Below are 56,939 nucleotides of genomic sequence, written 5' to 3'. Positions count from 1 at the left end.
TGCGGGCCGGCAAGATCCGCTACATCGGGCTGTCCAACGGCACTCCCGACCAGCTCCGGCGGGCGCACGCCGTGCATCCGGTCACGGCGCTCGCCATCGAGTACTCCCTCTGGGGCACCTGCGTCGACTCCGCGCTGCTCGCCACGGCGCGCGAGCTGGGCGTGTCCGTCGTGGCCGCCCGCCCGCTCGGCCGCGGCTTCCTCACCGGCCGCATCAGGTCCGACGACCGCCTGGACCCGGGCGACTGGCGGCGCGCCGACCCCAGGTTCCGGCCCGAGCGGCTCCGGTCGCACGCCGGGCCGCTGCAGCGGCTCGAAGCCGTGGCGGCGCGGCTCGACCTGGGCTCGGGCCGGCTGGCGCTGGCCTGGCTGCTGTCGCGCGAGGAGCACATCGTGCCGGTCCCCAGCACGCGCGACCAGGTGCACCTGGAGATGAACATCGCCGCCTCGGCGGTCGAGCTGCCTCCCGAGTCCCGCGAGTGGCTGACGGGGTTGTCTCCCCAGGGCTTCCCCCCCGACACCGGCGGCCGGTCGCCCGCTCCCCTGCTCTGACGCGCGCCGGGCGCCTCAGTCGAGGTCGCCCCGGGTGCGCGGCGCGATCAGGGAGGCGGCGAGTGCCTTGTTGACCGCGTCGATCCGCGAGACCGCGTTGAGCTTGACGAAGATGTTGCGCATGTGGCGCTTCACCGTCGCCTCGGCCAGGCCGAGCTTGCGGGCGATCTGGCTGTTGCTCAGCGCGTGCGCCGCGAGCTGGAGCACCTCCAGCTCCTTGTCCGTCAGCGTGGGCGCGGCCGTCGCCTCCACCTGCGCGACGCTGTTGCGCGAGACGGCGAGCACGATCCTCGTGGGCTCCTCGTGCACGCTGCGCACCGCCGCGATCAGCTCGTGCCGGTGCACGCTCTTGAGCAGGTAGCCGCGGATGCCCGCGCCCAGCAGCCGGCTGAGCAGCTGGGGTCCGTCGTACATGCTGAGGATGATGATCCTGGTGTCCGGCGACAGGGTACGGATCCGCGACACGGTCTCGGTGACCTCGTCGCCGGGGATCTCCACGTCCAGCAGCACGATGTCCGGGCAGGTGTCGGCGATCATGGTCACCGCGGACATGGAGTCGCCCGCCTCGCCGACGATCCGCATGTCGCCGACGGACTCCAGGATCTCCCGCAGCCCTTCCCTGAACAGGGCGTGGTCGTCCACCAGGGCGATGGTGATGATGAGGTCGTCAGCCACCATCGGGGCCGTCGCTCTGCCTCTTGAGCGGGATGAACAGCTCGACCAGGCATCCGCCGCGCGGCTCGCTGGAGATCGCGACCCGGCCGCCGAGCAGCGTGGCCCGCTCCCGCATCGAGGCCAGTCCCACACCGCCGTGCTCGCGGGCGCTCGCCGGGTCGAAGCCCCGCCCGTCGTCCTGCACCGAGGCGATCAGCGCGTGGGGGGCGATGTCCACGCGGATGAACAGGGCCGCCGCCTCGGCGTGGGTGAGCGCGTTGCGCGCGGCCTCGCGGATGATGAGGAACGCCTCGTCGATGCACCTCGGCTCGGCCCACGACTCGTCGCCGTTGACGTCGAGCCCGATGCAGATCCGGTCTTCGTCGACGGTCTCCAGGAAGGCCAGCAGCGACTTCTCCAGGCTTCCCACGGAGGCGGCGGGGTGCAGCTCGGAGGTGATCTGCCGCAGGTTCTCCATGATCTCCTGTACGGCCTGCTGCACGATCGCGATCTTGGCCAGGGCCCGCGCCGGGTCGGTGGCGTGGTAGACCTCCGACAGGGCCAGCTGCTGGTGGGCGACGCTGATGCCGTGCCCGATCCGGTCGTGCAGCTCGCGCGCTATGCGCCGGCGCTCGTCCTCCTGGGCCTGGTGCACCTGGTTGAGCAGGAAGCCGTGGTAGCTCTCCGAGGCCTCGCGGACGCGCCGCGACAGGCTCTCCTCCATGCCGGTGACCGCCAGCGCCAGCACCTCGGCGGGCGAATCGAAGTCGGCGGCTATTCGCCGGGCGAGATGAGCGACCGCGGTGCCGAAGAAAAGTGAGCCAGCCTCAAGAGAAGCGGCGGGATGAACCCCTCCCGCCGCGCGCGCGTTCCCGACTTCCCGCGCGTGATGTTTGTAGAGGTTACTTACCTGAACCTTTCCGGCGCGTAGCGTAGCGGCCACGTCCTCCAGGATGTACTGCGCGGTCAATAGGGCCTGATGCCGGGCCTGAGAGGCAGTGAAGGCCGCGTTTCCGGCGGTCAGCAAGGCCGACTCGAATTCGGCCAGGATTTCGTCCCGACAGGCCTCCACGCATCTCGCCGGATCATCGGCCGCCTTGTATTCCCCCTCCACTGACGTCCCCTCCGCCCGTGGGCCGAGTACAAGCACGCCTTCCACTATCGATCATCCGAGTGATGTGCGCAACATTTATCGTCATATGTTCGACAGGACAGCCGTAACATGAACGAGCTGTTGCGTCGCCATAAACGTCTCGTAAGGCCTGCGCCGCGCGGCGCGGCCCTGCTCCCGGCCGACGGCGCGCGTCCCCGCGACGACCACGGCCACGACGCCGGCCGCCATCACCGCCAGCACGCCGACCAGCGGCACGTCCCACACGACGACCGCCACGCAGAAGGCGGTGAGCAGTCCGGGCGCCGCCACGACCATCATCCGGCGCGCGGCGCTCTCGCCGATCAGGACGCCGAGCGTGCGCCGGCCCGCCGCCGCGTCACCCGGGATGTCGGACAGGTCCTTCGCCGGCACGCCGACCAGCACCATCCAGCAGACCGCGGCGGCGGCGAACACGATCAGCCCGGTCGGCGCGACCTCGCCGGTCCCGGCCGTCGCGACGGTGAACCCGGCGAGGTAGGAGAGCAGCCCCGACAGCATGAGCACGATCACCGTGCCGCTCGAACTGGCCTTCAGCGGAGCGGGCGGTCCCGAGTAGAGATAGCCGAGTGCGAGGTTGACCGCGATGATCCAGGTCATCGGGCCGGGCAGGCCCACCGTGGCGACGAGCGACAGCACGGCGGCCACCGCCGCCACGGCCGCGGCGGTGCGGGGGCGCAGCTCGCCCCTGGCGATCGGCCGGCCGGAGCCGTTGATCCGGTCCTCGGCGATGTCGGTGACGCCGTTGTAGAGGTAGATCGCGAAGATCGAGGCCACCCAGGCGACGCCTCCCTGGAAGACCATGAGGGGATCGGCGAGCGAGGTGATCGGCAGGGCCAGGGCGACCCCGGTCAGGTAGCGGAGCGACGAGACGGCCAGCACGGACGGGCGGGATTCGGCGAGGCACAGCGTGATGACGCGGGCGGGGAAAGGGGCCAACAGTGTCCAATTGGCTGACATATTCGGGATTGTGACCAGGGGTGACCCGCCTGATAAGAGGGGCGCACGGAAGTTGTAGTGGGTCTACGCCTTTCGATACCCCAGGTTGCCTCCTTGGATACCGGTCCCGAACTCATGGTGCACCCGCTTGTCCCGCCTTGGCGACCCCTATAGTTTCGCCCTCGTACCCAGAGATCCGTCGACTTTCGAGACCGGCGCGCAAAGTCGCCCTCCGGAGAAGGCTCCGGGGACGATTTCCGTGATGAATCCCGCGATATTCGAGAACCCCGGCACGCTGCCGGAATCCGCCTCCGCCACGGCCGGTTCCCATCCGCCGCATATCCCAGAACAGGACGTCATCAGGAAGGAAATCAGACCATGCAGGGCGCCGAACGCTATACCGGTTTCACCCCCCTCGACCTCCCCGACCGGACCTGGCCCAGCAGGCGCCTGCGCTCGGCCCCGCGCTGGCTCTCGACCGACCTGCGTGACGGCAACCAGTCCCTGGCGCGCCCGATGACCCCCGAGCGCAAGCTCATGATGTTCGACCTCCTGGTCTCCATGGGCTACAAGGAGATCGAGGTCGGGTTCCCGGTCGCCAGCCGCGACGACCACGACTTCGTACGGCTGCTCATCGAGCGCGACCTGATCCCCGACGACGTGCGGATCACCGTGCTGACCCAGGCGCGCGAGGAGCTGATCAGGGCCACCCTGGACTCGCTCAAGGGCGCGGACCGGGCCATGGTCCACATCTACAACGCCACGTCCCCGCTGTTCCGCCGGCTGGTCTTCGACCTCGACCGCGCCGGCTGCCGGCAGCTCGCGGTCCGCGGCACCCAGGTGATGATGGACCACGCCGAGCGCGTGCTGGGCGACTGCGACCTGGGCTACCAGTACTCCCCCGAGCTGTTCAACGAGACCGAACCCGACTTCTCCCTCGAAGTCTGCTCGGCCGTCATGGACGTCTGGCAGCCGGAGGCGGGCCGGGGCATCATCCTGAACTTCCCGACCACCGTCGAGCGCTCGCTGCCCAACGTCTTCGCCGACCAGATCGAGTGGCTGGACCGCAACCTGCCACACCGCGAGCACGTGTGCCTGTCCGTCCACCCCCACAACGACCGCGGCACCGGCGTGGCCTCCGCCGAGCTGGCGCTGCTGGCCGGCGCCGAGAGGATCGAGGGCTGCCTGTTCGGCAACGGCGAGCGCGCCGGCAACGTCTGCCTGGTCACCCTGGGCATGAACCTGTTCTCCCACGGCATCGACCCCGGCATCGACTTCTCCGACATCAACGCCGTGCGCCGCACCGTCGAGCTGTGCAACCAGCTGCCGGTGCACCCCCGGCACCCCTACGGCGGCGACCTGGTCTACACCGCCTTCTCCGGGTCCCACCAGGACGCCATCAAGAAGGGCTTCGACGAGCGGGAGCGCCAGGCCGCGGCCACCGGCGCGGACCCGTCCGGCCTGCCGTGGCGCATGCCGTACCTGCCGGTGGACCCCAAGGACGTGGGCCGCACCTACGAGGCGGTGGTACGGGTCAACAGCCAGTCCGGCAAGGGCGGCGTCGCGTACGTGATGAGCGCCTGGCACGGGCTCAACCTGCCGCGCGGGCTCCAGGCCGAGCTGGCCGCCCGGGTCCAGGAGCGGGCCGAGACGCTGGAGGGCGAGCTGTCGCCGAGCGGGATCGGGGCGGTGTTCCGCGAGGAGTACCTGTACCGGGGCGACCCCGCCGCGCCGCTGGCGATCGGCAGGACACCGCTCGTGGCCACGCTGCACGTCGACGGCCGCATGGAGATGAGCGGGCCGCGCGCCGACGCGGTCCGCACGCTCGGCGCCGCGCTCGCCCCGTGGGGCGTCCGGCTCCGCGCCGTGCACCGCACCGCACCGCCGCTGGACGCGGACCTGACCCCGGAGCAGCCGGCGCTCGCCGGCCACTCCCCCGATGACGTCGTGGTCTACGCCGAGTGCGGCACGGGCACCGGCGCGGGCACGGGCGTGGCGTGGGGTGCCGGCATCGGCGCGGACGTGACGGCCGCGGCGCTGTCGGCCGTGCGGGCGGCGGGCCGCAGGCTGGCCCGCAGGGCCGACCGGCCGGCCCAGGCGCAGGACCGCGCGCGCCCGGCCGCCGACCGCCCCCACCTGATGGCCGCCGGAGAGTAGCCCGTCATGTCACGGATCAGGACCAGACGCCCCCGGCCCAGGCGATCCGGCCAGGACCCGCTCGACCTGCGGACGCCCTCCGGACGCAAGCTGCCCTACTGAACCCGCGCAAGAGGAGGATCATGGCACCGGACGATCGGCGGCAGGACGCGGCTCTCCTGATGGAGCTGCTGGAGGAGGCGAAGGCCGGCAGGGGCCGGATCGCGATGGTGACGGGCGCCGTCGCCACCGGCAAGAGCGAACTGCTGCACGACTTCGCCGAGCAGGCGCTCCGGCACGGCGCGCTCCCACTGTCCGCGACAGGCTCCCTCGCCGAGCGCGACCTGCCACTCGGCGTGCTCTCGCAGCTCGTGCGGAACACGCCGGCCGACGAGCACCGCGCGGCCACGCTGGACCTGCTGCGCGAGGGCGCCCGCGCGCACCTGTCACGCGCGCCGGGCGCGGAGTCCTTCGCGCACGTGGACGCGCAGATCGTGGACGCCCTGTGCACAGTGCTGCTGAAACTGTCGGAGCGCCGCCCCTTGGCGATCGTCGTGGACGACGTGCAGCACGCCGATCGCGCCTCGCAGCTGTGCCTGTCCTACCTCGCGCGCCGGGTGAGGTACGCCCGGGTCATGCTCGTACTCAGCGGCCCTGACCACCACGCCCACCCGCACCCGCTCCTGCGCACCGAGGTGGAGCGCCAGCCGCACTGCCGCCCGGTGCGGCTGGCGCACCTGGCGGAGGAGGGCGTGGCCGAGCGGGTGCGGCAGCGGGAGGGGGCGCAGGCGGCCGACCGCTTCGCCGCCCGGTGCCACGAGCTGAGCGGCGGCAACCGGCTGCTGGCGGACGCGGCGCTGGAGGACCTGCGGGCCACCGGCGAGCCCGGCGAGAAGTACGCCGACGCGGTGCTGGCCTGCCTGCAGCGCGCCGATCCCGACCTGCTCCCCGTGGCCCGCGCGCTGGCCGTGATGGGCGAGCCCGGCGCCGCCGGACGGCTGCTCGGCCGGGGCGAGGCGGCCACGGCCAGGGCGGTTCAGGCGCTGGCCGGGGCCGGGCTGCTCGCCGGCGGCCGGTTCCGGCACGAGGCCGCCGCGTCCGCCGTGCTGGCCGGGCTGGACACCTCGGAGCTGATCGACCTCCACCGCCGGGCGGCGGAGCTGACCTACCAGGAGGGCGCGCCCGCCGCCGTCGTGGCCGGCCACCTCCTGCGGGCCACCCACGCGGGAGACCCGTGGGCGCTGTCGGTGCTGGAGGAGGCCGCCAAGCAGGCGCTGCGCGACGACGGGGTCGAGTCGGCCATCGAGTACCTCAAGCTGGCCTGGCAGGCGTGCGACGACGAGCGGCGCAGGGCGCGGATCACCACCACGCTGGTGCGGGCCAGGTGGCGGATCGACCCGGGGACGCAGACCGGCCAACTGGCCGAGCTGACCGAGGCGCTGCACCAGGGCCATCTGGGCGGCGGCGACGCCATCGTGCTGGCCAGGGCGCTGCTGTGGCACGGCCACGTCGCCGACGCCAAGGACGTGCTGGGCTGCCTGGGCGACGGCGGGGAGCTGGACCGCGAGGCGGTGGCGGAGCTGGACGCGACCCGCGCCTGGCTCCGCAGCAGCTGGCCCGCCTTCCTGCCGCATCTGCCTGAGCCGCCCGCCGAGCAGGCGGGCGGCGCGGCCCGCTCGCTCGGCGCCGACCGCCGGCTGGTGTCGGCCGACGCGCTGGCCTCCACGCTGAGCGAGGGCCCGCAGGAGGAGCTCGTGACCGTGGCCGAGCGCATCCTGCGCGGCTCCCGGCTGGACGAGATGTCCATGGACGCGGTGGAGTGCGCGCTGCTGACCCTGATCTACAGCGACCGTGCCGACCGGGCCGCGCCCTGGTGCGACGTCTTCGTGTCCGAGGCGGCCGACCGGCACGCGCCCAGCCGCCAGGCGAGGCTGTCGGCGATCCGGGCGGAGATCTCGCTGCGCCGGGGCGACCTGGCGGCGGCGGCGCGCGACGCCCAGCGGGCCCTGGAACTCGTCTCGCCGGAGAGCTGGGGGGTCGCCGTCGGCGCGCCGCTGGGCATCCTGCTGATGGCCGGGGCCGGCATGGGCCGCCACCTGGACTACCTGCGCCAGGCCGCCCAGCCGGTGCCTGAGGCCATGCTGGAGACCCGGTTCGCCGCCCAGTACCTCTACGGCAAGGGCCGCTTCGCGCTGATGTCGGGCCAGCCCAGGCAGGCGCTGCGCGACCTGCGGCTGTGCGGTGAGCTGACGTGCGCGTGGGGGCTGGACGTCCCGGAGTTCGTCCCGTGGCGGCTGGACGCGGCCGAGGCGCTGATCCGCCTCGGCGAGGTGGACGAGGCGCGCGGGCTCATCGAGACCCAGCTCGCCGGGTGCGGCAAGCGGTCGAAGCGGGTGCACGGGATGGCGTTGCGCCTGCTCGCCGCGGCGAGCGAGGTGCGGCACCGCGTCATGCTCCTGCGCCGCGCCGCCGACCTGCTGCGGGCGGGCGGAGACCGGTACGAGCACGCCAGGGCGCTGTTCGACCTCACCGAGGCGTACCACGCGATCGGCGAGCACCGCAGGGCCGGGATGCTGAGCGGCCGGGCCGGCGCGCTGGCCCAGGAATGCCACGCGGGCGGGCTGATCCGCGATCCGGCCCGCGCCCGCAGGAACGGCCAGGTGAACGGACAGGTCAACGGTCAGGTGAACGGCCGGCTCAACGGGCACGCCGGCGGGCAGAGCCCGGAAGCGGCGCTCAGCGAGGCCGAGCAGCGCGTGGCGGCGCTGGCCGCCGACGGGTACTCCAACCGGGAGATCTCCGGCAAGCTCTTCATCACCGTGAGCACCGTGGAGCAGCACCTGACGCGGATCTACCGCAAGCTCAACGTCTCGCGCCGCCGTGACCTGCCGGCCGGTCTGGCCGGCAGGTCACTGTAGCGATCTCACTCGGCGACGGCCGTGCGCATGACCCACTCGAAGACGACGGCACGCTCGCCGTCGACGGTGGCGCTCTCGCCGCCGCGCCTGAAGTGCTCGTACCCGGCGCCGTGCGGGAGCTTGAACACCTCGGTGCCGGGGCTCACGCGCTGCACCCGCCGCTCGGCCGGAACCGCCTCCGGTCCGCCGACCAGGACGGCTCTGATCTCCTTCATGGTGCCTCCTCTTGGTGAGAGGTGTTCACAGCGGAATGCTGGAGTGGCGTCCGCGCGCCCGGGGCGCCCGGTCCAGCGCCTGGGCCAGCCTGAGCCGGGTCGTCTCCGGCGCGATCACCTCGTCGACCACGCCGAGCGCGATCGCGCGGGCCACCCCGCCGGCGGTCCGGCGCTGCTCCTCGGCCAGCCGGGCGCTCAGCTCGTCGCGCTCGTCGTCGGGGGCGGCGGCCAGGGTCTTGCGGTGCAGGACGCGTACGGCGCTCTCCGCGCCCATGACCGCGACCTCGGCGTCCGGCCAGGCGAAGGTCGCGGTGGCGCCGAGCGAGCGGGAGTTCATCGCGATGTAGGCCCCGCCGTAGGCCTTGCGGGTGATCAGCGTGACGCGCGGCACCACGGACTCGGCGAAGGCGTGCAGGAGCTTGGCGCCCCGCCGGACGACGCCGCCCCATTCCTGGTCCACCCCGGGCAGGAAGCCGGGGACGTCGACCAGCACGACCAGGGGAACTCCCAGGGAGTCGCACATGCGGACGAACCGCGCGCTCTTCTCCGCCGACAGCGAGTCCAGGCAGCCGCCCTTGCGGATCGGGTTGTTGGCCAGGACGCCGATCGGACGGCCGCCGAGCCGGCCGAGGCCGACCAGGACGTTGGCCGCCCAGCGGGGCTGCAGCTCCTCGAAGACCGGCCCGCGCGCGTCACCGTCCACGAGGGCGCGCACCAGCGGCCGCACGTCGTAGGCGCGCCGCGGCGACTCGGGCAGCAGCGCGCGCAGGTCCCTCGGCTCGCGCAGCGGGGCCAGCTCGAACCGGCCCTGCCCGCCGCGGAGCAGCCCGGCGAGGCGGCGGGCGCGGAAGCAGGCGTCGTCCTCGTCGGCGGCCTGCACGTGCACCACCCCCGACCTCGGGCCGTGCGCGTCGGGGCCGCCGAGCGCCGCCATGTCGATCTTCTCGCCGGTGACGCTCCGCACGATGTCGGGGCCGGTCACGAAGACGCGCCCGGAGCCGGTCATGACAATGACGTCGGTCAGGGCAGGACCGTAGGCGGCGGCCCCAGCGGCCGGGCCGAGGACGACCGAGATCTGCGGCACCACGCCGGAGGCCCTGGTCATCGCGGCGAACATGCGGCCCACGCCGTCCATGGACTCGACGCCGTCGGCGAGCCTGGCGCCTCCGGAGTGCCACAGGCCGATCACCGGGCAGCCCTCGGCCACGGCGGCGTCGGTGGCGGCCACGATGTGCCGGGCCCCGGCCGCGCCGAGCGCGCCGCCCATCCTCCTGGCGTCGGTGCAGAAGGCGATGACGGGCCGCCCGTCCACCCGGCCCCGCACCGCGGTCACGCCGCTGTCGTCGTCCGCGTGCAGCGCGACGGGCGTGCCCGGGTCCAGCAGCCGGGCCAGCCTGACCGAAGGGGCGCGCGGGTCGGCGGCGGGCTCCGCCCCGCGGTCGGCCGGCGCGCGGCTCACCGGCAGCTCGTCCGGCAGCGTGGGCAAGACGGTCATCCCTGATCCCCTGTGCTCGACGGTCTCTCACGGGTCCGGGACCCGTGGCACCCATCGAATGTGTCAACGGCCGGGGTGCCGGCCAACCCCTATTCACTCCTGCGCGGATGGCAACTTGTGCGCGCCGTTTTCGCTCGTTGACCGGGGTGTGGGGGCGGGTTTCGATGATTCGATCTCACCCTTGAAAGGTGTGCGACATGTCCTTGTGGTCGTTACCGATTGTCACCACGTTGCTGGCCACGGCGGTGTTCCCCGCCGGGGCCGTCACGACCCCCGATCCGGGATCCGCCGCCGTGCGCGACCCGGCCTCGCTGGTCAACGTCTTCCACGGTACGAAGGAGGCGGCGGCCGACTTCGGGCACGGCGGCGGCGGGGGGATGACCTTCCCCGGCGCCGTGCTGCCGTTCGGGATGATGCAGTGGAGCCCCGACACGGTGGAGGACGCCGGCGGCGGTTACCGCTGGGAGGACGACCGCCTGCGCGGCTTCTCCATGACCCACATCTCCGGGCCGGGCTGCACCGGCGCCCAGGACTTCCCGGTGATGCCCTTCTCCGGCCGGATCGGCCGCTCCCCCGCGACGCACGGGATGGACTACGTCCAGACCTTCCAGCACACCGCCGAGAAGGCCTCGCCCGGCTTCTACGGCGTCACCCTGGACACCGGCGTCAAGACCGAGCTGTCGGTCAGCACGCGGGCGGGCGTCGGCCGCTTCACCTTCCCCGAGGGCAAGCCGGCCACACTGCTGCTGAACACCAGCGGCTCGATCAACGGCGTGGACGACGGCGAGACCCGGATCAGCGGGAACACCGTCGAGGGCTGGGTGCTGACCGGCGGGTTCTGCGGCCCCCCGACGCGCTACAAGGTCTACTTCCACGCCACCTTCGACCGGCCGGTCACCGGCTTCGGCACCTGGAAGGACGACCAGGTGCTGCCCGGCGCGCGGGTCGTCGCCAACGCCTCCGAAGGCAAGGTGAAGGGTCATGTCGTCACCTCTGACGACGTGGTGGTGAACGGGCCGGGGTCCGGCGCGTACCTGGAGTTCGACCCCGCCACGCCGGTGCAGATGCGGGTGGGCCTGTCGTACGTGAGCGTCGAGGGCGCCAGGAACAACCTGCGGACGGAGATCGGCGCCAAGAACCTGGAGCAGGTGGCGAGCGAGGCGGAGGCCGTCTGGAACGCCCGTCTCGGCCAGGTGCGGATCGAGGGCGGCACCGACGCCCAGCGGCGCACCTTCTACAGCAGCCTCTACCACGCGCTGCTCCAGCCGTACGTCTTCGACGACGCCGACGGCACCTACGTCGGCTCCGACTACGAGATCCACCGGGTGAAGCCGGGCCACCACCACTACGCGACCTTCTCCGGCTGGGACGTCTACCGCAGCCAGGTCCAGCTGCTGGCCCTGCTCGCGCCGGACGTGGCGAGCGACATCGCGCAGTCGATGTACGTCAACGCCCAGGCGCTCGGCAACGTGTGGGACCGCTGGTCGCACCAGAACGCGGTCACCGGCGTCATGGTGGGCGACCCGTTCCACGTGATCCTCTCCACGGTGCACGCCTTCGGCGCGCGCGACTTCGAGGCCGCCGAAGCCCTCAAGGCGATGGCCGAGGCCGCCCGGCGCAGCGGCCCGATGGACATCGGTCACCCGCTGCTGGACTACGACGAGCGGCCGGGCAACGCCGCGTACATGGACAAGGGGTACGTGCCGTCGGACCCGTCCGCGACGCTGGAGTACGGCGTGGCCGACTTCGGCATCGCCCAGCTGGCCTCCCGGCTCGGCGACCAGGCCACGCGGGCGGAGTTCATGAAGCGCGCGCAGGCGTGGCAGCACCTGTTCAACCCGGCCAACGGCTGGGTCCAGCCCAAGATGGGGGACGGCGCGTTCAAGTCGCCGTTCGACCCGGCCGCCGCCGACGTCTACATGGAGGGCAACGGGGCGCAGTACCACTGGATGGTGCCGCACAACCCGCAGGGGCTGATCACCGCGATGGGCGGCGCCCAGGAAGCGGTGAACAGGCTGGACGACTACTTCAAGGAGCTGAACGCCGGCCCGCACCGGCCGTACGCCTACCTCGGCAACGAGGTCGCGCTGCAGTCGCCGTGGCTGTACGCGTGGGCGGGCCGGCCGTACAGGACGCAGGAGGTCGTCCGGAAGACGCAGAAGGAGCTGTTCGGCCCCGGCCCCGACGGGCTCGTCGGCAACGACGACCTGGGCACGATGGGCGCCTGGTACGTGTGGTCGGCCATGGGCCTGTTCCCGGCCGTTCCCGGCCGGGCCGAGCTGCTGGTGAACACGCCGCTGTTCGACCGGATCACGATCGACAGGCCCGGCGGCGACATCCAGGTCAACGCGCCCGGCGCCGCGGGCGGCTACATCCGGGCGCTGCGCGTGAACGGCGCCCCGGTGTCGCAGGCGTGGCTGCCGGAGACGTTCGCCACGCGGGGCGGGCGGCTGGACTTCACGGTGGGCAGCTCGCCGAACCTCACCTTCGGAGCTCGCCCGGCGGACGCGCCGCCGTCGTTCGGCGAGGGCACCGAGCCGTACCTGCTGGGGCTCAACCCGGGAAGCGGGCCGGTGGCGCCCGGCGGGACCTTCGAGGCCGACCTCACGATCCGGTCCATGGAGCGGACGGCCACGGTCGCGTGGCAGGCCACGCCGCCGCCGGGGATCACGGTGACGCCGTCGAGCGGACGCCTGTTCGTGCCGGCCGGGCGCGCCACGACCCGCAAGATCAGCATCACCGTGGACCCCGGCGTGGCGCTCGGCTTCCACACCGTGCCGATCGTGGCGGGCGAGGCGACCGGCGGCGTGCGGCTGAACGTGGCCGAGCGCGGCACGCTGGCGTGGCACCACAACAACGCCGGCATCGGCGACGCCGCGGTGCCCGACGAGGCCAACATCGACGGGCCCGGGTTCAGCTACTCGGCGCAGGCCCTGGCCGACGAGGGCGTCGAGCCGGGCGGCACCGTCTCCTGGAAGGGCTTCGACTTCACCTGGCCCGACCGCAAGCCCGGCGAGTGGGACAACCTGCGGCCGGGCACCGCGCCGATCGAGGTGGCGGCGCCCGACGGGGCGAGTGAGCTTGCGTTCCTCGGGTCGGGCGTGAACGGCTGGCCCGAGTCGAAGGTGACGGTCACCTACACCGACGGCTCGACGAGCACCGGCAAGCTCGGCCTCAGCGAATGGATCCTGGACTTCGGCGGCGAGCCGCCGGCGTTCGGCAACGAGCCCGTGGCCAGCACGCCGCTCAGGCTCTTCTGGGGCTCATGGGCGTTCCAGCCCATCGGCGCGCACGTGTTCGCGGCTCAGCCGATCGCGCTGGACCCGGCCAAGAAGGTGGCCAGCCTGACCTTCGCCCCGGCGGAGGACGGCGAGCTGCACCTCTTCGCCTGGGCCTTCAAGTGACGGGTCAGGCCCAGACCGGGCGGGCGCCGCGGATGTTGAGCATGACCGAGTACAGCGACGTGGTCGCGGTGATGAAGACCCGGTTGCGCTTGGGCCCGCCGAAGACCAGGTTGGAGACGCTCTCCGGCAGGTTGAGCCTGCCGAGGAGCGTGCCGTCCGGGTCGTAGCAGTGCACCGAGGATCCGACGGCGGCCCACACGCGGCCGCCGTCGTCCAGGCGCAGGCCGTCGAAGCCCTCCTTGCCGTCGTGCGCGGCGAACACCCGGCCGCCGGTGAGCGTGCCGTCGTCGCGCACGTCGAAGACCCGCAGGTGGCGCTCCTGGGTGTCGGCGACGAAGAGCCTGCTCTCGTCGAGGTCGAAGGCGAGGCCGTTGGGCCTGGCGAAGTCGCCGGCGACCATCTCGGTCGCGCCGGTGCCCGGGTCGATCCGGTAGACGTGGCAGCCGTCGATCTCCTGCTCGGCCCGGTGTCCCTCGTAGTCGCCCAGGATGCCGTACGGCGGGTCGGTGAACCAGATCGACCCGTCGGAGCGGACCACGACGTCGTTGGGGCTGTTGAGCCGCCTGCCCCGCCAGCTGTCGGCCAGGGTGGTGACCGAGCCGTCGTGCTCGGTCCTGGTCACCCGGCGCGCGCCGTGCTCGCAGGAGATGAGCCGGCCCTCACGGTCGAGGGTGTTGCCGTTGACGTAGCCGGACGGCTGACGGAACGGGCCGACGGCGCCGGTCTGCTCGTCCCAGCGGAGCATCCGGTCGTTGGGGATGTCGCTCCACACCAGGAAGCGGCCCGCCGGGAAGTAGACCGGCCCTTCCGCCCAGCGGGTCCCGCGGTGGAGGCGTTCGAGGTTTCTGTCGCCGCGGACGGCCGCGATGCGCTTGTCGAACGCCTCGAAATCGACGGGAATGAGCTCCACGAGGACGGCCTCCGGGGGGATCGGCTGCCCGACAGGGGTGGAGCTATGGGGATTCGAACCCCAGACCTCTTCCATGCCATGGAAGCGCGCTACCAACTGCGCCATAGCCCCTTGCGGATGCGTCGCCAAGTGTATCCGAATCCGGGGCCGCCCGTGTCATGTGTCAGCGCGGGGTGACGGTGGTGCGCATGGTGAGCGACTGCTCGCCGGTCTCCAGCGTGACCGTGACCTCGCCCAGCTCTCCCGTGCTCCGCACGTGGGTGCCGCCGCACGGGATCGACGCCTCGCCGCCGGGCAGGGCGCAGTGCCAGGTGCGGCGGGCGGTGAGCCCGGTGCCCGGCACGTCGATCCGGACCGGCGCGTCGGCCGCCACCCACGCCTTCAGCCGGGCGGCGACCTCGCGCGCCGTCTCCTCCGGGTCCAGCCCTTCGGCGGTGAACCCCTTCTTCCGCAGCGACTTGCCCAGCCGGTACTCGTCGACGCTCCCGTACGGGGAGATCCGCGAGGTGGTGATGGCGCTCTGGTCGAAGTCGGGGTTGCCGAGCCGGTCGCGCGCGGGCTCCTTGCGCCACCGGCCGGCCAGGGCGGCGTTGAGGGCGAGCGCGGCCAGATGGCAGGCGGTGTGCCCGGCCGAGAGCGCGGCCCGGTGTCCGGCGTCGACCTCCAGGCCGACCTCGGCGCCCACGTCCAGCGGGGTCTCGGTGACGTGCACGACCAGCCAGTCCCAGCCGTCGGCGCCGCGCCGTACCGGGATGTCGCCGCCCAGGACGATGTCGCCCCCGGCCGGGCGGGCGCCGGTCACGCAGTCGAGCACCGGCAGCCCGCCGATGGTGCCCCGGTCGGCGGGCTGGTCCGGCCAGGTGTGGTCGAGGGGGTGGAACGGGGTCTCGGTGACGACGAGGCCGTGCCGCTCCCCCACCGGCACGGCCTCGACGATCGTGGAACGGCCACTGACATGACCGTAGGGAAAGGTGACGACTGTCGAGTTCACGGACGTCATCCTGGCAGAGACACCCGCCGCTCGTCCTCCACGTACCGGTCACGGCCCGCGTACAAGCCCGTGAACAGCTGCGCGACCAGCACGGCGAAGATCAGCAGGTACGGGAGCGTCCACCCGCCGCCCACCTCGCGCAGCACGCCGACGAGCAGCGGGCCGGCGCCGGCGATGAGGTAGCCGGCGCTCTGCCCGAACGCCGACAGCGACGCCGTGGTCTCCGGCGTGCGGGTGCGCACGGCGAGCATGGTGAGCGCCAGCGGGAACGAGCCCATGCCGGCCGCCACCAGCACCACCCACACCGGCGCGGTGGAGGCGGGCGCCAGCCACAGCCCGAGGAAGCCGGCCGTGTACGCGACCACCAGGCCGACCACCACCGGCCGCTGGTCGCGGAAGCGGGCGGCGACGAGGGGGACGAGGAGCGAGACGGGGATGTTCAGCGCGGTGAAGACGCCGAGGATCACGCCCGCCTGGCTCACCGTGTAGCCGCCGTCGGTGAGGATGGTGGCGAGCCAGCCGAACATGATGTACGCGATCATCGACTGGGTGCCGAAGTAGACGGCGATCGCCCACGCCAGCCTGCTCCGCGCCATCCGGCGCAGGCCGCCACCCGGCCGGCCGTCGCCCCGCTCAGGCTCACTGCGCAGGAGCGCGAGCCACGGAATGGCGGAGACCGCGGCCAGCGCCGCCCACACCCCCAGCGCCACGTGCCAGTCGCCCGAGGCCTGCTCGATCGGCACGGTGGCCGCGGCGGCGAGCATGGTGCCGACGGCCAGCGAGGTGGTGTAGACGGTGGTCATGACCCCGGTGCGGGCCGGGAAGTGTCGCTTGATCAGTGTCGGGATGAGCACGTTGCCGACGGCCCCGCCCGACAGGGCGACGGCGCTGCTGGCCAGGAACACCGGCGCGGAGTCGACCAGGACCCGCACCAGCATGCCCGTGCCCAGCGTGACCAGGGCGAGCAGGAGCAGCCTGTGCTCGCCGACGCGGCGGGCCAGCGTGGGCGTGACCGCGCCGACGGTGGCGAAGGCCAGCACCGGCAGCGTGGTGAGCAGGCCGGTGCCGACGCTGGACATGCCGAGCGCGGCGGCGAGCTGGTCGAGCAGCGGGCCGACGCTGGTGACGGCGGTGCGCAGGTTCAGCGCGGCCAGGACGATCCCCAGCACGAGGAGCCAGGCGAGAGGGCCGGTTCTGGGCCGGGCCTCCTGAGTGAGCACGCTCATGCCGGACGGAATCCTCCACTCATCAAGTCATGGGATGAATCGACAGGATAACAGTTACAAATGAGACATCTATTCCACGGGCATGGCAAAGCCCCCGAAACATCGGGGGCTTGCGGGGGAACGGGGACGTTACAGAACCGGCCGGGGGCCCTGGGGCGGCTCGTTGCGCGGGGGGACGGGGCCGGGAGGCGGGAGCGTGCCGGGGTCCTGGGGGAAGCCGGTGTCGCCGCCGACCGTGCCGGGCGGGACCGGGCGGTCGCCGCCGCCGAGCGCGGAGCCGTGCTGGTGCGGGCCGGGGACGTCGCCCCGCCACGCGCCGGTCTCGCCGCCGCGCCCCTCGATGTACTCCTTGAAGCGCTGCATGTCGCCCTTGACGCGCGCCTGGACGATGTTGAGCCAGTCGCCGGCCTTCTCCACGAACCCCTCGGGGTCGTACTCCATCTGGAGCTGGACCCTCGCGGTCTCCGGGCCGAGCCGGTGGAAGGTGACGACGCCGGCCTGGTGCGGCCTCTCGACCGACCGCCAGGCGACGCGCTCGTCGGGGTGCTGCTCGGTGATCTCGGCGTCGAACTCCCGCTTGACGCCGGCGATCTCGGTGATCCAGTGGGTACGCGTGTCCGTGACCTGCTTGATGGACTCCACGCCCTCCATGAACTCGGGGAAGCTCTCGAACTGGGTCCACTGGTTGTACGCGACCCTGATCGGAACGTTGACCTCTACGGCGTGCTCGATCGTACTCATGGGAATCGTTGCTGCCCGGGCACGCGCGCGCCTAACGTCGGCGCCACAGCCAGTAGAGGCCCACGAGCGGCAGCACGAGCGGAATGTACAGGTAGCCCTTGCCGTAGCCCGACCAGACGGTCTCGTCGGGGAAGGCGGCCGGGTCGAGCAGACTCACGGTGCCGATGACGAGCACCCCGGCCAGCTCGATGAGGAGCGCCGCCAGCGCGAGCCGCCTCGCGCCGCGCGCGAGCGCGACGGTGAGCAGCAGGTAGACCAGCGCGGCGAAGGCCGACAGCGAGTAGGCGAGCGGCGCCTCGCCGAACCTGGTGGCGATCTGCACGGCGGCCCTGGCTCCGGCGGCCAGCGCGAACAGCCCGTAGAGGGCGAGCAGCGCCCGGCCGGGGCCGGAGCCGATGCCGGTGGTGGTCACGCCACGCCCTGCCAGATCTGCAGCAGCCGCCCGGTCATCACCGCGATCGCGAACCCGGCCACGACCAGGATGGCCGGGCCCCAGCGGCTGCGCTCGGCGAGCCCGAGGAACACCCCGGCGGGCGGGATGAGCGCCTCGGCGATCAGGTAGCCGTAGATCGTGACCGCCTCGCCCGACGGCCCCTCGCCGCCGGCCAGCGCGGCGATCACGAACCCCGCCTGCACCAGGACCGCCACTTCGAGCAGGACGAACCCGGCCAGCAGGATCACGCCCATGGGCCGGTCGCGGATGGCGGTGATCAGGCTCGCCAGCGCCAGCAGCAGCGCGCCGACGATGACGATCGTGGCAACGGTGGTGTTCATCGCAGCACAGGTTATCGCCCGCCCGGGCCGGTTCCCGATCCCGTCCGGCGCCCTCGGGCCGCTGCCTAGGATCGGAGGTATGGAGAGGATCCTCGTCAGCGCGTGCCTGATGGGCCGCCGGGTCCGCTACGACGGCGGCGCCAAGACCAGCTCCGACGAGCGGCTGGCGGCCTGGCGGCGCGAGGGGCGGCTGGTGGCGTTCTGCCCTGAGGTGCAGGGCGGGCTGCCCGTGCCGCGGCCGGCCGCCGAGATCGAGGGCGGCGCGGGCGGGGCGGCGGTGCTGGACGGGCGGGCCCGCGTGCTGGCCGCCGACGGGTCCGACGTGACGGCCGAGTTCCTGGCGGGGGCGCGGGCCGCGCTGGCCGCCGCCCGCGACGCCGGGGCCCGGCTGGCGGTGCTGAAGGAGGGCAGCCCGTCGTGCGGCACGCTGGCCGTGTACGACGGGACGTTCACCGGCCGTCGCGCCGCGGGCCGGGGCGTGACCACGGCCCTGCTGGAGCGCCACGGCATCCGGGTGTTCGGCGAGGACCACGTCGAGGAGGCCGCCGCGTGCCTGGACGCCCTGGAGTCCTCCGGCGAGGCCGGCTCCGCGTCCCTTCCGGGTCCTGGGTGACGGGCCGGGCGGGGATGCGTCCCGCCCGGCCCTCCGGTTCACTGCCGGGTGATCACGACGTCGTCCACCGCCGCCTCGACGAGGCTCGCGGTGCCCGCGTCGGCCGCCTCGACGACGACGCGCACGGTCTGCCCGGCGAAGGCGGAGACGTCGGCGGTGGCGGTGGCCCAGGCCGCGTCGCGGTCGACGGCCGCGCCGAGCCGCTCCACCACGGTCGCCGTGGTCGTGCCGACGACCCGTACCCGGAAGAAGTCGGCGCTGGTGGCGTTGCTGCCGTGGGCCAGGTACCACGACAGCGACAGCCGGAGCTGGCCGCTTGTCGGGAGCGTGATCGCCGGCGACCTGACGGTGGTCACGCCGCCGTCGATGTCGTACGCGCCGGCGCTCGAACCCGCGAGCGGGCCGGTGACCAGGGCGTTGACGCCGCTCGTGGTGGCGCCGAGCTGCTTGGGGCCGCTGGAGTCGGTGGCCTGCGGGTCGCCGCGCTCCCACACGCCGGTGGTGGCGGTGTCGGTGCCGCCGGGGTTCACCGTCCAGCCGGTGGCGGTCTCGAAGGTGTCGGACCAGACGGGCTGCGGCTGCTCGGCGGTCGCGAGGGTCCAGACGGCGTGCGCGACCGCGTCCGTGTTGCGGTCGAGCGCGGTGTCGCTGATGTTCGCGGTGGTGTCGCAGGAGCGGTGGTAGCAGGGGTCGAACGCCTGCCCGGCGGTGCCGCCCCAGAGCTGCGCCTGGGCGCTGGACTTGATGCCCTCGGCGCCGGTGAACGTACCGCCCGCCGGGATCCCGGCGCTGATGAACGGCCCGTAGTCGGAGCGGCCGTCGAAGTCGGTGCCCCGGGTGGGCACGCCGATGCCCGCGAAGTAGCTCTGCAGGACCTGCTCCAGCTCGGCCGACCCGGCAGGGCCCGGTCCCGCCCCGGTGCCGTCGGAGTCGTCGCCGTCGTAGATGAAGTAGCCGGCGTTGGGCGAGCCGACCATGTCGAAGTTCAGGTAGCCGCCGATCCTGGCGCGCTCGGCGGCGGGCAGGTTGTTCACGTAGTAGCGGGAGCCGCGCAGCCCCAGCTCCTCGGCGCCCCACCAGGCGAAGCGCAGGTGCCGGTTCGGCTGCAGCCCCTGGCGGGCCACCTCCAGCGCGACTTCGAGGATGGCGGCCGAGCCCGAGCCGTTGTCGTTGATGCCGGGGCCGGCGGTCACGCTGTCGAGGTGGGCGCCGACCATGAGCACGTCGTCCATGTCGCCGCCGGGCCAGTCGGCGATGACGTTGTAGCCGGTGGCGCCGTTGTAGGTGAACGACTGGAGGGTGGTGGCGTAGCCGGCGGCGTTGAGCAGGTTCCTGACGTAGTTGGCGGAGGCCAGGTAGCCGGGCCTGCCGTGCGCCCGGTTGCCGCCGTTGGCGGTGGCGATGGACTGCAACTGGCTCAGGTGGGCCTTCACGTTCGACAGGGGGATGTCGGGAGCGGCGGCCGCCGCCGCGGCGGGCGCGGTCAGGGCCAGTGGGACGGCGAGCACGACGGCGCAGAGCGCCGGGAGTAACTTCACGGGGTCCTCCGTGGGGGGTGAGAGGGGGAGCGGCGTGGTGCGCCGCTCCCCCGCCGGAGTGTCGGCCGGTGACGGTTACCGGCTGACCTGGTGGTTGTGCCCGTGGTACGGCGCGCCGCGCATCTGGAGCGGCGCCCCGGCGTTCGTGCGGGCGGTCGTGCCGCCCGGCAGGCTGCGGTCGTAGGCGTAGGTCACCGCTGAGTGCACGATGGCTCCCGTGTTGACCAGCAGCGCCTCGGTGCTGACGTTGTCGATCGTGTCGCAGGCCCGGTGGTAGCACGGGTCGTAGGCGGCTCCCGCCGTGCCGCCGTACTTCGCGGCCTCCTCCTCGGTCTTCACGCCCTCGGCGCCGGTGAACAGGCCGCCGGACGGGATGCCGGCCTCGATGAACGGCCCGTAGTCGGAGCGGCCGTCGAAGTCGGTGCCGCCGTGCGGCAGGCGCAGCGCGTCGAAGAACCGCTCGAACGTCGCCTCGATCTCGTCGGAGCCGGGCGGGCCCGCGGGCGCGCCGGTCGCGTCGGAGTCGTCGCCGTCGTAGATCTTGTACGCGTAGTTCGGCGAGCCGATCATGTCGAAGTTCAGGTACAGCTTGATCTTCGCGCGCTCCGCGGCCGGCAGGTTCGCCACGTAGTACTCGGAGCCGATCAGGTTCAGCTCTTCCGCGCCCCACCAGGCGAAGCGCAGCTTGTTGACCGTCGGCAGCTTGGCCATGAGCAGGGCGGTCTCCAGGATGCCCGCGCTGCCGGTGCCGTTGTCGTTGATGCCGGGGCCGGCGGTGACGCTGTCGAGGTGCGCGCCGAACATGACGACGTTGCCCGGGTTGCCGCTCCGGGAATCGGCGATCACGTTGTAGGTGGTGCGGGTCTCGCTCTCGGTGTCGGTGGCCAGGCGCACCACGCTGGTCGTGGCGGCCAGTTCGGCGCCGATCTCGAAGCCGGTGCCGACCACGGGGATCGTGACCGTGGGCACGCCGAGGGTGCCCTGCAGGGTCGCGGTGCGGCCTTCCTGGCCCTCGTTGAAGATGATCACCCCGGCGGCGCCCGCGGCCTGGGCATTCTCCGCCTTGACGCGGAAGTCGCAGCTGCCGCGCTGGATCAGGGCGATGTTGCCGGGCGTGAAGCCGGCGAAGTCCGCCGGCTCGCAGCCGGACGTCGAGCCCGGCTGGGCGGGCGGCGGGATCTGCAGGTCCACGTTCTGCACGGTCGCGGTCACGTCCCCGGCGCCGGAGTACGTCATGGTCGCGAACTCGCCGACCACGCTGCCGTCCGGCGGGGTCGGGGTGTACGTGCGCGGATCAGGTGAGATCCGTTGCATGGTGGCCGTGGAGTTCTGCATGAAGAACGGGAACTCGAACGGCTGGATCGTGACCTTGTAACCCGCCTGGCGCAGCTTGCCCGCGACGTAGTCGCGCGAGGCGTCGTAGCCGGGCGTGCCCGAGGCGCGGGTGCCCCCGTTGGCGTCGGCGATCCGCTGGAACGCCTCCAGGTGCCGGACGACCGGCTTGGCCTTGACCGATCTGGCCAAGGCCGTCGGATCGGGATCCGCCTGTGCCGGGGTGACGAAGGCGAGAGGAAGGGCGAGGGCCACTGCCAGGGTGCCGGCTCGGGCCACGCCCTTGGGGAGGTGGAAGCGCATTCGGCTCCTCCGCAAGGAATCTGGTTGGGACTGTCTCCCCCGATTCAAGTCGCGCTGGAACGTTAACCAGAGCAAGGCACCCTGAAAAGACCCAGATATGCGATTTTCAGCCCACTACGTCGTCCTTGGCTGAATCCACGTTGGTCTTCAGCTCCTCCAGCACCTTGGCGTACCCCAGGTAGCTGTACCGTTCGGCCGCACGCCACGGGTAGACCTGACCGGCCTTGACCGCGGGCAGCTCGCTCCAGGTCGGCTTCTTCGCCATCTCGCCGGCCTTCATGGACTGGGCCCGGGCGTCCACCAGGATCACGTCGGCCTCGTACTTGTCGGCGTTCTCCCAGCTCAGCACCTCCCAGAAACCGCCCTCGCTCTCCGTCGGACTGGCCGGGGAGACGACGTCGAGGCCCAGCTCCTTGAAGTAGGCCAGGTCGGGGTGGTCGGGCAGGTACGCGACGTACAGGTTGTCGGGGGTGGCCGTGACGACCATGACCTTCAGCCCCGGCCTCGCGGCGGCGGACTCCCTGAGCTGGGCACTCGCGGCCTCGAAGCGGGACTTGGCCTCGGCGACCGGCGCGGCGTTCAGGTCGGCGCCCAGCGCGGCGGCCAGGCCGGCGTAGCGCTCGATGACCTCGGTGAGCTTCTTGCCGCCGAGCAGGACGCCGAGCGTCGGGGCGACCTGCTCGATGGCGTCCGCCGACTCCTCGGGCACGTACCAGAGCGAGTCCTTCAGGTACATGCCCGAGACGAGCAGGTCGGGCCGGACCGAGATGAACTTCTCGACGTTGAACTCGCCCCACGTGTTGCCGATCGACTCGACGGCGGCGATGTCGACCTCGCCCACCTCGGGGTCGCGCCCGCCGTCCTTGAGCCGGTGCGGGCCGAACACGGCGACCGGGCGCACGCCGAAGTCCCACAGCGCCGCCGCGGAGGCGGACTGGGCCACCACCCGCTCCGGCCGCGCCGGCAGGGAGATCTTCTTGCCGCGATCGTCCGTCCAGCTCCAGGCTTCCTGCGCGGAGGCGGACGGCGCGGACGCGGGCGGCGCCTCCGTCCCGCCGCACGCAGCGGTTCCCAGCAGAGCGGCGACGGCGAGGGCGACGAGTCCCCTACGCGGGACAGTGGGCATGGGGACTCCTCCGGCTTTACCGATTCGTGGTCCGCATATTAGCTTAGGCTTACCTAAGTCGAAAGGGTCACCCGTGCACTCCCCGCGGAACCTTAAGATCGAGCGCAGGGGGTGAGCCGCCGATGCTCCGGGCGATATTCAAGACCGAGGCAGGCAGCACCACGCTGCTGCTCGCCGCCACGATCGTGGCCATGCTCTGGGCCAACTCGCCGTGGGGCGACACCTACGAGGCGTTCTGGCACATCCCGGTCGGGCTCACGTTCGGCGACGCCACGTTCTCCCTCGATCTGCGCCACTGGGTGAACGACGGGCTGATGGCGATCTTCTTCTTCGTCATCGGCCTGGAGATCTCCTACGAGATGCGCCTCGGGCAGATGCGCGACCGCCGGCTGGTCGCCGTGCCGGCCCTCGCCGCGCTCGGCGGGCTGGTCGTCCCCGCGGGCATCTACCTGATGCTCAACGCGGGCGGGCCCGGCGCCGTCGGCTGGGGCGTGCCGATCGCCACCGACACCGCGTTCGTGCTGGGCCTGCTCGCCGTGGTGGGGGCGCGCTGCCCCGACCCGCTGCGGGCCTTCCTGCTCACGCTGGCGATCGTGGACGACGTGCTCGCCATCATGATCATCGCCATCTTCTACACGGCGAGCCTGTCCGTCCCCGCGCTCGTCACCGCGGTGCTGCTGCTCGCCGCGATCATGCTGCTGCGGTGGCTGCGGATCTGGCGCGCGCCCGCGTACATCGTGCTCGGCTTCGCGCTGTGGGTGGCGACGCTGGAGAGCGGCGTGCACCCGACGCTGGTCGGCATCGCGCTCGGCGTGCTGGTTTTCGTGTACGCGCCCAGCGACCGGAAGCTGATCAGGGCCGGCGAGGCCGTGCAGGAGCTGACCTACGCGCCCAACCCGCGGGCGGCCGTGGAGGCGACGCGGCTGGTGCGCATGTCGGTCTCCGTGAACGAACGGCTGCAGCTGCTGCTCCACCCGTGGAGCAGCTACGTGATCGTGCCGATCTTCGCGCTGGCCAACGCCGGCATCCGGCTCGACAGCGAGACCCTGAGCGCGGCGATGACCTCGCCGATCTCCATCGGCGTGGCGCTGGGCCTGCTCGCCGGCAAGCTCCTCGGCATCACCCTCGGCACCTGGCTGCCGCTCCGGCTCAACTGGGGCATCCTGCCGGGCAACCTGGTGTGGGGCCAGCTGCTGGGCGGCGCGGCGGTGTCCGGCATCGGGTTCACGGTCTCGCTGTTCATCGTGGAGCTGGCCTTCGAGGACCCGCTGCTGATCAGCGAGGCCAAGATCGGCATCCTCGCCGGGTCGATCGCCTCGGCGCTGCTCGGCTGGATCATCTTCAAACTGGCGTGGAACCGGGGCGGCGTGTGCGCCCCTCCGGACGCCGCCGCCGAGCCGGAGGAGGAGCGGCCGGAGCTGCTCAGCACGCCGGTCGGCCCCGACGACCACGTGCGCGGCCCGGCGGACGCCGCCGTCACCGTGGTCGAGTACGGCGACTTCGAGTGCCCCTACTGCGGGCGGCTGCACCCGATCCTGGAGGAGCTGCGGCGCCGCCGCCCCGACGTGCGGTTCGTGTTCCGCCACTACCCGCTCCGCGACATGCACCCGCGCGCGCTGGCCGCCGCGCTGGTGGCCGAGGCGGCCGCCCGCGACGGCCGGTTCTGGGAGATGCACGACAAGCTCTACGCCGCCCAGCGCGCACTCGCCGACGCCGACCTCGCGCGTTACGCGGCCGAGCTGAAGGTCGACCTGTCGGCTCCGATCGCCGCCCGCGCCGCCAGGATCGAGCGCGACGAGCGATCAGGCCGGGAAAGCGGGGTACGAGGCACCCCGACCCTGTTCATCAACGGCGTACGCTACCGAGGCAGGCTGGACCTCGCACCGATCATCGAAGCGGTGGAGAAGGCACGCCCCGCCGCCGCCCCCGGGAAAAAGACCCCCTGACGGATGGAGATCTCCGGCATGGCCTCTTCGAACCTCCTCAACGTGCTGCTCGCGATCCTGTCCTGCGCGGTGCCGGGCATCGGCGTCGTGGTCACGGCCATGGGCCGGCGGACCCACGGACGCGCGGCGGTCATCGGCCTGCTGGGCTGCGTCGCGCTGCTGCTGGAGGGCCTGCTCCGGCTCGGCCAGACGATCTTCCTGCGGACCATCGTGGAGACCGTCGGCCTCCGCGAGGCGGGCGGCGTGCTGGCGTTGCTGGGGCTGGTCTCGTTCGTGCTGGCGACGACGGGCGTCGGCCTCCTGATCTGGGCCGTGGTAGCCCGCCGCACCCCGCAGCCCGCCGCCCCGGGTTGGCAGCAGCCGCAGCCCGGCCCCCAGCAGGGCTGGCAGCAGCCCGGCCCGCCCCAGCAGCAGCCCCCGGCCGGCCCGCACCAGAACCCGCAGGCGGGCCCGTACCAGAACCCGAACCCCGGGCCCTACCAGAACCCGCAGGGCTGGCAGCAGCCCCCGACCTGACCGATCCGGATGGGACGAAGGCGGCAGATGTGACAATCTTGGAGCACACCCCGCCTCCGAAGGGCATCATGAATCCAGAGCAGCCCGGCGGTCCCGAAGGGGACATGACGATCAGGCGTCGCTGGGACGGCCCGGCCCCGCCCCCGCCGCGGCGGCAGGCGACGCCCCCGCACCCCCTCCCGCCGCCCGCGAACGCGGCGCCCCTGTTCCCCCAGCCTCCGCGCATGCCGCCTCTGGAGGACAACCGGACGCAGCGGCTCGACTACACGCCGGACCTGCTGCCCGACGTCGCCTACGAGACCAGGAAGTCCCGGTCGGGCTGGTGGTGGCTGTTCGCGGTGGGCGGCGTCCTGCTGCTGGTGGTGGCCCTGGCCGCGGCCGTGCTGCTGTCGGCGAACTCCTAGGCCCTGGTGAAGTCCATCGTCCAGTTGGTCTCCCAGGTCCGCTCGCCGTCGGCCGAGAGCGCCTGCTCCCACCGGCAGGCGTCCGGCCCGAGCACGGTCCAGAGGAACCGGGAGCGCACCGGCGTCCCCTCATGCAGTTCGTCGGCGTAGAACCGGCCGCGGTCGCCGTCGAAGCCGCCCACCATGGGCGGCAGGTCGAGCGTGCCGGTGCGGCTGCTGGACCAGTAGATGGACCACAGCCGCGTGGCCGGCTCGTACAGCCGCAGCGTCAGCCCGCTGTAGCCGAGGGTCGGGAAGTGGATCTCGTCGAAGTTGGCGGCGCCGCCGAAGTGGCGGGTGCTGGTGGAGACGCCCGGGAACTCCTCCCAGTCGTCGCTGCCGGCCAGACGCTTGACCAGGCGGCGGTTGGCCACGTTCCAGGTGCCGGCGAGGAAGTCGAAGTCGTTCATGCGGAGACGGTAAGGGCGGGTCGCTGACATGTAGTGTCAGTGATGTGCGCGCCTCCCGCCTCGTCTCGATCCTGCTGCTCCTGCAGACGCGGGGCCGGATGACGGCCAGGGAGCTCGCCGAGCGGCTGGAGGTGTCGGTCCGCACGATCTACCGCGACGTGGACTCGCTGCACGCCGCCGGCATCCCGCTCTACGGCGACGCCGGGCCGAGCGGCGGCTACCAGTTGCTCGACGGCTACCGCACCAGGTTGACCGGGCTGACCGCCGACGAGGCCGAGTCGCTGTTCCTGGCCGGGCTGCCGGGCCCGGCGGCCGAGCTGGGGCTGGGCGCGGTCGTGGCGGCCGCCCAGCTCAAGCTGATGGCGGCGCTGCCGGTGGAGCTGCGCGACCGGGCCGGCCGCATCCAGGAGCGCTTCCTGCTGGACGCCCCGGCTTGGTATCGGGATCCGGAGCCGGTCACCCACCTGCCGGCCGTGGCCGAGGCCGTGTGGAACGAGCACCCGCTGCGGGTCCGCTACCGCCGCTGGCGGGCGCCCCAGGAGGTGGAACGCCGGCTGGAGCCGTACGGGCTGGTAGTCAAGGCCGGGCGGTGGTATCTGGTGGCCCGCTGCGGCGACGGCGTGCGCACCTACCGCGTGTCGCAGATCCTGGAGCTCCACCCGCTGCCGGGCCGGATCACCCGCCCGGCGGGCTTCGACCTGGCCGCCCACTGGCAGGGCTACCTGGCGGAGTTCGAGGCCAGGCTGCGCCGGGGCGAGGCGGTGGTGCGGCTGTCGCCGTCCGGCCTGGAGCGGCTGCGCGACCTGATGACGCCCGGCGTGGTCGCGGCGGCGAAGGAGACGGCCCAGCCGCCGGACGAGGAGGGCTGGATCACGGTGACGCTGCCCATCGAGTCCGTCGGGCACGCGGTGGCCGAGTTCCTGAGGCTGGGCGCCGACGCCGAGGTGGTCTCCCCTCCGGAGCTGCGCGAGCGGGTCGCCGACACCGCCGAGCGGATCGTCCGCCGCTACCGCGGCTGAACCAGCCGCATCACGTGGAACCGCCGGGTGACCTCGTACCCGGCTCTCGTGTAGAGGTTCCCCGCCGGGCCGGTCTCGCCGGTCCACAGGAACCACGACCCGTGCAGCCCCTCGGCCCGCATCCCGGTCATGGCCGCGTGGAGCAGGATCTTGCCGAGCCCGGTGCCGCGTTCGGCGGGGTCCACACCGAACGGCCCGAACCGCTCGGGGATCTCCCGGTACGCCCCGTACGCCGCGAACCCCACGATGCGCTCCCTCACCGCGACGAGCAGCCGCCCCCGGTCGCCCATCCTCCTGATCGCCTCGCCCCAGTCGGGATTGAACACCCCGGCCGCGAACCTGATCAGCTCCGGCAGCTCCCCATCGGCCGGCGCCCGGAACGCGTACCCCTCCCGCTCCCGCGCCGCCCGCAGCTCCCGCACCTCGTCCGGCATCGTGTAGCCGACGAGCGTGCGGTCCATGGCCACCGGCGTGTACAACGTCCGGAAGCCCAGCCTCTCAAGCAGCCGGTACGCGTCCGGATAGACCGCCGCGTCCACCCCGGGCAGCACGTAGTTGGGCGTGTACGGGGCGAACTCCACCGTCGTGCGCCCATGCCGCGCCAGGAACGCCAGCGCCTCCTCCACCAGCCGCCGCCCCAGCCCGCGCCCCCGATGCTCCGGCGCCACGAAGAAGAACGGGATCCACCCGATGCCCGGCTCCAGATCGGTCGACGGGGCGAGCGGAACCAGCCTGCGCACCCCGTACGCGCACCCGGCGAACTCCCCGCCGACCACGGCCACTCGCAGCCCCTCGGGGTCGAAGTTGGGATCGAGCAGCACGCAGTCACGCAGCCAGCCGGACGTCGTGGGGTCGGCGGGCATCCCGCGGTTCCAGGCCGCCACGAGCGGCCCCTCATCCCCCGCGGCGAACCCCCGGACCGTGGTCGTCGGATTGATCACCCGGCCATGCTGCCAGAAGGCGGGCCGCCGTCAGACCCGGGTCGGCAGCGGGCCGCCGTGGTAGGTCATCGCGTCGCCGAAGGCGGTGAGCAGATCCACCTCGCCCCCCTCGGCGTCCGCGTACGCCCGGTGCAGGTTGAGCACCAGCCGCTCGGAGTCGTCCCACGCGGCGAACTCGCCCAGGTCGGCCCCCCGCGCCGCCGCCAGGGGAGTGAGCCCGTGCTCGCGCCCCTTCCGCGCGACGTCGAGCACGAGCCGGTAGTAGCGCTCGTGCGCCGCCAGGATCCCCGGCAGCGACGCCGCGTCCGCCAGGGGCCCGTGCCCCGGCACCACGTGCTCGGCCCCGAACGCCGCCAGCCACTCCAGCGACTCCAGCGCGCCCCGTACGGACCCCATCATCACCAGCGGCGTCAGCCCGTTGAAGATCAGGTCGCCGGTGAACAGCACCCGCTCCTCGGGCAGCCACGCCACCACGTCGCCCGGCGTGTGCGCCGCGTACCCGGGGTGCCGCAACTCGACCCGCCGCCCGCCGCGTGACGTTCCCCCAGTCGGGCACCGGCGTCCAGAACGGCGGGCACCCGTCGATGACGAAGTCCGCCAGCAGCGCCTCCCGCATGGCCTCGTGCCCGAACAGCACGGCGGCCTCGGGAAGCAGGCTGTTGCCGTACGCGTGATCGCCGTGCTGATGGGTGTTGACCGCCATCCGCACCGGCACGCCCCCGGTGGCCTCGTCCAGCGCCCCCAGGAACCGCCTGGTCCGCTGCTCGGTGGCGCACGTGTCGACCACGAGGACGGCCCCGTCACCGGCGACGGCGCCCGCGTTGTTCACCCACCAGGTCCCGTCCGGCTGCACCCACGCGAACACCCCGTCCACGACCTGGCGCAACCGCGCCTCCGCGACCGGCTCGCCCATGTCTCCTCCTGCCGAAAGCCCTCCCTCATACTCCCCCGCCCGCCGCGGTTTCGCTGGCGTACGGGGCGGTCCATGAGGCAAAGTGAAACAGCGTTTCCCTCAGGAGGTCGTGACGTGCGTTATGTGATCATCGGTTGCGGCAACGTCGGCATGGAGCTGGCCCGCCGCTGGACCGCCGCCGGCCACCGGGTGACCGGCACCACCACCACGCCCGGCCGCGTCGGCGAGCTCCGGGAGGTGTGCTCGGACGTGGCGGTCCTGCGGGGCAGCGACCGGGCGGCCGTCCAGCGGGTGGTCGAGGAGGCCGACGCGGTCGTCCTGACCGTGAGCCCGCGCCTGACCCGTTCCTTCGACGCCGCCCAGCGGGTCGCCGAGTACGCGGACACGCTGACCGCCAGCGCCCGCACCGCCGTCGAGGCGCATCCCCGCGTGGTCTTCACCAGCTCCGTGTCCGTCTACGGCGCCGGCACGGGAGCCGTGGTGGACGAGGACACGCCCGTGACCGGCGACCCCGACGCCTCCCCGCGCAACTTCGCCGCCGCCGAGGCCGCCGTGCTCGCCACGGCCGGCGGGGCGGTCGTCCGCATCCCCGACGTGTACGGGCATCCGCGTGACATGGACTACCCGGCGCGGGTGAAGCTCGCCCACGAGATGCTGGGCGGGAGCGTCCCCTTCTCCGCCGAGGCGCTGCTCTACCGGATCGACTACAGGGACGCGGCGTCCGCCCTCGGCTTCGTCGTCGGCGAGGGCCTGACGGGGATCTACAACGCCGTCCCCGATGCCGTCGCGCCCCGGACGAACGCGGAGGTGTTCGGCGAGATCTGCGCCGCCGGAGGGTGGCCGCCGCTGACCTTCCGCGGCGAGATCAGGACGCCGACCGTACCGGTGAGCTCGGCCAAGCTCCGGGCGGCGGGATTCGCGTTCGCCCACTGAGGCCGGAGACACGAAAATGCCCCGCCGTGAGGGCGGGGCATCGTCTGTGGAGCTATGGGGATTCGAACCCCAGACCTCCTCCATGCCATGGAGGCGCGCTACCAACTGCGCCATAGCCCCTGATCACCGCTCGCGAGCGGGCCTCCGAGAGCATATAGCCATCCCGGCGATTCGCCTAATCGCACGCCCGTACCAGGAACGGCGAAAGAGACGGCCGCCCGCGTGACGCGAGCGGCCGCTCACGCCGGTTGGCGCCCCTCGGCGTCGGGGCTGTCGTCGCTGCTGATCGGCTCGGGGAGGGTGCCGGCGTTGTGCTCCAGCAGGCGCCATCCGCTGCGCCCCTCGTGGAGCACGGACCACGAGCAGTTGCCCAGCCCGCCGATGGCGGACCACAGCTCCAGCGGCAGCCTGAGCAGCTCGCAGATGCCGAGCCGCAGCGCCGCGCCGTGGGAGGCCACGACGAGCAGCCCGTCGTCGTCGAGCTTGGCCGCCCAGCGCCGCATGGCGGCGGCGACCCGGACGGCGACGTCGGTCACGGCCTCGCCGCCGGGGGCCTCCCAGGCGACGTACTCGCGCGGCCAGCGTTCGGCGATCTCCTGGCGGGTCAGGCCCTCCCACTCACCGCCGCCCCGCTCGCGGAAGTCCTTGTCGACGGCCACCTCGATGCCGGTGACGCGGCCGAGGGCGAGGGCGGTGTCGTTGGCCCGCTGGAGGTCGGAGGACACGATGAGAGTCGGCCGCAGCGAGGCGAGCAGGGACGCCGCCCTGGCCGCCTGGGCCTGGCCGGTCTCGTCGAGCGGGATGTCGGAATGGCCCTGGAAACGGTGTTCGACGTTCCACAGGGTCTGCCCATGACGGAGGCAGACGATGCGTCTGCTCAAGTGCGGGCCCTTTGGATGTTGGCCTGCATGACGCTCTCCGGCAGGGAAATGGCCGGGCAGTCCTTCCACAGCCGCTCCAGGGCGTAGAAGGTGCGGTCTTCCTCGTGCTGGACGTGCACGACGATGTCCATGTAGTCGAGGAGGACCCAGCGGCCCTCGCGCTCGCCCTCGCGGCGCACCGGTTTGGCGTCGGCCTCGGTGCGCAGCCTCTCCTCGATCTCGTCGACGATGGCGCGGACCTGGCGGTCGTTGGTGGCGGAGCAGAGCAGGAAGGCGTCGGTGATGACGAGCTGCTCGCTGACGTCGTAGGCGAGGATGTCTTCGGCCAGCTTGTCGGCGGCGGCCTCGGCGGCGATGCGCACGAGCTGGACGGCGGTGTCAGATGCTGTCACGGTGCGGGTCGGACCTCCTGAGTCGGCAACATGCCCTATATGGAGGGTACCCGTTACGGCCGTCCTGCCCCACGTACGGCACTACTTCACTCGTGCGAGCGGTAGAGGTCGCGCTTGTTGATGTACTGGACGATCCCGTCGGGCACGAGATACCAGATCGGCTCCCCTTTGGCCACGCGCTGCCTGCACTCCGACGACGAGATGGCCAGCGCCGGGATCTCCAGCAGCGTCACCCTGCCCTCGGGCAGCCCGGGGTCGTGCAGGTGGTGCCCCGGCCTGGTGCAGCCGACGAAGTGGGCCAGTTGGAAGAGCTCGTCGGCGTTCTGCCAGTCGAGGATGGCGCCGAGCGCGTCGGCGCCGGTGATGAAGAACAGCTCAACCTGCGGCCCGTAGATCTCCGAGATGTCGCGCAGGGTGTCGATGGTGAACGTGGGCCCGGGGCGGTCGATGTCCACCCTGCTGACGGAGAAGCGCGGGTTCGACGCGGTCGCGATGACGGTCATCAGGTAACGGTCCTCGGGCGCGGACACCTCGCGCTCCGACTTCTGGTACGGCCTGCCGGTGGGCACGAACACGACCTCGTCGAGCTCGAAATGATGGGCCGCCTCGCTGGCGGCGACCAGGTGCCCGTGGTGGATCGGGTCGAACGTGCCGCCCATGACTCCCACGCGTCGCTTCCCCTGCATACCAGGCGCGTTCATCATGAAACGGACCTTACGCGGAAGCCTCCACAAGACATCACGGCACCCCCCTTCACGATGGCCGCGCATACCTCCCGTCGCGGACGTAGCATGCCGGGCATGACGACCACCCCGGACCGCAGCCGCGTCCAACTGCCCGGCATCTCGTCCCGTGCCTACGAACACCCCGCAGACCGGTCGGCTCTGGTCGCTCTGCGCAAGTTGAGCGGGTTCGACACGGTTCTCAAGCAGATGTCCGGCCTAGTCAGCGAGCGGCGCCTTCGCCTCATGTACCTCGCCTCTGCCGTGCGGGTGAGCGAGACCCAGTTCCGCTCCCTCTACGACATGGGCCGTGACGCCGCCTACGTCCTCGACCTGCACCGGATCCCGGAGATCTACGTCCAGCAGGACCCGCAGGTCCAGGCCAAGGCCATCGGCTTCGACGACCCGTTCATCGTCGTGACCACCGGCCTGCTCAACCTCATGAACGAGGAGGAGCAGCGCTTCGTCATCGGCCACGAGACGTCCCACATCCTGTCGGGCCACGCCGTCTACCGGACGATGCTCGACATCCTCACCCGCCTCGCGGCCCGCGTCGCCTGGATCCCGCTCGGCTACATCGGCCTGCGCGCGATCGTGGCCGGCCTGGAGGAGTGGTACCGGAAGTCGGAGCTGTCCTCCGACCGCGGCGGCCTGCTCACCGGCCAGGACCCGGAGGCCGCCAAGCGCGCGCTGATGAAGCTCGCCGGCGGCGACTACACGCACGAGATGAACATCGAGGCGTTCCTGGAGCAGTACGCCGAGTACGACACCGCCGGCGACCTGCGCGACGGCTTCCTCAAGGTGCTCAACCTGCTCGGCACCACCCACCCGTTCGCCGTGGTCCGCGTGGCCGAGCTCGACAAGTGGCAGCGCAGCGGCGAGTACGACCGCATCATCGGCGGCGACTACCCGCGCCGCGAGGACGACCCCAACGCCCGCGTCAGCGAAGAGGTGAAGGCCGCCGCCGAGTCCTACCGCAGGTCCTGGTCGGAGTCCCAGGACCCGTTCATCGGCGTGCTCCGCGACGTGGCCGAGGGCGCGGTCAACGCCGGCGAGCGGATCTTCAACCGGTTCGCGCGCCGCGACGGCTGACCGTCACAGCAGCAGGGCGATCGCGCGCACGGCAGCCGCGCACAGGGCGACGAACCCGCCCAGCACGGCCAGTGCGCGCAGCCCTTCCCTGCGCAGCTCGGGCAGCCGGGCGCCGACCCGCTCGATCTCGCGCCCGGTGATGCCGCCGCACAGCATGCCGAACACCACGGCGGCGGCGGTGACCGGAGCGGGCTGCTGCCACCAGGTCGAGTCGATGTGACCGCCGCCGGTGATCCACAGCGCTCCGCCGGCCGCGACGGCCACGGGCGCCCCCGGCCAGACGGCGGCGCTGGCCAGCGCTCCAGACAGCGCGAACGGGAGCGTCACCGCCCTCATGGTGGCCCGCAGCCACCCTTCGGCGTGGTTGCGCACCATCCAGTGGCTCATCCACAGCGCCCTGGTCAGCACCACGAACACGGCCGTGATGCCGATGGAGGCGATCGGCCACATCACCGACGCCACCACGCACGGCACGGCCAGGATGGCGAGCAGCAGCAGCGCCGTGTTCCCGGCAGGCAGCGTGGTGGCCCCTTCGGCCCTGCTCTTGACGCCCTTGGCCACGCTCTGCGTCCTCGTGCGGGTCCGCGCCGCCGTCTGCGCCCTGGCCCGCACGGCGCCCTCGCCGCTCCGCCCGCGCCCCGCGGCCGTCTCCACGGCCCGCCGCCCGGCGCCGTCACCGGCCCTGCCCCGCCCTCCGGTCCCGGCGGCCGCGGCCCCCGTCGCGGCGACAGCCTCTCCCCGCCCGCGCCCGGTCGTCCCGTCGCTCTTGCCGCGCCCCGCGGCCCCGTCAGCCCGCCCACGTCCGGTGGCCCCGTCGGTCTTCCCATGCCCCACAGCGCCGTCGGCCCGCCCGCGCCCTGCGGCCCCGTCGCTCTTCCCCCGTCCCGCGGCGCCGTCAGCCCGCCCACGCCCGGCGGCCCCGTCGGCCCGGCCCCGGCCCGTCCCCTCGTCCGCGGCGCGTCCGCGCGGCGCGGGCACCTCTCCGGCACGCCCCCGCGCCCCGTCGGCACGCGCAGCCGCCTCACCCGTACGAGACCGCGACGGCGCACTGTCAGCCGAACGCCCGCGCACCCCCTCCGCACGCGCGGCCACCTCACCCGCACGCGACCGCGGCGGCACGCTGTCTCCCGAACGCCCGCGTCCTCCCTCAGCACGCGACGCCGCCCCTTCACCTGTGCGGGACCGAGGCGGCACGCTGTCGCCTGAACGCCCGCGCGGCGCGGGCACCTCTCCGGAACGCCCCCGAGCCGCCGGCTCGGAGCCACGGCCGCGGGGCGACGGGACGTTGCCCCCGGGGCGCGAGGCGTCCCCCGGCTCACCGGCGCCGGCGTCCGGGTCGTCGAGACCGCTCGCCTTGACCAGCCGGGCCAGCCGGTCGGCCAGCAACGCGGCGGTGGGCCGCTTGCGCGGCTCCCGGTTGAGCGCCGCCCGCACCAGCGGCAGCAGCTCCACCGGCACGCCCTTGAGGTCCGCCTGCCCGTTGAGCACCGCGTACATCTGCGCCTCGGCGGTCCCCCGCCCGAACGCGGGCCGCCCCGTCGCCGCGAACGCCACCGTCGCCGCCCACGCGTGCACGTCGGCGGGCGAGTCCACCTGCTCGTCGGCGAAGATCTCCGGGGCGGTGTAGCCGGGAGTGCCGAGGAAGGTGCCGGTCAGGGTGAGCCGGGTGGCGTCGTGCACCTGGGCGATGCCGAAGTCGATGAGCACCGGCCCGCCGGCGCCCATGATGATGTTGGCCGGCTTGAGGTCGCGGTGCACCACCCCGGCGGCGTGGATGATGGCCAGGGCCGCGGCGATGCCCTGCGCGAGCCGTACCAGCTCCGCCAGGTCGAGGGCCCCGTCCTGGCGCACCCGCTCCAGCAGGGTGACACCCTCGATGTGCTCCATCACCAGGTAGGGGCGGTCGCAGGAAAGGTCGGCGTCGAGCACGCGCGCGACATAGGGGCTCTCGACCCGGCGCAGTGCCCGGACCTCGCGTTCGAGCCGGATGCGTGCGGCGTCGTTCTCGGTCAGGTCGTGCAGGACCTTGACCGCGACGCGCTCGCCACGGCGGGCGCTGGCGAGGTAGACCTCGCCCATGCCACCCCGGCCGAGCCTCTCGAGCAGGGTGTACGGCCCGACCTTGCCGAGCTTGCTCACCGTCCCTCCCCGCTCGGCGCGCCCATAAGGGACACAACCCTAGCGCTGTGAAAGGTGTGGACGCCTGAGGCACGCCGAAACTTCTATCTGCCGACTCCGATCACGACAGCAGCTTGTCGAGCTCGGCCCTGGGCTCGCGCCCGAGATCCCTGCGCCCCTTCCTGCGCCAGTTGACGTGACCGTGGCTCTCCAGCCAGAGCATCAGCCGGTCGGCGCCGAACAGCACGGCGGCCGCGAACGCGAGGGCGATGACGATCTCCATGCGCCCAGTCAAGGAGGCGCGCGCGGGGCCGCGGGCGCCGACACGCCGCCCGCGACCCGATCACGTCACTGTCCTGACTTGGCGATGACCGTGCCCTCCGCGGTGCGCAGCTGGCCCTCGCCGGTGTAGACCCACTTGGTGGAGGTCAGCTCGGGCAGGCCCATCGGCCCGCGCGCGTGCAGCTTCTGCGTGGAGATGCCGATCTCGGCGCCGAACCCGAACTCCCCGCCGTCGGTGAACCGCGTCGAGGCGTTGACCGCCACCGCGGCCGAGTCGACCAGCGACACGAAGCGCCGGGCCGCCTGCTGGGACCGGGTGACGATGGCGTCGGTGTGGCCGGACCCGTAACGCCGGATGTGGGCCACCGCGTCCTCCAGCGAGTCGACGACCGCCGCCGCGATGTCGAGCGAGAGGTACTCGGCGGTGAAGTCGTCCTCGGTGGCCGGCACCACGTCGTCGCCGTAGCGGGCCACGCGCGCGTCGCCGTGGACGGTCACCCCGGCCGCCTTCAGCGCTTCCAGCGCCCGGGGCACGAACGCGTCGGCCGCGTCGGCGTGCACCAGGAACGTCTCGGCCGCGTTGCACACCGACGGCCGCTGCGCCTTGGCGTTGACCAGGATCTCCACGGCCAGGTCGAGGTCGGCGCCCGCGTCGACGTACACGTGGCAGTTGCCCGTGCCGGTCTCGATGACCGGGACGCTGGACTCCTCCACGACCGAGTTGATCAGCGACGCGCCGCCGCGCGGGATGAGCACGTCGACCAGCCCGCGGGCGCGCATCAGCGTCTTGACCGAGTCGCGGGTGAGGCCCGGCACGAGCTGCACGGCCCCGGACGGCACCTCGGTGGCGGCCAGCGCCTCCTGCATCACCTTCACCAGGGCGGTGTTGGAGCTGTAGGCGCTGGAGGAGCCGCGCAGCAGCACCGCGTTGCCGCTCTTGAGACAGAGCGCGGCGGCGTCGACGGTGACGTTGGGGCGGCCCTCGTAGATGATGCCGATGACACCGAGCGGCACCCTGAGCTGACGCAGCTCCAGCCCGTTGGGCAGGGTGGAGCCGCGCACCACCTCGCCCACCGGGTCGGGCAGGTCGGCCACCTGGCGCACGGCCTCGGCGATGGCGGCCACCCGGCCCTCGTCGAGCCGCAGCCGGTCGATCATGGCCTCGGCGGTGCCCTGCGCCCTGGCCTGCTCCACGTCCGCGGCGTTGGCCTCGACGATCTCGGCGGCATGCGCCACCAGGGCGTCGGCGACGGCGCGCAGGGCCCGGTCCTTGGGCGCCCGCGGCAGCGGGGCCAGCTCGGCGGCGGCCTCTCGTGCCGCGTGGGCGACCTTCAGGAACTCTGTGTTCATGCTTATTTGCTCTCCGTTTGATTGCTCCGCTGCGCTCCGCGGCGAAGGGCTCCTCAAGCCTCGCTCTTCCCTCGTCACTCCGGTCGCTTCGCTCCCTGCGTTCCTCAGTCCAGAGCGAGGCGAGCCCTTCGCAAAACCGGACGTGCCCCTTGGTGCGTCAGCCGTGGGAATCTGTTATCCAGTCAGCCTTGGGACTTTGTGTCTCGGTCGGCCTTGGGACTCCAGTATTCCGGTCAGCTTTGGGGTTCCAGTATGACGATGTCGTCTCGGTGGATCAGTTCGCGTTCGTACTCTGGGCCGAGTTCGGTGGCCAGGTCGCGGGTGGAGCGGCCGAGGAGGCCTGGGATCTCCATCGCGTCGAAGTTGACCAGGCCGCGTGCCACCACGCGGCCGCGCGGTCCGCACAGGTCGACCGGGTCGCCGGCGGCGAACTCGCCCTCGACGGAGGTCACCCCGGCCGGCAGCAGGGACTTGCGCCGGGTGACGACGGCCTCGACCGCGCCGGCGTCGAGGTGGAGCCGGCCGCGCCCGGTGGTGGCGTGGGCCAGCCACAGCAGGCGCGTGCCCGGATGGCGGCCCTGGGGATGGAAGAAGGTGCCGACGTCGTCTCCGGCCAGCGCGTGCGCGGCGTGGGCGGCGGCGGTCAGCACGACCGGCACGCCCGCGCCGGTGGCGATCCTGGCCGCCTGCACCTTGGTGATCATGCCGCCGGTGCCGACGGCGCCGCCCTTGCCGAGCTGGACGCCGACCAGGTCCTCGGGCCCGCGGATCTCCGCCAGCCGCCGCGCGCCCGGCCGGCTCGGCGGGCCGTCGTAGAGCGCGTCGACGTCGGACAGCAGGATCAGCGCGTCGGCCCGGATGAGATGGCTGACCAGCGCGGCCAGCCGGTCGTTGTCGCCGAAGCGGATCTCGTCGGTGGCGACGGTGTCGTTCTCGTTGACGATGGGCACGATGTCGAGCTCCAGCAGCCGGTCGAGGGTGCGCTGGGCGTTGACGTGGTGGGTGCGCCGCATCATGTCGTCGGCGGTCAGCAGCACCTGGCCGACGCGCAGCCCGTACCGGGCGAAGGAGGAGGTGTAGCGGGCGACCAGCACGCCCTGCCCGACGGACGCCGCCGCCTGCTGCGTGGCCAGGTCACGCGGTCGCGCGGGCAGCCCGAGCGGGCCCAGGCCCGCCGCGATGGCGCCCGACGACACCAGCACGAGCTGCGTGCCGGCCCGGCGGCGCGCGGCGAGCACGTCGACGAGCGCGTCGACCCGGTCGACGTCGATCATGCCCTGGGGGGTCGTGAGCGACGACGAGCCGATCTTGACGACGACCTTCGACGCTGAACCGATCTGTTCCCGCACGTCCAAACCCTATCCGAGCCCGCCAAACGGTTTATCCGAGGCGGCTGTCGGTGCCGCGCGGCCCCTGGCGGACCGCCTCGGCGTTGAGCGTCGGCTGCCAGTCGAAGATGTAACCGCCCTCCATCGGCCCGATCACCACCTCGACCCCGGCGGTGGCGCCGGCCTTGGCGAGCTCCTCCTCGACGCCGAGCCGCTCCAGCCGGTCGGCCAGGTAGCCGACGGCCTCGTCGTTGCTGAAGTCGGTCTGCCTGATCCACCGCTCCGGCTTCTCGCCGGTCACCTGGAACAGGTCGTCGTTGACCTTGCGCACCTTGAACCCGGCCTCGCCGAGCTGCTTGGGCCTGATGACGAGCCTGGTCGGCTCCTCGACGGGCTTGGCGGCGCGGGCGGCGGCCACCCACTCGCCCATCGCGTACGTGAGCTCGCGCAGCCCTTCGTGGGCCGCCGCCGACACGGTGAACACCCGCAGCCCGCGCTCCTCGAACTCGGGCCGTACGAGGTCGGCCAGGTCACGGGCGTCGGGCACGTCGGCCTTGTTGAGCACGACCATGCGCGGCCGGTCCTCCAGCTTGCCGTAGGCGTGCAGCTCCGCCTCGATCACCTCGTAGTCGGTGACGGGGTCGCGGCCCGGCTCCATGGTGGCGCAGTCGATGACGTGCACGAGCATGTCGCACCGCTCGACGTGGCGCAGGAACTCGTGGCCGAGACCCTTGCCCTCGGACGCACCGGGGATCAGGCCGGGCACGTCGGCCACGGTGAACACGTTGTCGCCCGCGGTGACCACGCCCAGGTTGGGGATCAGGGTGGTGAACGGGTAGTCGGCGATCTTCGGCTTGGCCGCGCTGAGGGCGGCGATCAGCGACGACTTGCCCGCGCTGGGGAAACCGACCAGCGCCACGTCGGCGACGCTCTTCAGCTCCAGCATCACGTCCAGCGCGTCACCCGGCTCGCCCAGCAGCGCGAACCCGGGCGCCTTCCGCTTGGTGCTGGCCAGCGCGGCGTTGCCGAGGCCGCCGTGGCCGCCGCCGGCGATCACGTAACGGGTGCCGGCGCCGACCAGGTCGATGAGCACCTCACCGGTCGCCGCGTCCTTGACCACGGTGCCGTTGGGCACCGGCAGCACCACGTCGCCCCCGTTGGCGCCGTCGCGGTTGGAGCCCTGCCCCTGCTTGCCGTTGCCGGCCTTGCGGTGCGGGCGGCGGTGGTAGTCGAGCAGGGTGGCGGTGTTGGGGTCGACCTCCAGGATGACGTCCCCGCCCCGCCCGCCGTTGCCGCCGTCGGGGCCGCCGAGCGGCTTGAACTTCTCCCGGTGGATGGAGGCGCAGCCGTTCCCCCCGTCACCGGCCCTGACATGCAGGATCACCTGGTCCACGAAGTCCGGCATTCAGCTCTTCTCCTCCATAGGCCCGCGTACGGGCACACCATCACATCCAGCCGAGCACCCTCAGGAAACGGGTACCTCCGCCCCCTCAGACGAACGGGCTCCGCAGAGGTGCCCCGCCGATCGGCCGCTCCCCCGTACGAGGATCCGGCCGTACGACCGAGCCCTCCACACGGGACCGGCCGCAAAACCGGCCCTTCCACGGAAGGAGTCGTACAACGGGACAAGGGGTGGATCGGCAGGCGATCCACCCCTTGTCTCAACCCCTCGCGACGGAGATTTACTCCGCGACGGGGACGATGCTCACGGCGCGGCGACCGCGCTTGGTGCCGAACTGGACGTGACCGGCGGTCAGCGCGAACAGGGTGTCGTCGCCGCCACGGCCGACGTTGTCACCCGGGTGGAAGTGGGTGCCGCGCTGGCGGACGATGATCTCGCCGGCGTTGACCAGCTGGCCGCCGAAGCGCTTGACGCCCAGGCGCTGAGCGTTGGAGTCGCGGCCGTTGCGGGTGGACGACGCGCCCTTCTTGTGTGCCATCTCTCAAACTCCCGATCAGGCCTGGTCGATACCGGTGATCTTCACCTGGGTGTACCGCTGACGGTGACCCTGGCGCTTCTTGTAACCGGTCTTGTTCTTGTACTTGAGAATGCGGATCTTCGGACCCTTGGTCTCACCGAGGATCTCGGCGTTGACCGTGAACCGGCCCGCCTCCGTGGTCACATCGCCGTCGTTGACGACGAGCACCGTCGGCAGCGAAACCGAAGAGCCGACCTCGCCGGCGACCTTGTCCACCTCGAGGACGTCACCGACGGAGACCTTCTGCTGCCTGCCGCCGCAACGAACGATCGCGTACACCGCGGAACCCTTCTACTGACTAGCTGTTGTCGATACACCGGCGCCCCGAGCGGGACGACCGCTGCCTCCGAATGCTGCGCCCGACCTCCGGCTCGTCCGAAACCGACGAACCGAGGGGCGCGCCAACAGGGCACGCCACCTAGCGCACCGATCCACTAGGGTACCGGATGATCCGTGCCCCTGGCGAACCGGACGATTCATCGGATCGCCCGCCAAACGGTCACTCGGCGGACTTGGCTCGGCGGGAACGTCGCCGCCCCCTGCCGGAAGACTGGCCGCCGTGGTCGTCCTCATGCGGGACATCGTCAAGCGCACCGGTCACCGTATCACGGTTCCCCGTGTCCTTGGCCGCGGAGACCTTGTCGCCCATCTTGTCGGAGACCGCCTTCTCGACCGCCATCTTGCCCTGCGTGCCGCGCGGCTCCGGCTTGCTCTCGACCGGCTCCGTGGAGACGATCAGGCCACGCCCGTTGCAGCAGTCGCACGGCGTCGAGAACGCCTCCAGCAGGCCCTGACCGACCCGCTTACGGGTCATCTGGACCAGCCCCAGCGAGGTCACCTCGGCCACCTGGTGCTTGGTCCGGTCGCGGGCCAGGCACTCCAGCATGCGCCGCAGCACCAGGTCGCGGTTGGACTCCAGCACCATGTCGATGAAGTCGATGACGATGATGCCGCCGATGTCGCGCAGCCGGAGCTGGCGCACGATCTCCTCGGCCGCCTCCAGGTTGTTGCGGGTGACGGTCTCCTCGAGGTTGCCGCCCTGGCCGGTGAACTTGCCGGTGTTGACGTCGACGACGGTCATCGCCTCGGTCCGGTCGATCACCAGCGAGCCGCCGCTCGGCAGCCACACCTTGCGCTCCATCGCCTTGGCGAGCTGCTCGTCGATCCGGTACGACTCGAACACGTCGCCCTGGCCGCCGTCCCACTTCGTCAGCCGCTCGGCCAGGTGCGGCGCGACGTACTTGACGTACTCGTCGACCGTCTCCCAGGCGTCCTCGCCCTGCACGACCAGCGAGCTGAAGTCCTCGTTGAAGACGTCGCGCACCACCCGGATGGTCAGGTCGGGCTCGGCCGAGAGCAGCTCGGGCGGGCTGGCCGACTTGGCCTTCTTGCGGATGTTCTCCCACTGCGCCGACAGGCGGGCGACGTCGCGGGCCAGCTCCTCCTCCGAGGCGCCCTCGGCGGCCGTACGGACGATCACGCCGGCGTTCTCCGGCATGACCTTCTTCAGGATGCTCTTGAGCCGGGTGCGCTCCTTGTCGGGGAGCTTGCGGCTGATGCCGGTCATCGACCCGTCGGGCACGTACACCAGGTAGCGGCCGGGCAGGCTGATCTGCGAGGTCAGCCGGGCGCCCTTGTGGCCGATCGGGTCCTTGGTGACCTGCACCAGCACCGACTGGCCGGACTTCAGCGCGGACTCGATCCGCTTGGGCTGCCCCTCCAGGCCGGCGGTGTCGAAGTTGACCTCGCCCGCGTACAGGACGGCGTTGCGCCCCTTGCCGACGTCGACGAACGCGGCCTCCATCGACGGCAGCACGTTCTGCACCTTGCCGAGGTAGACGTTGCCGACGTAGGACTGGCTGGCCTCGCGGTTGACGTAGTGCTCGACGAGGATGCCGTCCTCCAGCACCGCGATCTGCGTGCGGTCGCCCTGGCGGCGCACCACCATCATCCGGTCGACGGACTCACGGCGGGCCAGGAACTCCGACTCGGTGATGATCGGCGGACGCCGGCGGCCCAGCTCGCGGCCCTCGCGCCGGCGCTGCTTCTTGGCTTCCAGGCGGGTCGAGCCGCGCACGCTCTGCACGCCGTCGGCGGAGGTGTCGTGGGCGGCCGCCCGGCCGGAGCGCGGGGCGCGGATGCGCACCACCGTGTTCGGCGGGTCGTCGGGCGTCGTGTCGGCCGTGTCGTCGTCAGCGCCGCGGCGGCGACGGCGACGGCGACGGCGCGAGCTGGAGCCGGACTCGTCCTGGGACTCCTCGGACGCCTCCTCCTGACCCTCCTCGTCGGAGTCGTCGGAGTCGTCGCCCTCGTCGTTCTCGTCACGCTCGCGTGACTTGCCGCGCCCGCGCCCGCCGCGCCTGCGGCGACGGCGCCGGCCACCGGTCTCCTCCTGGTCGTCGGAGGTGTCGGCGTCGCCGTCGGTGTCGATGTCGGTGTCGTCCTCGGCGGTGACCTCGGCGCTCTCGTCGTGCGCCTCCACCTCAGGCTCGGGCTCCGGCTCCACCGGCCGTACGGGCTGCGCCTGCGTGGGGTCGGGCGCCTGGAACAGCGGCGCGAAGATGGCCGCCGGGCGCCGGAAGGCGGAACCTCCGGCCTCGTCCCGCCTGCGGGCGGCCAGCCCGAACGGGTCGGCCAGCAGGTTGACCTTGATGTCGTCCTCGTCGAGGTCCTCCCCGGCGGGCTCGTCGTCGAGCGGCTCGTCCTCGGGCAGGATCTCGAGAATCTCCTCCTGCTCGTCGGCGGACCCGTCACGCTCGGCCGCGGCCTCCCCGGCCCCCGCGGCCACCTGCGCGGCCACACCCGGCTCGACGCGCGACTCAGCGGACCCGACCCCGGCACCACCCGCCCGGGCAGCGTCGTCACGGACCTCACCCGTACGAGCAGCGCCCGCACGGTCGGCACCCGCGCGCTCAGCGCCCGCCGCAGCGGCACCCGCACGGTCGGCACCCGCCGTAGCGGTGCCCGCACGGTCGGCACCCGCCGTAGCGGTGCCCGCGCGGTCAGCGCCCGTCGCAGCGGGCTCTCCGGCCTCGATCTCCGGCTCGGCCTTCTTACGGGATCGGCGCCGCTTCGCGGGCGCTTCCGGCTCGGCGGCCTCGCCCGGCGCACCGGCGCCGGAGACCGCGGCCCCGCTCAGCTCAGCCACGCCAGGGGTCTCGGTGCCGGAGGCCGCGACCGCCTCGCCACGGGCCGCCTCAGCGCCGTTGGCAGGCACCTGGGCGTCGGGGGCGCCGACGGCCGCGTCCGGGGTCTCGGGGACGCCGGACGCGCCGGTCTCCGCCTCGTCGGCGGTCTTCTTGCGGCGCCGGGTCGTCGTGGCCGTCGACCGGGTCCGCGTGGTGCGCTTGGGCTTGGCCTCCTCGACGGCGGCGGCCGCCGCCTCCTCGGCCGGGCTCACCGGAGCCGGCGCGGCGACGACCTCGCCGGGCTCTCCGGCCGCGCGTTGCGCCGCCACACTGGGCAGCGGCCGCCCTTCGGTCACCGACGGCGCGGCCTGGGCGGCCGGGACGGTGACCGGGGCGGAGGGCTTCTCCTCAGGGATCTCCGGCGGGGGCCCCGCCGGCCTCTTGGCCGCGCCGCGGCGCCTGGTCACCTGGGACTGTTCTGTTGTCTCCCCGTCAGGGCCATTGGCCCCGGCGTTGGGCTCGTTCTCGTCGAGCATGCGGGCGCTCTCCCGTCAGCCCCCGGGCGCGTCGCCGCGCCGCGCAGGAGCATCGTGTCTCGTTGTCCGCCACACCCGGAGGCGTGGCGCCAAGTCCTGTCTGCCGGTCACACCCCATGGGGCGCTCCCCTTAACCGGCGACGTGCTCACCCGCCGGTCCCGCCTCGCCGCCGCGCGTCGTATCGCGGTCCAGGTCGAGCGGGTCGGCAAGTGCACCGGTGCCGGCGTCGAGTGGCCCCTGCGCCAGCCTGGTCACCTCGGGGGGGACCGGCGGCGCGAAGTCGGCCACAAGGCGCAGCCCTGTGAGCACATCGTCGGGTCGAACGGCAGGAGTCATGTGCCGAACAACCATGCGCAGTATGACACACGACTGTCCGGGCACCTGAGCTGCTGTTCTCCCTGTTCCCTCCGGCACCGTGAGCCTCAGCACGGCCTCGCGCGCGTCGAAGCGCCGCGGCCCCTTCTTGGTGAGGCGCTCGACCTCCACGTGGCCGGCCGCGAGGAACTTCTGCACCGCCTCTTCGGCGTGCTCGCGGTCGGCGCCGGGCAGCCGCACCTCCCACTCGGAGACCTCCAGGCGGTCGGCCAGCGCGCCGGGGCCGGCCTCGACGACGTCGAGCACGTCAAGGCCCGGCGGCAGCGATCCGTCGAGGTCGGTCTTGACCTGCCGGGGATCGCACGGCGTGGTGACGCCGATCTCGAGGTATTCGGCTTCGCTGGCAACGCCGGTCGGCGCTGCTCCCGCGTAGGAGATCTTCGGATGTGGCGAGAAGCCCGCACTGTAGGCCACCGGAATACCGGCACGACGGACCGCACGCTCGACGGCCCGCGAGATGTCGCGGTGGCTGGTGAAGCGCAGGCGTCCGCGCTTGGCGTAGCGCACACGCAGGCGCTGCACCGTGGGCGCGGGCGGTGGCCCGTCGGGAACAGGTTTCAGTGCCTTGTCGTCCTTCCCTTGTAAGAGTTTCTTCTCTCAGGATAAGCCGCCCGGGCACCCGCGTGTACAGGATCATGTACGGCGAGACACCGGCCGCGCACCCGGCGCGTCGTCAGACGACCGTGAGCGGAAGGAGTTTGCGGCCCGTCGGACCGATCTGAATCTCGGTGCCCATGGTGGGGCAGACGCCGCAGTCGTAGCACGGGGTCCAGCGGCAGTCTTCGACCTCGCCGCCCGAGACGGCGTCCTGCCAGTCCTGCCAGAGCCACTCGCGGTCGAGCCCGGCGTCGAGGTGGTCCCACGGCAGGACCTCGTTCTCCTCGCGCTCGCGCGTGGTGTACCAGTCGACGTCGACGCCGGCCCGCTCGGCGGCGGCCATCCATCGTTCGTAGGAGAAGTGCTCGCTCCAGCCGTCGAAGCGGCCGCCGTCTTCCCAGACCGCGCGGATGACGGCGCCGACCCGGCGGTCGCCGCGCGACAGCAGGCCCTCCACGATGGACGGCTTGCCGTCGTGGTAGCGGTAGCCGATGGCCCGGCCGTACTCCTTGTCGCGGCGCAGCGAGTCGCGCAGCGCCTTGAGCCGCCGGTCGACGGTCTCGTGGTCGGCCTGGCCCGCCCACTGGAACGGGGTGTGCGGCTTGGGCACGAAGCCGCCGATGGAGACGGTGCAGCGGATGTCGCGCGACCCGGTGGCCTCGCGGCCCGCCTTGATGACCTTCTTGGCCAGGTCGGCGATGCCGAGCACGTCCTCGTCGGTCTCGGTGGGCAGCCCGCACATGAAGTAGAGCTTCACCTGCCGCCAGCCCTGGGAGTAGGCGGCGGTGACGGTGCGGATGAGGTCCTCTTCGGTGACCATCTTGTTGATCACCTTGCGCATGCGCTCGGAGCCGCCCTCGGGGGCGAAGGTGAGGCCGGAGCGCCGCCCGTTGCGGGAGAACTCGTTGGCCAGGTCGATGTTGAACGCGTCGACCCGGGTCGAGGGCAGCGACAGCGAGGTGTTGGTGCCTTCGTAGCGGTCGGCCAGGTCCTTGGCCAGGTCGCCGATCTCGCTGTGGTCGGCGGACGACAGCGACAGCAGCCCGACCTCGTTGAAGCCGGACTCCTCGATGCCCTGCTTCACCATGGCGCCGACCGTGGTGATCGACCGCTCCCGCACCGGACGGGTGATCATGCCCGCCTGGCAGAACCGGCAGCCGCGGGTGCAGCCGCGGAAGATCTCCACGCTGAAGCGTTCGTGCACGGTCTCGGCCAGCGGCACCAGCGGCTTCTTCGGGTAGGGCCACTCGTCGAGGTCCATGACGGTGTGCTTGTGGACCCGCCACGGCACGTCGGGACGGTTGGGCGCGACCCGCTTGATGCGGCCGTCGGGGTGGTAGTCGACGTCGTAGAACCTGGGCACGTAGACGCCGCCGGACTCGGCCAGCCGCATGAGCAGCTCGTCGCGCCCGCCGGGCCTGCCCTCGTCCTTCCACTCGCGGATGACCTCGGTGATGGCGATCGCGATCTGCTCGCCGTCGCCGAGCACGGCCGCGTCGAGGAAGTCGGCGATCGGCTCGGGGTTGAAGGCTGCGTGGCCGCCCGCGAGCACGATCGGGTCGTCGTCGCCGCGCTCGGCGGCCACCAGCGGGATCCCGGCCAGGTCGAGCGCGGTCAGCATGTTGGTGTAGCCGAGCTCGGTCGAGAAGGAGACGCCGAACACGTCGAACGCGCGCACCGGCCGGTGGGCGTCGACCGTGAACTGCGGCACGCCCTCGGCCCGCATGAGCGCCTCGAGATCCGGCCAGACCGCGTAGGTGCGCTCGGCCAGGGTCGCGGGCAGCTCGTTGAGGATCTCGTACAGGATGGCCACGCCCTGGTTGGGCAGCCCCACCTCGTAGGCGTCGGGGTACATCAGCGCCCAGCGCACGTCGGCGGAGTCCCACTCCTTGACCGTCGAGTTGAGCTCACCCCCGACGTACTGGATCGGCTTCTGCACCTTGGGCAGCAGCGGTTCCAGGCGAGGGAAAATCGACTCCGCAGTCATACGACCCAGGGTAGCGGCGCCTGGCCGTTCAGCCGAACGCACGCTGCCTCACGTGGACGGCCTGCAGCAACCCGACCCCGATGAGGTTGGCGAAGGTCGAGGTGCCGCCGTAGGAGACGAACGGCAGCGGCAGCCCGGTGATGGGCATGATGCCGATGGTCATGCCGACGTTCACGAACATCTGGAAGGTGAACCAGCACACGATCGTGCCCGCCATCAGCGTGCCGAACCGGTCCTTGCAGTGCCGCGCGATCCACAGCCCGCGCAGCAGCACCAGGCCGAGCAGCGCCACCAGGGTGACCGAGCCGAGGAAGCCGAACTCCTCGCCCGCCACGGTGAAGATGAAGTCGGTGTGCTGCTCCGGCACGAACCGGCCGGTGGTCTGCCCGCCCCCGAGCAGCCCCTTGCCGAACAGCTGCCCGGAGCCGATCGCGATCAGCGACTGGGTGCTGTTGTAGCCGACGCCCCGCGGGTCGACGCTCGGATCGACGAACGCGGTGAACCGGGCCACCTGGTAGGGCTCCAGCACGTCGAAGAAGAAGACGCAGAAGATCCCGGCGGCGCCGATGAGCGTGAACAGGGCGATCAGCCGCTTGCGCACCCCAGAGATGATCATGGCGGAGGCCGTGACGGCGGCCAGCACGAGCGCGGTGCCGAGGTCGGGCTGGAGCATCACCAGCACCAGCGTGATCCCGGCGGCCACCAGCGCCAGCAGCACGTCCAGGCCGCGCGGCCGGTCGGTGCCCTCGACCGGCTGGGCCAGCAGCATGGACGTGATCAGCACCAGGCCGACCTTGGCGAACTCCGACGGCTGCACCGCGAATCCGCCGCCGAGCAGGATCCACGAGTGGGACCCGTTGATGGTCGCGCCCAGAGGAGTCAGCACGAGCCCCAGCCCGACGAGCGAGACCAGGTAGACCACCGGCGCATACGCCCGCACCGCCCGGTAGTCGGTCATCGCGACCGCGAGGCACAGCGCCACCCCGATCACCTGGTTCAACAGGTGCTTCCACAGCAGCCCTGTGGAGCCGGGCGCCCACGTCCGCGTGGACGACCAGACGAGCAGGGAGCCGAGGACCAGCAGCGCGGCCACGGCGACCAGCATCACCACGTCCAGCCGCCACACCGCCGACTCCGGCCCGAACACCCTGCGGGTGAACGGCCGCCGCCCCGCCGCCAGCGCACCACCGGTCATCCTGGCACCACCGTCCCGTCGGGCCGGAACGTCGGCAGCTCCGACACCGGCTTGCCATCCCGCACCGCGGCCGGCCGTTTGATGCCGAAGATCCCCTCGTAGATCTCACGGGCGGCGGGAGCGGCGGTCTCCGCGCCGAACCCGCCCTGGGAGACCATGACGACCACGACGAACCGCGGGTTACGGGTCGGCGCGAACGAGGCGAACCAGGAGGTGTCCTGCTTGCCCCACACCTCCGCCGTGCCCGTCTTGCCGCCGATCGCCACCTGGTCCATGGGGAAACCGGCGAAGGCCCCGGCCGCGGTGCCGTCGGAGGGGACCTGGCTGAGCGCGTTCTTGATGTAGCGCCGTTCCTTCTCCGTCACCGGGAGCCTGCCGACGACAGGCACGGGAATGGTCTTGACCACCTTCCCGTCCGGCCGCACCATCGCCCAGCCGATCCGCGGGCTGCGCACCTTGCCGTCGGTGGCGAGCGCCGCGTACGCGCGAGCCAGCTGCAGCGGCGTCACCAGCACGTCCCCCTGACCGATGCTGAAGTTGGCCGAGTCGCCCGGCCGCAGGATGAACCCCTCGGCGCAGTTCTCATGCGCCAGCCGCTTGAGGAACGCCGCCCTGGCGCCGTCCTTGACCTCGGGATAGCCGGTCTGCGCCCGCTTGCAGTTCTCGCCGCTGGTCAGCGCCCAGCTCTCCTTCTTCCAGCGGCGGTCGGGGATGCGCCCGTGCGACTCGCCCGGCAGGTCGACACCGGTGGGCGCGCCGAACCCGAACTTCCTGGCGGTGTTGGCGAACACCTCGGCGACGTGCTTCTTCGGCGTCCGCCCGCCGTCCTTCAGGTACTGGTCGTACGCGGCCTTGTAGAAGATCGTGTCGCACGACTTCACCAGCGCCGTGTGGAGGGTGAGCGTGCCGAGCGGGATGCCGCGGAAGCCGTTGAAGGCACGGTCGCCGATCATGACGGAGCCGGGGCAGCTGTACTGGCCGTCGAGCGGGTATCCGGCCCGCAGCATCGAGGCCACGGACGACACCTTGAACGTCGAGCCGGGCGCGAACTGGCCGTTGATCGCCCGCGACGTCAGCGGCTTGCCGGACTTCTCCGACAGCAGGTGGCGGTAGGTGCGCGCGGAGATGCCGCCCGCCCACACGGACGGGTTGTAACCGGGCGCGCTGGACATCGCGAGCACCCGCGAGGTGCGCGCGTCGAGCACCACCGCCGCGCCCCCGTCGGCGGCCGGCGCGGACTTCATCGCCTTCTGCAGCGCCCGCTCGGTGACCGCCTGGATGCGCGCGTCGATGCTGGTTACCAGGTGGTGGCCGGCGACGGACGGCACCTCCTTCTCCACCCCGAGCGGCTTGCCCATCCGGTCGACCTGCACCCTGCGGATGCCGGCCTTGCCCCGCAGCTCCTCGTCGTAGAAGTACTCCAGACCATCGCGCCCGGCCAGGTCGACGCCCGAGAAGGTGGCCTTCAGCCCGACCCGCTTCTCCAGCTCGGCCTCGGTCACCGGGGACAGATAGCCGAACATCTGCGCCCCGGCCTCACCCAGGGGATACTCCCTGATGGCCTGGATCTCCGCCGACACCGCGGGGAACTTCTCCTGCTGCTCCAGGATCTGCAGCGCCTCGCGGGTGTCGACCTTCTCGTCGAGCGGCACGGGTTGGTACGGGGAGCCGGTCCAGCACGGCTTGGGCACGTCGGGACCGCAGGGCGTGATCCGCCTCTGCAACTGCGAGACGGGCCGGCTGAGCACCTCCGACAGCTTGCCCAGCACCTTGACCCCGCTGTCGCGCATCCGCACCAGCCTGTTGCGGTCGACCGAGACGACCAGCCGGGACTTGTTGCGCACCAGCGGGCGGCCCGAGGAGTCGAGGATCTGCCCGCGCACCGCGGGCACGATGACGGTCCTGGTGCGGGTCTCGGTCGCCCGGTTGACGAACTCGGGGCCGCGTACGACCTGCACCTGCCAGAGCCGCACGGCGAGCGCCGCGAGCAGCACCAGCACGAGCACCTGCACCACGAGCAGCCGGGTCCGCATGCGGTTCACAGCATGTGCCTCTCCCGCGCGCCACGCGAAGCCAGCCAGACCACCACGGGGGCGACGATGAGCGTGCAGGCCACGGTCACCGGGACCTGCTGGGTGAGCGTCGAGACCGTGACCCGCGGGTCGGACAGCAGCCCGCTCACGGCCGCGGCCAGCAGCGGCGCGAGCAGCACGCACAGCACGACGGTGACGACCTTGTTGCCCACGCCCCGCCCGGCCAGATAGCCCACCAGCGCGAACACGAACGCGTACAGCCCCGCCACGTGCGCCGTCGGCGGCGCGAGATCGACGAGCAGCCCAGCCCCGAACCCGAGCACCGCCCCGGCGGCGGGCCCGCGCGCCAGGGCGGCCCCCACGACCGCCAGCAGCACCAGGTCGGGCGCTCCCCCGGCCGGCAGGCGCAGCCGGTTCACCAGGACGAACTGCACCAGCAGCGCCACCACCACGGCCACGACAGCCGTCATCGCGTCCCCTCCCTCCGCGGCAGCACCGCGTCTCTCGGGTCGCGCGCGGGCGGCTGCACCACCACGCCGACCACGTCCAGCGCGGTCATGTCCGCGTACGGGCGCGCGTACGCGGTCCTCGTCAGCTCGCCCGACGCCGGCTCCACCCGCTCGACCACCCCGATCGGCACCCCCGGCACGTACGGCGCGCCCCGGTGCGAGCCGAAGCTGACCAGGCGCGAGCCCCGCAGCACGGGCGCCGTCGCGTCGAGAAGCTGGAAGCGCAGCAGCCGGCCGTGTTCTCCCACGCCGTGCACCACGCCGATCTCCCGGCCCTGCTCCAGGCGGGCGCCGGCCGCCGAGGCGGGATCGCTGAGCAGCACCACGCTCGACGTGCGCGGGCTCGCGTGCACGACCCGGCCGACCAGCCCGTCGCCGTTGATCACGGTCATGTCGGCACGGACGCCGTCGTCGGTGCCGGCGTCGAGCTCGACCGCCTCCTCGAACCCGGGCTGGCCGCGCCTGGCGATCACGTTGGCCGGCACCACCTTGTAGCCGCCGAGCGAGGCCAGCCCGAGCATCCGTTTCAGCTCCGCGGACCGCATGGTGTCGACCTTGCCGGCGGCCAGGTCGGCACGGAGCCGCGCGTTCTCGCGGCGGAGCCTGGCGATGCTCTCCTGGGCGGCGGGAGCCCCGGCGAGGGCCTCGACGAATCCGGTGACCGGCCCGAACACCGTCGCCCCCGCCTGCTCGGCCGTACCGAACACCCACGAGCCGGCCGCGCGCAGCGGCTCCAGCGGCGAGCTCTCCCCCGCCCTGTGGTCGACGGTCAGGATGACCAGCGCCGCCGCCAGAAGAGTTCCCAGGATCAGCCGTGCCTGGCGCGAGTCCCTCATCAGCGCCGCGACTCCGGAACCAGGACCTGCTGCAGCGCCTCGAAGTCCTCCACGCACCGGCCGGTGCCCAGCGCGACCGAGTCGAGGGCGTTCTCCACCAGGTGTACGGGCATGCCCGTTTCCTGCCTGAGCCGTTCGTCCAGTCCCTTGAGCAGCGCGCCGCCGCCGGTCAGGGCCAGCCCCCGGTCCATCAGGTCGCCGGACAGCTCCGGCGGGCACAGGTCGAGAGTCGACCTGACCGCGTCGGCGATGGCGTTGACCGGCTCCTCGATGGCCTTGCGGATCTCCTCGGCCGACACGATGATCGTCTTCGGCATGCCGCTGACCAGGTCACGGCCGCGCACCTCGGCGTGCGCCTCCTCGCCGTCGGCCCAGGCCGAGCCGATCGTCATCTTGATCTCCTCGGCGGTGCGCTCGCCGAGCATGAGCGAGAACTCCTTCTTGACGTACGTGATCACCGCCTGGTCCAGCTCGTCGCCGCCGACTCTGATGGACTTGCTGGTGACCACGCCGCCCATGGAGATGATCGCCACCTCGGTGGTGCCGCCGCCGATGTCGACGACCATGTTGCCGGTGGGCTCGTGCACCGGCAGCCCGGCCCCGATCGCCGCCGCCATCGGCTCCTCGACGATGTAGACCTTGCGCGCCCCGGCCTGGTAGCCCGCCTCCTTGACGGCCCGCTGCTCGACGCCGGTGATGCCGCTGGGCACCGCGATGATGATGCGCGGTTTGGAGAGATGGCGGCGTTTATGCGCGCGTTGGAGGAAATATCGCAACATCCGCTCGGTGACCTCGAAGTCCGCGATCACCCCGTCCTTGAGCGGGCGGACCGCCACGATGTTGCCGGGCGTACGGCCGATCATGCGTTTGGCCTCGATGCCCACGGCGACGATCTTCTCCGTGGCGGTGTTGATGGCGACGACCGACGGCTCGCTGAGCACGATGCCGCGGCCGCGCACGTACACCAGCGTGTTGGCGGTACCGAGGTCGACCGCCATGTCACGGCCGAGAAAGGCGAGCTTGCTACCCATGGGGAACGGAGCCTTCCCGTGACGTTCGCAAAGGACTAAGGACTCACGACCGAATCCAATGCCGCTATGACTACGGACTGAATTCGAATCGTAACGTGACGTACCCACCTGTCCGCACACTGAGCCCGTGCGCCCCACAAAAATCTCAAGTCCCTGCGCGCACCGCGATTTTGCCCGGATTGCGCGCTACCACCCGCGTCCTCGGGTAGGCCCCGTAAACGACGAATGCCCGCGAGGCTTCAGAGCCTGCGGGCACTCGGGCGAACCGTGGACCTCAGAACCGGTCGGGGAAGAAGATCTTGATCTCCCGCGCGGCCGACTCGGGCGAGTCGGAGCCGTGGACGACGTTCTCGCCGATCTCCAGGGCGTGGTCGCCGCGGATCGTGCCGGGAGGCGACTTCACCGGGTCGGTGAGCCCCGCCAGCGAGCGGAACGCCTCGACGGCCCGGTGACCCTCGGCCACCAGCGCCACCAGCGGCCCGGAGGTGATGAACTCGACGAGCTCGCCGAAGAACGGCCTCTCGGAGTGCTCGGCGTAGTGGGCCTTGGCGGTCTCGACGTCGAGGGTGCGCAGGTCCATCGCCACGACCTTGAGGCCCTTGCGCTCCATGCGGGCGATCACGTCACCGATCAGGCCGCGCTTCACCCCATCGGGCTTGATCAGGACAAGAGTGCGCTCGGACACTTCGGGTTCTCCTTCGAACTGGGTCGCGGATGCGGGCTACGAGCACGGCCTGGCCCGGGATGCTCCGCCGCACAGGCCATCGCGAAGCTGCGGCACAGCTTACCGCCCCACGCCGGTCACCTCGTTTCCCGGCGGCTCAGGCCCCGCCCTCGGGCGACTGCGCGGGCGGCGGCACCGGCGGCATCTCACCGCCCCCGCCCGCCTGCCCGTCCTCCGCCGGCGTCGTACGGATCGCCGCACCGGCCCCGCCGTCCGCCGCCGGCGCCCGGCGCGACATGACGGACACCAGGACGATCACGGCCACGGCCAGGAACCCCCCGACCAGCGCCCAAAGATGCAGAACACCGACGTAGCTGTCGACGAACTCCTGCCTCGAACTCTGGTCGAGCAACGTCTTCTGCATCCCGGTGCCCAGAAGGTAGCCGGCCAGCACGCCGGGGAAGCAGAGCGCCAGGCCGAACATGGCCGCCCCCGCCCCCACGTCGGCGAGCGCCGCCGTCAGCGCCACGGACGCGCCGACCGCGAGCAGCGTGAACGGCACGACCAGCACCAGCCCCTCCGCCGAGGGCACCAGCACGCGCACCGAGCACAGCCCGGCGACCATGGCGAGCAGGCCGAGCTGCGTAAGCCACTGGCTGGACGCGGCCGACACGCGCACCGCGACCGCCGCCACCACCCCCAGGACGCCCGCGACGCAGAACGGAACCCACAGCCCCTTCAGCCCCGGCCCGCCCATGCCGCCCATCTCCACATACGTCACCTGGGCGATGCTGGGCAGCAGCACGACGCCGACCGCCACCATGGTGTACGCGAGCGTACGGCTCTCCCGGGCGCCGATGGAGGCCAGGGCGAGCAGTCCCACCATGGCGAGCGCCGCCAGTGTGATCATCAGCCCGCCGTGCCAGTCCTGGCTCGCGGCGCCGATGGCCACGGCCGCCACCACGGCGGCGGGCACGATCGCGAGCAGGACGCGGCTGCGATCCTCGGGCCGCGGGCCCGGCGTGGACGGCCGCCCGCGCAGCAGCCAGAGCATGAGATACACGGCGGCGAGCGCCAGCGCGATGCCGCTGAGCAGCGGATAGGGCTGCAGCGTGACCCGCCACTCCGTCGCTCCGGCGAGCGGCCAGAGCGCGAGCGCCTGGGCACCGAGCAGGCTGAGGGCCAGCGTGCCGGCCCACAGGCCGCGCAGCCACCGCGGCCGGTCCCACACGGCGACCAGCGTGGCGGGCACGAGCAGCCCGGCGCCGACACCGTGGGCGACCCGCAGCACGCCGACCACGAAGGCCGAGTCCGCGTAGCCGCCGGCCGCGTCGGCGACGGCCAGCAGCGCCAGCCCCGCGACGAGCAGGTGGGCGGCCTTGACCCGGCGCAACGCCATGACCGCGAGCGGCACGGCCAGCATCATCGCCGGCAGGGCGAGCCCGTGGGCGCGCATGAGCCCGACCCGGTCGATGCCGGCGGGCAGCAGCTCGGCGACGACGGACACGGTATTAGGGATGGCGACGATCGCCAGCGGCAGCGCGGCCACGATGAGCAGACCGAGCACGGCGTCGAGCACCGGCGCCGGACCTGCGTGCGGCTCGGCCTCTGGGGACCGATGAATCGGGGGGACGGCCATGACGCCCGACTTTAGCGGGAAGTCACGCCCTCGACACGGCGAGCGACGATAATCGCGGTGACCCAGAGCGCGGCGAAGATCGTCCCGAGGAAGAACATCGCCGGCACGAGGAACCCCATGGCGATCGCCAGCACCTGCGCCACGCTGCCGAGAACGTAACCGATGGGCCGCTTGAGCAGCCCGGTGGCGATGACGCAGAACACGGCCAGGCCGATGCCGGTGGTCACCGCCAGCGCGGGCGTGATCCCGCCGATGGTGATCATCACCGGCGTGGCGAGGCCCACCACGATCGCCTCCATGCCGAGCACACTCGCGCCCAGCCGCCGCATGCCAGGAGTCACCTGGAAGCCGAGCAAACCCATCACGCACCCTCCGCCTTCAGCAGGACCCGCGCGTCACCCACCGTGACCACCGACCCGGTGATCAGCACGCCGGTGCCGGCGAACTCGCCATCCGCGTCGGCGATGCCGATGGCCTGGTCGATGGCGTCGTCGAGACGCTCGGTGACGTGCACGCGCTCCTCGCCGAAGACGGACTCCGCCAGCGCCCCGAGCTCGGCGGCCGGCATCGAGCGCGGCGACGAGTTACGGGTGACGACGACCTCGGCGACCATCGGCTCCAGCAGCTCCAGCAGCCCTTCGACGTCCTTGTCGGCCATGACCGCCACGACCCCGACGACCTTGGGGAAGTCGAACGCCTCGTGCATCGCGTCGAGCGTCGCCTGCATGCCGCCCGGGTTGTGCGCGGCGTCCAGCACCACCGTGGGGTTGCGCCGCACCACCTCCAGCCTTCCCGGCGAGGACGCCTGCGCGAACGCCGCACGCACCAGCTCGACGTCGAGGGGGTCGTCGCCACCGGTCAGCGCCTCGACCGCGGCCAGCGCGCAGGCGGCGTTGCTCGCCTGGTAGGCGCCGTAGAGGGGCAGGTAGACGTCGTCGTACACGCCCTTGAGCCCGCGGAAGGTGATCAGCTGCCCGCCGATGGCGACCTCACGGCCGAGCACCCCGAACTCCAGGCCCTCGCGCGCCACCACCGCCCCCACGTCGGCGGCCCGCCGCATCAGCACCTCGGCCGCGGCCAGCTCCTGCTGCGCGAACACGGCGGTGGCGCCCGGCTTGATGATGCCGGCCTTCTCCTGGGAGATGCTCGGGATGTCGGGGCCGAGCCTGTCGGTGTGGTCGAGCGAGATCGGCGTCACGACCGCCACCGTGCCGTCGGCGACGTTCGTCGCATCCCAGGAGCCGCCCATGCCCGCCTCGACCACGGCCACGTCGACCGGCGTGTCGGCGAACGCCGCGAACGCCATGGCGGTCAGCAGCTCGAAGAACTGGATGCGCCGCCCGCCCTGCGCGTCGGTCAGCTCTACGAAGGGCTCGATCTCCTCATAGACCTGGGCGAAGCGCTCCTCGCTGAGCGGCTCGCCGTCGACGGTGATCCGCTCGCGCATCGACGACAGGTGCGGGCTCGTGAAACGGCCCACCCGGAGGTTGCGCTCCCGCAGCAGGCTCTCGATCAACCTCGCCGTGCTGGTCTTGCCGTTCGTGCCGGCGATGTGTATGACCTGGTAGGCCCGCTGAGGCGAGCCGAGCAGGTCCAGAAGGGCCGCGATCCTGTCGAGCGTCGGCTCGAAATCCCACTCGACGCCGCGCTCCAAGATCGCGCGTTCAACCGCACGAAAGTCCACCCCTCAACCCTACTGACCACCGCGACCCCTTTACTCACAACCCCCCGACGGTGGATCGGACCGAAACGCTCGATCTCGCCTCATTCCGCCTCCTTGACAGGCTGTCATCAACAAACACAAAGGGCCTCGGCGATCACGCCGAGGCCCCAAAAAACAAGAAAAGTCCCGAAGCCATAGCCTCAGGGCTCACCACAAGAAAAGCCCCGAGGGTCGAAGTCTCGAAACCCCCATAAACAAAAAAGGCCCGAGGCCGTAGCCTCAGGGCTCACCCACAAGAAAAGCCCCCGAGACCGAAGCCTCGAAGCCGTCATGAACAAGGAAAGGCCCCGACAGAAACTGTCGGGGCCCTTCCCATATGAAAATTGTCCGGCGGTGACCTACTCTCCCACACCCTCCCGAGTGCAGTACCATCGGCGCAGAGAAGCTTAACTTCCGGGTTCGGA

49 protein-coding genes, 2 tRNA genes, 1 rRNA gene and 1 pseudogene (1 of these 53 running past the window's edge) are annotated in these 56,939 nt (G+C 72.1%); 11 read left to right on the top strand and 42 right to left on the bottom strand.

Translation table 11 applies throughout. The features are described from left to right. Nucleotides 1–551 carry the 3' portion of an aldo/keto reductase gene (locus tag AB0K05_RS40515; protein ID WP_148030011.1) on the top strand. Its footprint begins 403 nt before the window's first position, so the window shows 551 of its 954 coding nt (coding positions 404–954); its start codon lies off the left edge, out of view; it ends in the stop codon at nt 549–551. 15 nt (nt 552–566) lie between these two features. Here the strand turns inward: AB0K05_RS40515 and AB0K05_RS40510 are convergent, their stop codons facing one another. From AB0K05_RS40510 to AB0K05_RS40500, 3 genes are all read right to left on the bottom strand, one after another. Then, a complete protein-coding gene (locus AB0K05_RS40510; protein ID WP_148030010.1) occupies nt 567–1,229 on the bottom strand; it encodes a response regulator transcription factor in 663 nt (220 codons plus the stop codon). Beyond that, entirely contained in the window at nt 1,219–1,953 is a 735-nt protein-coding gene (locus AB0K05_RS40505) for an ATP-binding protein (protein WP_148030009.1), read from the bottom strand. Before AB0K05_RS40505 ends, AB0K05_RS40510 begins: the two co-directional genes overlap by 11 nt. A gap of 447 nt (nt 1,954–2,400) precedes the next feature. After that, the gene (locus AB0K05_RS40500; protein ID WP_271279808.1) at nt 2,401–3,315 is read right to left on the bottom strand and encodes a UbiA family prenyltransferase; all 915 of its coding nucleotides are present in this window, start codon (nt 3,313–3,315) and stop codon (nt 2,401–2,403) included. A gap of 357 nt (nt 3,316–3,672) precedes the next feature. Here AB0K05_RS40500 and AB0K05_RS40495 point away from each other — a divergent pair, with 357 nt between their 5' ends. Both AB0K05_RS40495 and AB0K05_RS40490 read left to right on the top strand, forming a co-directional pair. Then, nucleotides 3,673–5,451, top strand: a complete 1,779-nt coding sequence (locus tag AB0K05_RS40495; protein WP_345483221.1) for a 2-isopropylmalate synthase — start codon at nt 3,673–3,675, stop codon at nt 5,449–5,451. Between the two features lie 122 nt (nt 5,452–5,573). Further along, on the top strand, nt 5,574–8,348 hold the full coding sequence (locus AB0K05_RS40490; RefSeq protein ID WP_271278539.1) for a helix-turn-helix transcriptional regulator: 2,775 nt from the start codon (nt 5,574–5,576) through the stop codon (nt 8,346–8,348). 5 nt (nt 8,349–8,353) lie between these two features. Here the strand turns inward: AB0K05_RS40490 and AB0K05_RS40485 are convergent, their stop codons facing one another. Together AB0K05_RS40485 and AB0K05_RS40480 are read right to left on the bottom strand one after the other, a co-directional pair. Beyond that, the gene (locus AB0K05_RS40485; protein WP_148030005.1) at nt 8,354–8,563 is read right to left on the bottom strand and encodes a DUF5988 family protein; all 210 of its coding nucleotides are present in this window, start codon (nt 8,561–8,563) and stop codon (nt 8,354–8,356) included. A 25-nt stretch (nt 8,564–8,588) separates the two neighbouring features. After that, a complete protein-coding gene (locus AB0K05_RS40480; protein WP_271278538.1) occupies nt 8,589–10,058 on the bottom strand; it encodes a carboxyl transferase domain-containing protein in 1,470 nt (489 codons plus the stop codon). Nucleotides 10,059–10,255: 197 nt separating this feature from the next. On the opposite strand from AB0K05_RS40480, the gene AB0K05_RS40475 reads away from it, so the two are divergent. Beyond that, nucleotides 10,256–13,462 carry a GH92 family glycosyl hydrolase gene (locus tag AB0K05_RS40475; RefSeq protein ID WP_271278537.1) on the top strand — a complete coding sequence of 1,069 codons (3,207 nt, stop codon included), beginning with the start codon at nt 10,256–10,258 and terminating at the stop codon, nt 13,460–13,462. 4 nt (nt 13,463–13,466) lie between these two features. Here AB0K05_RS40475 and AB0K05_RS40470 read toward each other — a convergent pair whose 3' ends face one another. From AB0K05_RS40470 to AB0K05_RS40440, 7 genes are all read right to left on the bottom strand, one after another. Next, nucleotides 13,467–14,372 (bottom strand): SMP-30/gluconolactonase/LRE family protein, encoded by a 906-nt coding sequence (locus AB0K05_RS40470; protein WP_219548621.1) that lies wholly within the window; start codon nt 14,370–14,372, stop codon nt 13,467–13,469. 38 nt (nt 14,373–14,410) lie between these two features. After that, a tRNA-Ala gene (locus AB0K05_RS40465) sits at nt 14,411–14,483 on the bottom strand. Nucleotides 14,484–14,535: 52 nt separating this feature from the next. After that, on the bottom strand, nt 14,536–15,363 hold the full coding sequence (locus tag AB0K05_RS40460; RefSeq protein WP_271278536.1) for a metal-dependent hydrolase: 828 nt from the start codon (nt 15,361–15,363) through the stop codon (nt 14,536–14,538). Between the two features lie 5 nt (nt 15,364–15,368). Next, nucleotides 15,369–16,589 carry an MFS transporter gene (locus AB0K05_RS40455; protein ID WP_271278535.1) on the bottom strand — a complete coding sequence of 407 codons (1,221 nt, stop codon included), beginning with the start codon at nt 16,587–16,589 and terminating at the stop codon, nt 15,369–15,371. 129 nt (nt 16,590–16,718) lie between these two features. Continuing rightward, nucleotides 16,719–17,330, bottom strand: a complete 612-nt coding sequence (locus AB0K05_RS40450; RefSeq protein ID WP_219548627.1) for an SRPBCC family protein — start codon at nt 17,328–17,330, stop codon at nt 16,719–16,721. 31 nt (nt 17,331–17,361) lie between these two features. Further along, the gene (locus AB0K05_RS40445; protein ID WP_271278533.1) at nt 17,362–17,742 is read right to left on the bottom strand and encodes a hypothetical protein; all 381 of its coding nucleotides are present in this window, start codon (nt 17,740–17,742) and stop codon (nt 17,362–17,364) included. Beyond that, complete coding sequence (locus AB0K05_RS40440; protein WP_148029997.1) at nt 17,739–18,104, bottom strand: hypothetical protein; 366 nt, start codon at nt 18,102–18,104, stop codon at nt 17,739–17,741. The genes AB0K05_RS40445 and AB0K05_RS40440 overlap by 4 nt, the downstream gene beginning before the upstream one ends. A 79-nt stretch (nt 18,105–18,183) precedes the next feature. Here AB0K05_RS40440 and AB0K05_RS40435 point away from each other — a divergent pair, with 79 nt between their 5' ends. Then, the gene (locus AB0K05_RS40435; protein ID WP_271278531.1) at nt 18,184–18,717 is read left to right on the top strand and encodes a DUF523 domain-containing protein; all 534 of its coding nucleotides are present in this window, start codon (nt 18,184–18,186) and stop codon (nt 18,715–18,717) included. Nucleotides 18,718–18,755: 38 nt separating this feature from the next. Here AB0K05_RS40435 and AB0K05_RS40430 read toward each other — a convergent pair whose 3' ends face one another. The 3 genes from AB0K05_RS40430 to AB0K05_RS40420 all read right to left on the bottom strand — a co-directional run bounded on the left by AB0K05_RS40430 (nt 18,756) and on the right by AB0K05_RS40420 (nt 23,016). Beyond that, entirely contained in the window at nt 18,756–20,255 is a 1,500-nt protein-coding gene (locus AB0K05_RS40430) for a M28 family metallopeptidase (RefSeq protein WP_271278530.1), read from the bottom strand. Nucleotides 20,256–20,330: 75 nt separating this feature from the next. Then, nucleotides 20,331–21,890 (bottom strand): M28 family metallopeptidase, encoded by a 1,560-nt coding sequence (locus AB0K05_RS40425; RefSeq protein ID WP_271278529.1) that lies wholly within the window; start codon nt 21,888–21,890, stop codon nt 20,331–20,333. Between the two features lie 106 nt (nt 21,891–21,996). Beyond that, the gene (locus AB0K05_RS40420; RefSeq protein ID WP_271278528.1) at nt 21,997–23,016 is read right to left on the bottom strand and encodes an ABC transporter substrate-binding protein; all 1,020 of its coding nucleotides are present in this window, start codon (nt 23,014–23,016) and stop codon (nt 21,997–21,999) included. Between the two features lie 122 nt (nt 23,017–23,138). Here AB0K05_RS40420 and nhaA point away from each other — a divergent pair, with 122 nt between their 5' ends. The 3 genes from nhaA (at nt 23,139) to AB0K05_RS40405 (ending at nt 25,882) form a co-directional block, all read left to right on the top strand. Continuing rightward, nucleotides 23,139–24,962: a Na+/H+ antiporter NhaA gene (gene nhaA, locus AB0K05_RS40415; RefSeq protein WP_364236584.1), complete on the top strand. Its 1,824-nt coding sequence runs from the start codon at nt 23,139–23,141 to the stop codon at nt 24,960–24,962. Nucleotides 24,963–24,980: 18 nt separating this feature from the next. Beyond that, nucleotides 24,981–25,478, top strand: a complete 498-nt coding sequence (locus AB0K05_RS40410) for a hypothetical protein (protein ID WP_271278526.1) — start codon at nt 24,981–24,983, stop codon at nt 25,476–25,478. A gap of 104 nt (nt 25,479–25,582) precedes the next feature. Continuing rightward, a complete protein-coding gene (locus AB0K05_RS40405; protein ID WP_271278525.1) occupies nt 25,583–25,882 on the top strand; it encodes a hypothetical protein in 300 nt (99 codons plus the stop codon). Here the strand turns inward: AB0K05_RS40405 and AB0K05_RS40400 are convergent. Further along, nucleotides 25,879–26,331 (bottom strand): hypothetical protein, encoded by a 453-nt coding sequence (locus tag AB0K05_RS40400; RefSeq protein WP_148029989.1) that lies wholly within the window; start codon nt 26,329–26,331, stop codon nt 25,879–25,881. The genes AB0K05_RS40405 and AB0K05_RS40400 overlap by 4 nt on opposite strands. 44 nt (nt 26,332–26,375) lie before the next feature. Between AB0K05_RS40400 and AB0K05_RS40395 the strand changes: the two genes are divergently transcribed. After that, nucleotides 26,376–27,350: a YafY family protein gene (locus AB0K05_RS40395; RefSeq protein WP_364236580.1), complete on the top strand. Its 975-nt coding sequence runs from the start codon at nt 26,376–26,378 to the stop codon at nt 27,348–27,350. On the opposite strand, the gene AB0K05_RS40390 is transcribed toward AB0K05_RS40395, so the two are convergent. Next, on the bottom strand, nt 27,338–28,291 hold the full coding sequence (locus tag AB0K05_RS40390; RefSeq protein WP_271278523.1) for a GNAT family N-acetyltransferase: 954 nt from the start codon (nt 28,289–28,291) through the stop codon (nt 27,338–27,340). The genes AB0K05_RS40395 and AB0K05_RS40390 overlap by 13 nt on opposite strands. A 30-nt stretch (nt 28,292–28,321) precedes the next feature. Continuing rightward, nucleotides 28,322–29,204: pseudogene (locus AB0K05_RS40385) on the bottom strand (MBL fold metallo-hydrolase). Nucleotides 29,205–29,318: 114 nt separating this feature from the next. Here AB0K05_RS40385 and AB0K05_RS40380 point away from each other — a divergent pair. Beyond that, on the top strand, nt 29,319–30,137 hold the full coding sequence (locus AB0K05_RS40380) for an NAD(P)-binding domain-containing protein (protein ID WP_271278521.1): 819 nt from the start codon (nt 29,319–29,321) through the stop codon (nt 30,135–30,137). A 47-nt stretch (nt 30,138–30,184) separates the two neighbouring features. Here AB0K05_RS40380 and AB0K05_RS40375 read toward each other — a convergent pair. From AB0K05_RS40375 to nadD, 4 genes are all read right to left on the bottom strand, one after another. Continuing rightward, nucleotides 30,185–30,257: transfer RNA gene (locus AB0K05_RS40375), tRNA-Ala, on the bottom strand. Nucleotides 30,258–30,376: 119 nt separating this feature from the next. Next, on the bottom strand, nt 30,377–31,018 hold the full coding sequence (locus tag AB0K05_RS40370) for a histidine phosphatase family protein (protein WP_148029985.1): 642 nt from the start codon (nt 31,016–31,018) through the stop codon (nt 30,377–30,379). Next, nucleotides 31,015–31,410 carry a ribosome silencing factor gene (gene rsfS / locus AB0K05_RS40365; protein WP_148029984.1) on the bottom strand — a complete coding sequence of 132 codons (396 nt, stop codon included), beginning with the start codon at nt 31,408–31,410 and terminating at the stop codon, nt 31,015–31,017. Before rsfS ends, AB0K05_RS40370 begins: the two co-directional genes overlap by 4 nt. 86 nt (nt 31,411–31,496) lie before the next feature. Next, nucleotides 31,497–32,114, bottom strand: coding sequence for a nicotinate-nucleotide adenylyltransferase (nadD, locus tag AB0K05_RS40360; RefSeq protein ID WP_148029983.1), 618 nt, complete (start codon nt 32,112–32,114; stop codon nt 31,497–31,499). Nucleotides 32,115–32,210: 96 nt separating this feature from the next. Here nadD and AB0K05_RS40355 point away from each other — a divergent pair, with 96 nt between their 5' ends. Further along, nucleotides 32,211–33,224: a M48 family metallopeptidase gene (locus AB0K05_RS40355; RefSeq protein WP_148029982.1), complete on the top strand. Its 1,014-nt coding sequence runs from the start codon at nt 32,211–32,213 to the stop codon at nt 33,222–33,224. A 3-nt stretch (nt 33,225–33,227) separates the two neighbouring features. Here the strand turns inward: AB0K05_RS40355 and AB0K05_RS40350 are convergent, their stop codons facing one another. The 20 genes from AB0K05_RS40350 to rrf form a co-directional block, all read right to left on the bottom strand. Further along, a complete protein-coding gene (locus tag AB0K05_RS40350; protein ID WP_364236575.1) occupies nt 33,228–35,363 on the bottom strand; it encodes a protein kinase in 2,136 nt (711 codons plus the stop codon). Nucleotides 35,364–35,463: 100 nt separating this feature from the next. Next, complete coding sequence (locus tag AB0K05_RS40345) at nt 35,464–35,625, bottom strand: hypothetical protein (protein WP_187281013.1); 162 nt, start codon at nt 35,623–35,625, stop codon at nt 35,464–35,466. Between the two features lie 65 nt (nt 35,626–35,690). Continuing rightward, nucleotides 35,691–36,974, bottom strand: coding sequence for a glutamate-5-semialdehyde dehydrogenase (locus tag AB0K05_RS40340; protein ID WP_364236572.1), 1,284 nt, complete (start codon nt 36,972–36,974; stop codon nt 35,691–35,693). A gap of 233 nt (nt 36,975–37,207) precedes the next feature. Continuing rightward, a complete protein-coding gene (gene proB, locus AB0K05_RS40335) occupies nt 37,208–38,329 on the bottom strand; it encodes a glutamate 5-kinase (RefSeq protein ID WP_148029979.1) in 1,122 nt (373 codons plus the stop codon). Between the two features lie 25 nt (nt 38,330–38,354). Further along, nucleotides 38,355–39,707, bottom strand: coding sequence for a GTPase ObgE (gene obgE / locus AB0K05_RS40330; protein ID WP_148029978.1), 1,353 nt, complete (start codon nt 39,705–39,707; stop codon nt 38,355–38,357). Between the two features lie 277 nt (nt 39,708–39,984). Next, on the bottom strand, nt 39,985–40,242 hold the full coding sequence (rpmA, locus tag AB0K05_RS40325) for a 50S ribosomal protein L27 (RefSeq protein WP_068925700.1): 258 nt from the start codon (nt 40,240–40,242) through the stop codon (nt 39,985–39,987). Nucleotides 40,243–40,257: 15 nt separating this feature from the next. Further along, complete coding sequence (gene rplU, locus AB0K05_RS40320) at nt 40,258–40,560, bottom strand: 50S ribosomal protein L21 (RefSeq protein ID WP_148029977.1); 303 nt, start codon at nt 40,558–40,560, stop codon at nt 40,258–40,260. Between the two features lie 220 nt (nt 40,561–40,780). Then, complete coding sequence (locus AB0K05_RS40315) at nt 40,781–43,945, bottom strand: Rne/Rng family ribonuclease (protein WP_364236566.1); 3,165 nt, start codon at nt 43,943–43,945, stop codon at nt 40,781–40,783. 130 nt (nt 43,946–44,075) lie between these two features. Then, nucleotides 44,076–44,828, bottom strand: a complete 753-nt coding sequence (locus tag AB0K05_RS40310) for a TIGR03936 family radical SAM-associated protein (RefSeq protein WP_261808373.1) — start codon at nt 44,826–44,828, stop codon at nt 44,076–44,078. Nucleotides 44,829–44,994: 166 nt separating this feature from the next. After that, entirely contained in the window at nt 44,995–46,905 is a 1,911-nt protein-coding gene (locus AB0K05_RS40305; RefSeq protein WP_364236563.1) for a TIGR03960 family B12-binding radical SAM protein, read from the bottom strand. 28 nt (nt 46,906–46,933) lie between these two features. Further along, nucleotides 46,934–48,100, bottom strand: a complete 1,167-nt coding sequence (gene rodA / locus AB0K05_RS40300; protein ID WP_364236560.1) for a rod shape-determining protein RodA — start codon at nt 48,098–48,100, stop codon at nt 46,934–46,936. Beyond that, the gene (mrdA, locus tag AB0K05_RS40295) at nt 48,097–50,133 is read right to left on the bottom strand and encodes a penicillin-binding protein 2 (RefSeq protein ID WP_364236643.1); all 2,037 of its coding nucleotides are present in this window, start codon (nt 50,131–50,133) and stop codon (nt 48,097–48,099) included. The genes rodA and mrdA overlap by 4 nt, the downstream gene beginning before the upstream one ends. A 5-nt stretch (nt 50,134–50,138) precedes the next feature. Beyond that, nucleotides 50,139–50,603, bottom strand: a complete 465-nt coding sequence (mreD, locus tag AB0K05_RS40290) for a rod shape-determining protein MreD (protein ID WP_148029972.1) — start codon at nt 50,601–50,603, stop codon at nt 50,139–50,141. Then, a complete protein-coding gene (gene mreC / locus AB0K05_RS40285) occupies nt 50,600–51,478 on the bottom strand; it encodes a rod shape-determining protein MreC (protein WP_364236556.1) in 879 nt (292 codons plus the stop codon). Before mreC ends, mreD begins: the two co-directional genes overlap by 4 nt. Beyond that, nucleotides 51,478–52,509 (bottom strand): rod shape-determining protein, encoded by a 1,032-nt coding sequence (locus AB0K05_RS40280; RefSeq protein ID WP_219552595.1) that lies wholly within the window; start codon nt 52,507–52,509, stop codon nt 51,478–51,480. The genes mreC and AB0K05_RS40280 overlap by 1 nt, the downstream gene beginning before the upstream one ends. A 274-nt stretch (nt 52,510–52,783) precedes the next feature. Beyond that, nucleotides 52,784–53,194: a nucleoside-diphosphate kinase gene (gene ndk, locus AB0K05_RS40275; protein WP_148029969.1), complete on the bottom strand. Its 411-nt coding sequence runs from the start codon at nt 53,192–53,194 to the stop codon at nt 52,784–52,786. A 136-nt stretch (nt 53,195–53,330) separates the two neighbouring features. Then, nucleotides 53,331–54,812, bottom strand: a complete 1,482-nt coding sequence (locus AB0K05_RS40270) for a hypothetical protein (RefSeq protein WP_364236552.1) — start codon at nt 54,810–54,812, stop codon at nt 53,331–53,333. Nucleotides 54,813–54,823: 11 nt separating this feature from the next. Continuing rightward, a complete protein-coding gene (locus AB0K05_RS40265; protein ID WP_219552603.1) occupies nt 54,824–55,174 on the bottom strand; it encodes a DUF4233 domain-containing protein in 351 nt (116 codons plus the stop codon). Continuing rightward, a complete protein-coding gene (locus tag AB0K05_RS40260) occupies nt 55,174–56,496 on the bottom strand; it encodes a folylpolyglutamate synthase/dihydrofolate synthase family protein (protein ID WP_271279042.1) in 1,323 nt (440 codons plus the stop codon). Before AB0K05_RS40260 ends, AB0K05_RS40265 begins: the two co-directional genes overlap by 1 nt. 364 nt (nt 56,497–56,860) lie before the next feature. Then, nucleotides 56,861–56,939 (bottom strand): 5S ribosomal RNA (gene rrf, locus AB0K05_RS40255); the annotation flags it as partial.

Origin of the sequence: Nonomuraea sp. NPDC049486, from assembly GCF_040676925.1 — a bacterium.
In the GTDB taxonomy this organism is placed as follows: domain Bacteria; phylum Actinomycetota; class Actinomycetes; order Streptosporangiales; family Streptosporangiaceae; genus Nonomuraea; species Nonomuraea ferruginea.
Note: the sequence above shows the minus strand (reverse complement) of the source record. Positions and strands in the feature narration are given on the sequence as shown.

Excerpts from the sequence above, each read along its gene's own strand:
- AB0K05_RS40510 (WP_148030010.1), bottom strand. The coding sequence starts at position 1,229 with ATGGTGGCTGACGACCTCATCATCACCATCGCCCTGGTGGACGACCAC.
- AB0K05_RS40500 (WP_271279808.1), bottom strand. The coding sequence starts at position 3,315 with ATGTCAGCCAATTGGACACTGTTGGCCCCTTTCCCCGCCCGCGTCATC.
- AB0K05_RS40495 (WP_345483221.1), top strand. The coding sequence starts at position 3,673 with ATGCAGGGCGCCGAACGCTATACCGGTTTCACCCCCCTCGACCTCCCC.
- AB0K05_RS40490 (WP_271278539.1), top strand. The coding sequence starts at position 5,574 with ATGGCACCGGACGATCGGCGGCAGGACGCGGCTCTCCTGATGGAGCTG.
- AB0K05_RS40485 (WP_148030005.1), bottom strand. The coding sequence starts at position 8,563 with ATGAAGGAGATCAGAGCCGTCCTGGTCGGCGGACCGGAGGCGGTTCCG.
- AB0K05_RS40480 (WP_271278538.1), bottom strand. The coding sequence starts at position 10,058 with ATGACCGTCTTGCCCACGCTGCCGGACGAGCTGCCGGTGAGCCGCGCG.
- AB0K05_RS40475 (WP_271278537.1), top strand. The coding sequence starts at position 10,256 with ATGTCCTTGTGGTCGTTACCGATTGTCACCACGTTGCTGGCCACGGCG.
- AB0K05_RS40455 (WP_271278535.1), bottom strand. The coding sequence starts at position 16,589 with ATGAGCGTGCTCACTCAGGAGGCCCGGCCCAGAACCGGCCCTCTCGCC.
- AB0K05_RS40450 (WP_219548627.1), bottom strand. The coding sequence starts at position 17,330 with ATGAGTACGATCGAGCACGCCGTAGAGGTCAACGTTCCGATCAGGGTC.
- AB0K05_RS40440 (WP_148029997.1), bottom strand. The coding sequence starts at position 18,104 with ATGAACACCACCGTTGCCACGATCGTCATCGTCGGCGCGCTGCTGCTG.
- AB0K05_RS40435 (WP_271278531.1), top strand. The coding sequence starts at position 18,184 with ATGGAGAGGATCCTCGTCAGCGCGTGCCTGATGGGCCGCCGGGTCCGC.
- AB0K05_RS40425 (WP_271278529.1), bottom strand. The coding sequence starts at position 21,890 with ATGCGCTTCCACCTCCCCAAGGGCGTGGCCCGAGCCGGCACCCTGGCA.
- AB0K05_RS40420 (WP_271278528.1), bottom strand. The coding sequence starts at position 23,016 with ATGCCCACTGTCCCGCGTAGGGGACTCGTCGCCCTCGCCGTCGCCGCT.
- nhaA (WP_364236584.1), top strand. The coding sequence starts at position 23,139 with ATGCTCCGGGCGATATTCAAGACCGAGGCAGGCAGCACCACGCTGCTG.
- AB0K05_RS40410 (WP_271278526.1), top strand. The coding sequence starts at position 24,981 with ATGGCCTCTTCGAACCTCCTCAACGTGCTGCTCGCGATCCTGTCCTGC.
- AB0K05_RS40405 (WP_271278525.1), top strand. The coding sequence starts at position 25,583 with ATGACGATCAGGCGTCGCTGGGACGGCCCGGCCCCGCCCCCGCCGCGG.
- AB0K05_RS40400 (WP_148029989.1), bottom strand. The coding sequence starts at position 26,331 with ATGAACGACTTCGACTTCCTCGCCGGCACCTGGAACGTGGCCAACCGC.
- nadD (WP_148029983.1), bottom strand. The coding sequence starts at position 32,114 with ATGATGAACGCGCCTGGTATGCAGGGGAAGCGACGCGTGGGAGTCATG.
- AB0K05_RS40355 (WP_148029982.1), top strand. The coding sequence starts at position 32,211 with ATGACGACCACCCCGGACCGCAGCCGCGTCCAACTGCCCGGCATCTCG.
- AB0K05_RS40345 (WP_187281013.1), bottom strand. The coding sequence starts at position 35,625 with ATGGAGATCGTCATCGCCCTCGCGTTCGCGGCCGCCGTGCTGTTCGGC.
- AB0K05_RS40340 (WP_364236572.1), bottom strand. The coding sequence starts at position 36,974 with ATGAACACAGAGTTCCTGAAGGTCGCCCACGCGGCACGAGAGGCCGCC.
- obgE (WP_148029978.1), bottom strand. The coding sequence starts at position 39,707 with ATGCCGGACTTCGTGGACCAGGTGATCCTGCATGTCAGGGCCGGTGAC.
- rpmA (WP_068925700.1), bottom strand. The coding sequence starts at position 40,242 with ATGGCACACAAGAAGGGCGCGTCGTCCACCCGCAACGGCCGCGACTCC.
- AB0K05_RS40315 (WP_364236566.1), bottom strand. The coding sequence starts at position 43,945 with ATGCTCGACGAGAACGAGCCCAACGCCGGGGCCAATGGCCCTGACGGG.
- AB0K05_RS40305 (WP_364236563.1), bottom strand. The coding sequence starts at position 46,905 with ATGACTGCGGAGTCGATTTTCCCTCGCCTGGAACCGCTGCTGCCCAAG.
- rodA (WP_364236560.1), bottom strand. The coding sequence starts at position 48,100 with ATGACCGGTGGTGCGCTGGCGGCGGGGCGGCGGCCGTTCACCCGCAGG.
- mrdA (WP_364236643.1), bottom strand. The coding sequence starts at position 50,133 with ATGCGGACCCGGCTGCTCGTGGTGCAGGTGCTCGTGCTGGTGCTGCTC.
- mreD (WP_148029972.1), bottom strand. The coding sequence starts at position 50,603 with ATGACGGCTGTCGTGGCCGTGGTGGTGGCGCTGCTGGTGCAGTTCGTC.
- mreC (WP_364236556.1), bottom strand. The coding sequence starts at position 51,478 with ATGAGGGACTCGCGCCAGGCACGGCTGATCCTGGGAACTCTTCTGGCG.
- AB0K05_RS40280 (WP_219552595.1), bottom strand. The coding sequence starts at position 52,509 with ATGGGTAGCAAGCTCGCCTTTCTCGGCCGTGACATGGCGGTCGACCTC.
- AB0K05_RS40270 (WP_364236552.1), bottom strand. The coding sequence starts at position 54,812 with ATGGCCGTCCCCCCGATTCATCGGTCCCCAGAGGCCGAGCCGCACGCA.
- AB0K05_RS40265 (WP_219552603.1), bottom strand. The coding sequence starts at position 55,174 with ATGGGTTTGCTCGGCTTCCAGGTGACTCCTGGCATGCGGCGGCTGGGC.